At 50.9% G+C, this 53,935-nt stretch carries 75 protein-coding genes, 1 other RNA gene and 2 pseudogenes (1 of these 78 only partly in view); 75 read left to right on the forward strand and 3 right to left on the reverse strand.

Translation table 11 applies throughout. The features are described from left to right. The 4 genes and pseudogenes from BLQ59_RS01345 to BLQ59_RS01360 form a co-directional block, all read left to right on the forward strand. Positions 1-1,499 (forward strand): annotated as a pseudogene (locus tag BLQ59_RS01345) (hypothetical protein); the annotation flags it as partial. An 81-nt stretch (positions 1,500-1,580) separates the two neighbouring features. Further along, positions 1,581-1,913, forward strand: coding sequence for an EscU/YscU/HrcU family type III secretion system export apparatus switch protein (locus BLQ59_RS01350; protein ID WP_074571054.1), 333 nt, complete (start codon positions 1,581-1,583; stop codon positions 1,911-1,913). Between the two features lie 24 nt (positions 1,914-1,937). Then, the gene (locus BLQ59_RS01355; protein ID WP_074571056.1) at positions 1,938-2,300 is read left to right on the forward strand and encodes a YraN family protein; all 363 of its coding nucleotides are present in this window, start codon (positions 1,938-1,940) and stop codon (positions 2,298-2,300) included. A gap of 18 nt (positions 2,301-2,318) precedes the next feature. Then, entirely contained in the window at positions 2,319-3,365 is a 1,047-nt protein-coding gene (locus BLQ59_RS01360; RefSeq protein ID WP_081342390.1) for a YifB family Mg chelatase-like AAA ATPase, read from the forward strand. On the opposite strand, the gene BLQ59_RS01365 is transcribed toward BLQ59_RS01360, so the two are convergent. The 3 genes from BLQ59_RS01365 to BLQ59_RS01375 form a co-directional block, all read right to left on the reverse strand. Continuing rightward, the gene (locus BLQ59_RS01365) at positions 3,358-4,860 is read right to left on the reverse strand and encodes a recombinase family protein (protein WP_074571058.1); all 1,503 of its coding nucleotides are present in this window, start codon (positions 4,858-4,860) and stop codon (positions 3,358-3,360) included. The genes BLQ59_RS01360 and BLQ59_RS01365 overlap by 8 nt on opposite strands. 212 nt (positions 4,861-5,072) lie before the next feature. Continuing rightward, positions 5,073-5,402 (reverse strand): hypothetical protein, encoded by a 330-nt coding sequence (locus BLQ59_RS01370; protein ID WP_074571060.1) that lies wholly within the window; start codon positions 5,400-5,402, stop codon positions 5,073-5,075. A 58-nt stretch (positions 5,403-5,460) separates the two neighbouring features. Further along, on the reverse strand, positions 5,461-5,844 hold the full coding sequence (locus BLQ59_RS01375) for a helix-turn-helix domain-containing protein (protein ID WP_074571062.1): 384 nt from the start codon (positions 5,842-5,844) through the stop codon (positions 5,461-5,463). 193 nt (positions 5,845-6,037) lie between these two features. Between BLQ59_RS01375 and BLQ59_RS01380 the strand changes: the two genes are divergently transcribed. From BLQ59_RS01380 to BLQ59_RS01710, 71 genes and pseudogenes are all read left to right on the forward strand, one after another. Next, complete coding sequence (locus tag BLQ59_RS01380) at positions 6,038-6,220, forward strand: helix-turn-helix domain-containing protein (protein ID WP_074571064.1); 183 nt, start codon at positions 6,038-6,040, stop codon at positions 6,218-6,220. 71 nt (positions 6,221-6,291) lie between these two features. Beyond that, a complete protein-coding gene (locus BLQ59_RS15665) occupies positions 6,292-6,483 on the forward strand; it encodes a hypothetical protein (RefSeq protein ID WP_143005239.1) in 192 nt (63 codons plus the stop codon). After that, complete coding sequence (locus BLQ59_RS01385) at positions 6,446-6,826, forward strand: LysM peptidoglycan-binding domain-containing protein (RefSeq protein ID WP_081342391.1); 381 nt, start codon at positions 6,446-6,448, stop codon at positions 6,824-6,826. Before BLQ59_RS15665 ends, BLQ59_RS01385 begins: the two co-directional genes overlap by 38 nt. 45 nt (positions 6,827-6,871) lie before the next feature. Continuing rightward, complete coding sequence (locus tag BLQ59_RS01390) at positions 6,872-7,357, forward strand: hypothetical protein (RefSeq protein ID WP_074571066.1); 486 nt, start codon at positions 6,872-6,874, stop codon at positions 7,355-7,357. A 60-nt stretch (positions 7,358-7,417) separates the two neighbouring features. Beyond that, positions 7,418-9,373 (forward strand): AAA family ATPase, encoded by a 1,956-nt coding sequence (locus BLQ59_RS01395; protein ID WP_074571069.1) that lies wholly within the window; start codon positions 7,418-7,420, stop codon positions 9,371-9,373. Between the two features lie 28 nt (positions 9,374-9,401). Next, a complete protein-coding gene (locus BLQ59_RS01400) occupies positions 9,402-10,262 on the forward strand; it encodes a hypothetical protein (RefSeq protein ID WP_074571071.1) in 861 nt (286 codons plus the stop codon). Further along, the gene (locus BLQ59_RS01405; RefSeq protein ID WP_074571073.1) at positions 10,263-10,967 is read left to right on the forward strand and encodes an MBL fold metallo-hydrolase; all 705 of its coding nucleotides are present in this window, start codon (positions 10,263-10,265) and stop codon (positions 10,965-10,967) included. It begins immediately after the preceding gene. 210 nt (positions 10,968-11,177) lie between these two features. Then, a complete protein-coding gene (locus BLQ59_RS01415) occupies positions 11,178-11,726 on the forward strand; it encodes a hypothetical protein (RefSeq protein ID WP_074571077.1) in 549 nt (182 codons plus the stop codon). A gap of 35 nt (positions 11,727-11,761) precedes the next feature. Then, complete coding sequence (locus BLQ59_RS01420; RefSeq protein WP_074571079.1) at positions 11,762-12,775, forward strand: Lin1244/Lin1753 domain-containing protein; 1,014 nt, start codon at positions 11,762-11,764, stop codon at positions 12,773-12,775. Continuing rightward, on the forward strand, positions 12,702-13,553 hold the full coding sequence (locus BLQ59_RS01425; protein ID WP_256324568.1) for an ATP-binding protein: 852 nt from the start codon (positions 12,702-12,704) through the stop codon (positions 13,551-13,553). The genes BLQ59_RS01420 and BLQ59_RS01425 overlap by 74 nt, the downstream gene beginning before the upstream one ends. Then, positions 13,550-14,062: a RusA family crossover junction endodeoxyribonuclease gene (locus BLQ59_RS01430; protein WP_081342393.1), complete on the forward strand. Its 513-nt coding sequence runs from the start codon at positions 13,550-13,552 to the stop codon at positions 14,060-14,062. The genes BLQ59_RS01425 and BLQ59_RS01430 overlap by 4 nt, the downstream gene beginning before the upstream one ends. Positions 14,063-14,080: 18 nt before the next feature. After that, the gene (locus BLQ59_RS01435; RefSeq protein ID WP_074571081.1) at positions 14,081-14,275 is read left to right on the forward strand and encodes a hypothetical protein; all 195 of its coding nucleotides are present in this window, start codon (positions 14,081-14,083) and stop codon (positions 14,273-14,275) included. A gap of 125 nt (positions 14,276-14,400) precedes the next feature. Beyond that, positions 14,401-15,015 carry a hypothetical protein gene (locus BLQ59_RS01440; RefSeq protein ID WP_074571083.1) on the forward strand — a complete coding sequence of 205 codons (615 nt, stop codon included), beginning with the start codon at positions 14,401-14,403 and terminating at the stop codon, positions 15,013-15,015. An 82-nt stretch (positions 15,016-15,097) separates the two neighbouring features. Beyond that, a complete protein-coding gene (locus BLQ59_RS01445; RefSeq protein ID WP_074571084.1) occupies positions 15,098-15,412 on the forward strand; it encodes a hypothetical protein in 315 nt (104 codons plus the stop codon). A 22-nt stretch (positions 15,413-15,434) separates the two neighbouring features. After that, positions 15,435-15,917: a hypothetical protein gene (locus tag BLQ59_RS01450; RefSeq protein WP_074571087.1), complete on the forward strand. Its 483-nt coding sequence runs from the start codon at positions 15,435-15,437 to the stop codon at positions 15,915-15,917. 4 nt (positions 15,918-15,921) lie between these two features. Then, on the forward strand, positions 15,922-16,626 hold the full coding sequence (locus BLQ59_RS01455; RefSeq protein ID WP_074571089.1) for a hypothetical protein: 705 nt from the start codon (positions 15,922-15,924) through the stop codon (positions 16,624-16,626). Beyond that, the gene (locus BLQ59_RS16275) at positions 16,623-16,757 is read left to right on the forward strand and encodes a hypothetical protein (RefSeq protein WP_256324569.1); all 135 of its coding nucleotides are present in this window, start codon (positions 16,623-16,625) and stop codon (positions 16,755-16,757) included. The genes BLQ59_RS01455 and BLQ59_RS16275 overlap by 4 nt, the downstream gene beginning before the upstream one ends. Continuing rightward, positions 16,747-16,920 (forward strand): hypothetical protein, encoded by a 174-nt coding sequence (locus tag BLQ59_RS15860; protein WP_176756686.1) that lies wholly within the window; start codon positions 16,747-16,749, stop codon positions 16,918-16,920. The genes BLQ59_RS16275 and BLQ59_RS15860 overlap by 11 nt, the downstream gene beginning before the upstream one ends. Continuing rightward, positions 16,907-17,188 (forward strand): hypothetical protein, encoded by a 282-nt coding sequence (locus tag BLQ59_RS01460; RefSeq protein ID WP_074571091.1) that lies wholly within the window; start codon positions 16,907-16,909, stop codon positions 17,186-17,188. The genes BLQ59_RS15860 and BLQ59_RS01460 overlap by 14 nt, the downstream gene beginning before the upstream one ends. Before the next feature lie 19 nt (positions 17,189-17,207). Continuing rightward, positions 17,208-17,432 (forward strand): hypothetical protein, encoded by a 225-nt coding sequence (locus BLQ59_RS01465; RefSeq protein WP_074571093.1) that lies wholly within the window; start codon positions 17,208-17,210, stop codon positions 17,430-17,432. Beyond that, entirely contained in the window at positions 17,432-17,692 is a 261-nt protein-coding gene (locus tag BLQ59_RS01470; protein WP_074571095.1) for a DUF3310 domain-containing protein, read from the forward strand. The genes BLQ59_RS01465 and BLQ59_RS01470 overlap by 1 nt, the downstream gene beginning before the upstream one ends. Before the next feature lie 69 nt (positions 17,693-17,761). Beyond that, positions 17,762-18,043: a hypothetical protein gene (locus BLQ59_RS01475; RefSeq protein WP_074571097.1), complete on the forward strand. Its 282-nt coding sequence runs from the start codon at positions 17,762-17,764 to the stop codon at positions 18,041-18,043. A gap of 9 nt (positions 18,044-18,052) precedes the next feature. Beyond that, a complete protein-coding gene (locus BLQ59_RS01480) occupies positions 18,053-18,592 on the forward strand; it encodes a hypothetical protein (RefSeq protein ID WP_176756687.1) in 540 nt (179 codons plus the stop codon). Further along, positions 18,585-18,779 (forward strand): hypothetical protein, encoded by a 195-nt coding sequence (locus BLQ59_RS15865; protein ID WP_176756688.1) that lies wholly within the window; start codon positions 18,585-18,587, stop codon positions 18,777-18,779. Before BLQ59_RS01480 ends, BLQ59_RS15865 begins: the two co-directional genes overlap by 8 nt. A gap of 75 nt (positions 18,780-18,854) precedes the next feature. Continuing rightward, positions 18,855-19,499 (forward strand): ParB N-terminal domain-containing protein, encoded by a 645-nt coding sequence (locus tag BLQ59_RS01485; protein WP_074571100.1) that lies wholly within the window; start codon positions 18,855-18,857, stop codon positions 19,497-19,499. Beyond that, entirely contained in the window at positions 19,496-20,086 is a 591-nt protein-coding gene (locus BLQ59_RS01490) for a ParB N-terminal domain-containing protein (RefSeq protein WP_074571102.1), read from the forward strand. The genes BLQ59_RS01485 and BLQ59_RS01490 overlap by 4 nt, the downstream gene beginning before the upstream one ends. A 6-nt stretch (positions 20,087-20,092) precedes the next feature. Continuing rightward, positions 20,093-20,599, forward strand: a complete 507-nt coding sequence (locus BLQ59_RS01495; RefSeq protein ID WP_074571104.1) for a P-loop NTPase family protein — start codon at positions 20,093-20,095, stop codon at positions 20,597-20,599. Positions 20,600-20,693: 94 nt separating this feature from the next. Next, complete coding sequence (locus BLQ59_RS01500; protein ID WP_218122848.1) at positions 20,694-21,872, forward strand: radical SAM family protein; 1,179 nt, start codon at positions 20,694-20,696, stop codon at positions 21,870-21,872. A gap of 28 nt (positions 21,873-21,900) precedes the next feature. Further along, positions 21,901-22,407 carry a hypothetical protein gene (locus tag BLQ59_RS01505; protein ID WP_074571108.1) on the forward strand — a complete coding sequence of 169 codons (507 nt, stop codon included), beginning with the start codon at positions 21,901-21,903 and terminating at the stop codon, positions 22,405-22,407. After that, positions 22,391-23,794 carry a terminase B gene (locus BLQ59_RS01510; protein WP_074571110.1) on the forward strand — a complete coding sequence of 468 codons (1,404 nt, stop codon included), beginning with the start codon at positions 22,391-22,393 and terminating at the stop codon, positions 23,792-23,794. Before BLQ59_RS01505 ends, BLQ59_RS01510 begins: the two co-directional genes overlap by 17 nt. Beyond that, complete coding sequence (locus BLQ59_RS01515; protein ID WP_074571111.1) at positions 23,787-25,304, forward strand: phage portal protein; 1,518 nt, start codon at positions 23,787-23,789, stop codon at positions 25,302-25,304. Before BLQ59_RS01510 ends, BLQ59_RS01515 begins: the two co-directional genes overlap by 8 nt. Then, the gene (locus tag BLQ59_RS01520; RefSeq protein WP_074571113.1) at positions 25,301-26,278 is read left to right on the forward strand and encodes a hypothetical protein; all 978 of its coding nucleotides are present in this window, start codon (positions 25,301-25,303) and stop codon (positions 26,276-26,278) included. Before BLQ59_RS01515 ends, BLQ59_RS01520 begins: the two co-directional genes overlap by 4 nt. Before the next feature lie 153 nt (positions 26,279-26,431). Beyond that, positions 26,432-27,760: a hypothetical protein gene (locus BLQ59_RS01525; protein WP_074571114.1), complete on the forward strand. Its 1,329-nt coding sequence runs from the start codon at positions 26,432-26,434 to the stop codon at positions 27,758-27,760. A gap of 18 nt (positions 27,761-27,778) precedes the next feature. Continuing rightward, positions 27,779-28,216, forward strand: a complete 438-nt coding sequence (locus BLQ59_RS01530; RefSeq protein WP_074571116.1) for a capsid cement protein — start codon at positions 27,779-27,781, stop codon at positions 28,214-28,216. A 24-nt stretch (positions 28,217-28,240) separates the two neighbouring features. Further along, a complete protein-coding gene (locus BLQ59_RS01535) occupies positions 28,241-29,278 on the forward strand; it encodes a phage major capsid protein (protein ID WP_074571118.1) in 1,038 nt (345 codons plus the stop codon). Positions 29,279-29,299: 21 nt separating this feature from the next. Beyond that, a complete protein-coding gene (locus BLQ59_RS01540) occupies positions 29,300-29,662 on the forward strand; it encodes a hypothetical protein (protein ID WP_074571120.1) in 363 nt (120 codons plus the stop codon). Then, positions 29,659-30,045, forward strand: coding sequence for a hypothetical protein (locus BLQ59_RS01545; protein ID WP_074571122.1), 387 nt, complete (start codon positions 29,659-29,661; stop codon positions 30,043-30,045). The genes BLQ59_RS01540 and BLQ59_RS01545 overlap by 4 nt, the downstream gene beginning before the upstream one ends. A gap of 414 nt (positions 30,046-30,459) precedes the next feature. After that, on the forward strand, positions 30,460-31,323 hold the full coding sequence (locus BLQ59_RS01555) for a hypothetical protein (protein WP_074571126.1): 864 nt from the start codon (positions 30,460-30,462) through the stop codon (positions 31,321-31,323). Then, positions 31,313-31,549 carry a YqzN/YkzM domain-containing protein gene (locus BLQ59_RS01560; RefSeq protein WP_074571128.1) on the forward strand — a complete coding sequence of 79 codons (237 nt, stop codon included), beginning with the start codon at positions 31,313-31,315 and terminating at the stop codon, positions 31,547-31,549. Before BLQ59_RS01555 ends, BLQ59_RS01560 begins: the two co-directional genes overlap by 11 nt. 1 nt (position 31,550) lies before the next feature. Next, positions 31,551-33,026: a phage tail sheath subtilisin-like domain-containing protein gene (locus BLQ59_RS01565; protein ID WP_074571130.1), complete on the forward strand. Its 1,476-nt coding sequence runs from the start codon at positions 31,551-31,553 to the stop codon at positions 33,024-33,026. Positions 33,027-33,061: 35 nt separating this feature from the next. Then, a complete protein-coding gene (locus BLQ59_RS01570; protein WP_074571213.1) occupies positions 33,062-33,523 on the forward strand; it encodes a phage tail tube protein in 462 nt (153 codons plus the stop codon). A gap of 24 nt (positions 33,524-33,547) precedes the next feature. After that, a complete protein-coding gene (locus BLQ59_RS01575; protein ID WP_074571132.1) occupies positions 33,548-33,982 on the forward strand; it encodes a phage tail assembly chaperone in 435 nt (144 codons plus the stop codon). 174 nt (positions 33,983-34,156) lie between these two features. Next, a complete protein-coding gene (locus tag BLQ59_RS15525; protein WP_081342394.1) occupies positions 34,157-37,648 on the forward strand; it encodes a phage tail tape measure protein in 3,492 nt (1,163 codons plus the stop codon). Positions 37,649-37,654: 6 nt separating this feature from the next. Further along, positions 37,655-38,428 (forward strand): hypothetical protein, encoded by a 774-nt coding sequence (locus BLQ59_RS01590; protein ID WP_074571134.1) that lies wholly within the window; start codon positions 37,655-37,657, stop codon positions 38,426-38,428. Further along, positions 38,425-39,438, forward strand: a complete 1,014-nt coding sequence (locus BLQ59_RS01595) for an XkdQ/YqbQ family protein (protein WP_074571137.1) — start codon at positions 38,425-38,427, stop codon at positions 39,436-39,438. The genes BLQ59_RS01590 and BLQ59_RS01595 overlap by 4 nt, the downstream gene beginning before the upstream one ends. Before the next feature lie 115 nt (positions 39,439-39,553). Next, entirely contained in the window at positions 39,554-39,817 is a 264-nt protein-coding gene (locus tag BLQ59_RS01600) for a hypothetical protein (protein ID WP_143005241.1), read from the forward strand. 2 nt (positions 39,818-39,819) lie between these two features. Continuing rightward, on the forward strand, positions 39,820-40,281 hold the full coding sequence (locus BLQ59_RS01605) for a DUF2634 domain-containing protein (protein WP_074571141.1): 462 nt from the start codon (positions 39,820-39,822) through the stop codon (positions 40,279-40,281). A 3-nt stretch (positions 40,282-40,284) separates the two neighbouring features. Continuing rightward, the gene (locus tag BLQ59_RS01610; RefSeq protein ID WP_074571143.1) at positions 40,285-41,409 is read left to right on the forward strand and encodes a baseplate J/gp47 family protein; all 1,125 of its coding nucleotides are present in this window, start codon (positions 40,285-40,287) and stop codon (positions 41,407-41,409) included. A 22-nt stretch (positions 41,410-41,431) separates the two neighbouring features. Then, a complete protein-coding gene (locus tag BLQ59_RS01615) occupies positions 41,432-42,895 on the forward strand; it encodes a putative phage tail protein (protein ID WP_256324573.1) in 1,464 nt (487 codons plus the stop codon). A 16-nt stretch (positions 42,896-42,911) separates the two neighbouring features. Continuing rightward, positions 42,912-44,561 carry a hypothetical protein gene (locus BLQ59_RS01620; RefSeq protein ID WP_074571147.1) on the forward strand — a complete coding sequence of 550 codons (1,650 nt, stop codon included), beginning with the start codon at positions 42,912-42,914 and terminating at the stop codon, positions 44,559-44,561. Positions 44,562-44,578: 17 nt separating this feature from the next. Then, positions 44,579-44,965 carry a hypothetical protein gene (locus BLQ59_RS01625; RefSeq protein WP_074571150.1) on the forward strand — a complete coding sequence of 129 codons (387 nt, stop codon included), beginning with the start codon at positions 44,579-44,581 and terminating at the stop codon, positions 44,963-44,965. A gap of 24 nt (positions 44,966-44,989) precedes the next feature. Then, the gene (locus tag BLQ59_RS01630) at positions 44,990-45,979 is read left to right on the forward strand and encodes a hypothetical protein (protein ID WP_074571152.1); all 990 of its coding nucleotides are present in this window, start codon (positions 44,990-44,992) and stop codon (positions 45,977-45,979) included. A 90-nt stretch (positions 45,980-46,069) separates the two neighbouring features. Next, a complete protein-coding gene (gene avd / locus BLQ59_RS01635; RefSeq protein WP_256324574.1) occupies positions 46,070-46,390 on the forward strand; it encodes a diversity-generating retroelement protein Avd in 321 nt (106 codons plus the stop codon). A gap of 364 nt (positions 46,391-46,754) precedes the next feature. Beyond that, positions 46,755-47,831, forward strand: a complete 1,077-nt coding sequence (locus tag BLQ59_RS01640; RefSeq protein ID WP_074571156.1) for a reverse transcriptase/maturase family protein — start codon at positions 46,755-46,757, stop codon at positions 47,829-47,831. Then, complete coding sequence (locus tag BLQ59_RS01645) at positions 47,821-48,147, forward strand: VanZ family protein (protein WP_074571158.1); 327 nt, start codon at positions 47,821-47,823, stop codon at positions 48,145-48,147. Before BLQ59_RS01640 ends, BLQ59_RS01645 begins: the two co-directional genes overlap by 11 nt. A 43-nt stretch (positions 48,148-48,190) precedes the next feature. After that, positions 48,191-48,448: a hypothetical protein gene (locus BLQ59_RS01650; protein ID WP_074571160.1), complete on the forward strand. Its 258-nt coding sequence runs from the start codon at positions 48,191-48,193 to the stop codon at positions 48,446-48,448. Then, positions 48,441-48,602 carry a hypothetical protein gene (locus tag BLQ59_RS15870; protein ID WP_176756689.1) on the forward strand — a complete coding sequence of 54 codons (162 nt, stop codon included), beginning with the start codon at positions 48,441-48,443 and terminating at the stop codon, positions 48,600-48,602. Before BLQ59_RS01650 ends, BLQ59_RS15870 begins: the two co-directional genes overlap by 8 nt. 39 nt (positions 48,603-48,641) lie before the next feature. Next, on the forward strand, positions 48,642-48,815 hold the full coding sequence (locus BLQ59_RS15875; RefSeq protein WP_176756690.1) for a hypothetical protein: 174 nt from the start codon (positions 48,642-48,644) through the stop codon (positions 48,813-48,815). Further along, a complete protein-coding gene (locus BLQ59_RS01655) occupies positions 48,812-49,426 on the forward strand; it encodes a glycoside hydrolase family 25 protein (protein ID WP_074571162.1) in 615 nt (204 codons plus the stop codon). The genes BLQ59_RS15875 and BLQ59_RS01655 overlap by 4 nt, the downstream gene beginning before the upstream one ends. A gap of 50 nt (positions 49,427-49,476) precedes the next feature. Continuing rightward, positions 49,477-49,803, forward strand: a complete 327-nt coding sequence (locus BLQ59_RS01660; protein ID WP_074571164.1) for a hypothetical protein — start codon at positions 49,477-49,479, stop codon at positions 49,801-49,803. A gap of 65 nt (positions 49,804-49,868) precedes the next feature. Next, complete coding sequence (locus BLQ59_RS01665; protein WP_074571166.1) at positions 49,869-50,252, forward strand: hypothetical protein; 384 nt, start codon at positions 49,869-49,871, stop codon at positions 50,250-50,252. Between the two features lie 256 nt (positions 50,253-50,508). Then, positions 50,509-50,943, forward strand: coding sequence for a hypothetical protein (locus BLQ59_RS01670; RefSeq protein WP_074571168.1), 435 nt, complete (start codon positions 50,509-50,511; stop codon positions 50,941-50,943). A 14-nt stretch (positions 50,944-50,957) separates the two neighbouring features. Continuing rightward, the gene (locus tag BLQ59_RS01675; protein ID WP_074571170.1) at positions 50,958-51,191 is read left to right on the forward strand and encodes a hypothetical protein; all 234 of its coding nucleotides are present in this window, start codon (positions 50,958-50,960) and stop codon (positions 51,189-51,191) included. Continuing rightward, an RNA gene (locus BLQ59_RS01680) (hammerhead ribozyme type II) lies at positions 51,191-51,256 on the forward strand. Before BLQ59_RS01675 ends, BLQ59_RS01680 begins: the two co-directional genes overlap by 1 nt. Before the next feature lie 21 nt (positions 51,257-51,277). Further along, positions 51,278-52,075 carry a DUF3560 domain-containing protein gene (locus BLQ59_RS01685; RefSeq protein WP_074571172.1) on the forward strand — a complete coding sequence of 266 codons (798 nt, stop codon included), beginning with the start codon at positions 51,278-51,280 and terminating at the stop codon, positions 52,073-52,075. Next, positions 52,068-52,403, forward strand: a complete 336-nt coding sequence (locus BLQ59_RS01690; protein WP_074571174.1) for a hypothetical protein — start codon at positions 52,068-52,070, stop codon at positions 52,401-52,403. Before BLQ59_RS01685 ends, BLQ59_RS01690 begins: the two co-directional genes overlap by 8 nt. A gap of 31 nt (positions 52,404-52,434) precedes the next feature. After that, positions 52,435-52,653: a hypothetical protein gene (locus BLQ59_RS01695; RefSeq protein WP_074571176.1), complete on the forward strand. Its 219-nt coding sequence runs from the start codon at positions 52,435-52,437 to the stop codon at positions 52,651-52,653. Continuing rightward, the gene (locus BLQ59_RS16280) at positions 52,647-52,781 is read left to right on the forward strand and encodes a hypothetical protein (protein WP_256324570.1); all 135 of its coding nucleotides are present in this window, start codon (positions 52,647-52,649) and stop codon (positions 52,779-52,781) included. Before BLQ59_RS01695 ends, BLQ59_RS16280 begins: the two co-directional genes overlap by 7 nt. A gap of 54 nt (positions 52,782-52,835) precedes the next feature. Further along, a complete protein-coding gene (locus BLQ59_RS01700; RefSeq protein WP_074571178.1) occupies positions 52,836-53,042 on the forward strand; it encodes a Lar family restriction alleviation protein in 207 nt (68 codons plus the stop codon). Positions 53,043-53,063: 21 nt separating this feature from the next. After that, positions 53,064-53,633 (forward strand): annotated as a pseudogene (locus BLQ59_RS01705) (ATP-binding protein); the annotation flags it as partial. A 124-nt stretch (positions 53,634-53,757) separates the two neighbouring features. After that, positions 53,758-53,935: the beginning of a YjiH family protein gene (locus BLQ59_RS01710; RefSeq protein ID WP_074571181.1), read on the forward strand. It continues 1,139 nt past the right edge of the window; only the first 178 of its 1,317 coding nucleotides appear in the window; it begins with the start codon at positions 53,758-53,760; its stop codon lies beyond the right edge, outside the window.

Raw genomic sequence — 53,935 nt, forward strand, 5'->3', positions numbered from 1 at the left:
CGCAGGCAGTCAACGGTCAGTCCGCAGCGCCGCAGCAGACGGTACAAGGCCAGCCGCAGGCGGTCAACGGTCAGCCGTCAGCACCGCGGCAGATGGCGCAAGGCCAGCCACAGGCAGTCAACGGTCAGTCCGCAGCGCCGCAGCAGACGGTGCAGGGCCAGCCGCAGGCAGTCAACGGTCAGCCAGCGGCACCGCAGCAGATGGTGCAGGGCCAGCCGCAGGCAGTCAACGGTCAGCCGTCAGCACCGCAGCAGATGGTGCAGGGCCAGCCGCAGGCAGTTAACGGTCAGCCAGCGGCACCGCAGCAGACGGTACAGGGGCAGCCACAGGCGGTCAATGGTCAGTCAACAGCGCCGCAGCAGACGATACAAGGCCAGCCGCAGACAGTCAATGGTCAGCCTGTAGCATCGCAGCCGGCGGTACAAGGGCAGCCACAGACGGTCAATGGCCAACCATCAGCACCGCAGCAGGCAGCGCAAGGCCAGCCGCAGGCAGTCAATGGTCAGCCATCAGCGTCGCAGCAGGTACTGACAGGCCAGCCGCAAACAGTCAACGGTCAGCCTGTGCTGCAAACAGCCCGGTTGACAGGTCAGCCAGCTTTGACCGGTCAGAATAACGCTGGTCAGGCGGCGGGCGTGCGCGATATGCCGGAAAGCCCGCAGTATTTCCAGCGGGATATGGGCAGAGAGAACGCTGCGGTCAATGATGCTGCACAGCGTCCTCAGCGGGCGGCTATGCAGCAAGCCAAGGAACAGCTGATCAGCCAGAGCCTGGAAAATACGCCGCAGACCATGAATGCCCTGCGGGATCTGGCCCAGATGATCCTGAAAGATGGCAATCTGACGCAGAAGGATGCCCTGCTCATGCAGAGTTTCATCAATGGTAAGGAAGCGTTGATGAATGCGAAGGAAGCCCAGCAGCTGCAGCAATTGATCCGCCTGTGCCAGGCCAATGTGCCGGCTACCATCCAGCAGGCTGCATTGCAGCAGAATCTTCCGGACCTGCCGCGGCTTTGGGCCTTCATGCAGCTCTGTGATATGGCCTATACCCGCCAGATGACGGCTCGGCAGCTGAAGCGGGCGGGGAAGGATGTGGCGGCATTCGTGCTCTCCATGCGCAATTCCATGGAGGGGGATAACAGCGTCGTGCCCGGACAGCGGTCGCTGAATTTCATGATGCCCATGTATATGGGGGAAGAATCCACTTATCCGGCGTATATCCATGTCTATGATGAGAACAGGCAGGACGCGGAGACCGGGGAGATGAAGAAGGAAACCTGGCTCAGGCTATGCGTGCTGACGGACAATATCGGAGCGGTGGAACTGACCTGCCGGGTGTATCAGGAAAATCAGCTGGATATGCGGCTCTTTTTCTCGAGCACAGAGACAGCCAATGAATTCCGGGCGGAAGTGGATGCCCTGCGTCATGCCCTGAAGGACAGCAAGCTGCGGCTCAAGGAGTTGAAGATTGGCGCTGTGGGTGAGCGTCGCTTCATGTAGCCAGCATAAATGTCCTTGACACATGGACGGTTGCGGCATAGAATAGAATCAGTGAAGGAACACTCAGGCAGGTGAACAGGAATGGAGAATGAGCGGGTACCGCTGAGAAGGGAACCGGAAACAGATCCAGATGCCCCCCAGCAGGCGGTGGCATTGAAATACGATATGGAGCGGGATACTGCTCCTCGGGTGGTGGCTAAAGGCCGCGGACATGTGGCGGAGAATATTCTGGCTGTTGCCCAGAAGAATGCCGTTCCTGTTTATCAGAACAAGTCATTGGTCAATATGCTGATGGCGCTCGAGATTGACCGGGAGATTCCCCCGGAACTCTACCGCGCCATTGCGGAAGTCATGGCCTATGTGTATCGGATCGACAAGAAGGCCAAGAAGAACAAGCCTGGGCCGCGCCTTTAAAATCTTTTTGAAGAAGGCAGTCGTATGAAAAATCAGATTCTGGGCAGGCAGGGAGAGCAGGTGGCGGCAGATTTCCTGTTGCGCCATGGCTACGAGATTTGTGCGCGCAATTTCCGGGTGCCGGTGGGCGAGATCGATATCATTGCCCGGCAGGGGGAAGTGCTGGCCTTTGTGGAGGTCAAGACACGCCGCGGCACTCGCTATGGCACTCCTGCACAGGCTGTGAATTTTCATAAACAAAAGAAAATAGTTCAGACCGCTCGGTGGTTTTTGCGGCAGAAACATTTGGAGGACAGGTGTTTCTGCCGTTTTGACGTGATTGAAGTCTATGCCCTGCCGGAAAGGAAGTGGCGGGTGCATCATCTGGCAGGGGCGTTTGAAGGTTGACAGGTCAGGGGGGATTGGATGTTTGCAAGAACTTTTGGAGCGACGACTTTGGGCGTGGACGGGCTGATCATCGATGTGGAGGTCGATGCAGCGGCGGGCCTGCCCGGTTTTGATATCGTGGGGCTGGCCGATGCCCTGGTTAAGGAGGCGAAAGAGCGGGTGCGCACGGCTATCCGGAATTCCGGCATCCAGCTGCGACAGGAGAAGGTCACGATCAATCTGGCCCCTGCCGATGTGCGCAAGGACAGTTCCGGCCTTGACCTGCCGATTGCTGTCGGGCTGCTCGCCGCCTATGGCCTTGTATCGGCACCTACGCTTGACAAGTACCTGTTTGCTGCCGAGCTTTCGTTGGAGGGCGAATGCCGTGGCATCCGCGGTATCCTGCCTATGGCGGTGAAGGCTAAGGAAGCGGGCTTCGAGGCTGTCTTTGTGGCCAGGGACAACGTTGCGGAAGCCTTGCTGGTGGACGGGCTGGAGGTCTATGCGCTGGAAAATCTGCAGCAATTGGTGGACTTTTTGACCGGTCAGGAACGTTTGCTGCCGGCAAAGCCTGCGTCAGGCACAGCGGAAGCACGGGCCTTCGGGGATGACTTCGCCGATGTGCAGGGGCAGTTCCAAGCCAAACGGGCGCTGGAAATCGCGGCAGCCGGCGGGCATAATGTATTGATGGTGGGCGTGCCTGGCGCAGGGAAAACCATGCTGGCACGGAGGCTGAGCACCATCCTGCCGCCGCTGAGCCGGGATGAGGCCCTCGAAGTCACCAAGATATACAGCATTGCGGGGATGCTCAGGGGGCGGGGGCTTATTGAGGAGCGGCCTTTTCGCAGTCCGCATCATACGAGTTCCATGACCTCGCTGATTGGTGGCGGCAGTGTGCCCCGGCCGGGAGAAGTGACGCTGGCCCATCATGGCGTGCTGTTCTTGGATGAACTGCCAGAGTTCAGCAAGAAATCGCTCGAGGTCCTGCGGGAGCCTTTGGACATAGGTTGGCGATACACACAACTTTCAAAGCCCCCATGTAAAGAGAGCCGCCTCACATTCGAGGCGGCTTTTTCTTTTACTTAAAGACGATGTCAAAGTCAATCAGGTATTTATGGCCGTAATTATTGTCTCGGCGCAGGACTGAAACCTTTTCAACCACGGACAGGAAAACACGCCTACGAGCTTCCGGCGAGGCAGGACAGTTACGAACCACAGCGCAAATATCAGCCGGAGCAAGGCGTTCGACTTCGGAGGTGGGGGAGTTTTCCAAAGCGGCAAGTTCGTTTTGCAGGCGGGATTCGTCAGCTTTTAAGGAGGCGAGTTTTTCCGTCGCTTCCGATTGAGAGAGCAAGGATTGAGAGAACCACGACATAACAGCAGTTCTTTCCGTTTGGATCTTCTCTATGCGCTTTACGATCTTTTGCCGCTTGTTTTGTTCCGGGATGGCGGGGAGGCACTCAGCACCAGCGCGGCCCCCGATGTAAGCCGTGACCGTTTCTTCTGATGTGCAGATTTCTTCAAGGACAGACCAAAAGAGGGCGTCAGTCACAACAACGTCCATAAGACGGGCGGCACATTTCGAGCCATTCCGGGGTGGCGTGTTTACACAGGTATACCAGCGGGCATTTCGTTTACCGCCACCAGTTATGCGGATAGAGCCGCCACATGCACCGCAGACCGCAACGCCTTGGAGCAAGGCCGGGTAACTATTCTTCTGCCACACCTTGTACGTCCTATGCTTGGACTTTATCGAGAGGGCCTTTTGGTGTAGTTCGGCAGGGATAATTTGCGGGCAAGACATTTCGATCCATTCTTCGCGGGGCCGGGGGAGTCTTTTGTAGGACTTCGGCCCCGTCTTTTTGTGATATTGTGTATTGGCAAAGTATTTCCCGGTATAGTGGGGACGGTGGAGCAGGTTTCGGACAGAGGACGCACACCACGACACATTCCCACTAGGACTGGGGATCCCCATATTATTGAGCTTTTCGGCGATATACTCACAGCCGCCGACCATTTCTTCCACATACCAGCGGTAGATCATACGGACGACTTCTGCCTCGGCAGGATTTATTTCATAGCAACTGTTTCCCCTGTCGAAGTCATAGCCGTAAATATGGGAGTCGCAGATAGCTTTCCCAGCGCGAAGTTTAGCACGCTTTCCGCGCATTGTTCGCTCCCTTATCTTGGCACGTTCGTATTCAGCAAATACGCCTTTCATCTGATAGGACATATTGCCCTCAGGGGTATTGTCGAACCGTTCGAGGACGAATACGGGGCGGCACCCAGCTTTCTCCAATTCCTCCGTCAAGATAAGCTGATGTATCAATTTCCGAGCCATACGGTCAGCGTCGTGGAAGATTACAGCCTCGTACAGGCCATCTTGAACAGCGTCCCGGAGACTGTCCAGGGCAGGGCGTTCGAGAAAGCCGCCGGAATAGCCGTCGTCGATGTATTCTTTCACGACAAAAGCACCCATTTCCGCAGCCTTTTTCCGGCAAGCCTCTATTTGTGTACCGATGGAATAGCCGTGCTCGGCTTGCCATTCGGTTGATACACGGGCATAAATAGCAACATTCATGTGGTCAAGATTTCCCCTTTCAAAATTTCGGTAAAAGTGTCAGATTGCTTTCAAAGCACCTTTTGAAAGCGACAAAAAATATTCCATGGTTCGGAATAAAATTATTCCATTGCGCACAATGTAAAAACGCAAGGCGAAAAGTCAAGCAAAATGCAAAAATCGAAGAAAAGTAAAGTAAAAGCCCCGGCCTTTAGGCTAGGGCTTGTTTTCTGTCAAAGATTGTCCTTATTCTTCTGAAACCATTCTTCTAAGTCCGGGTGGGAAGCAGGATTTTTATGCCATTCAAGTATATCGCTCACAGGCCGCGGCTCAAGGATAAGGCAGCACTTACAGCCTTCATGGGCAGGATAGGGCGGGCACTCGTCCGGGGAATAAACCCCGTCGCCATTCACACCGCCATGAGCGTATTGGTCGCAAACATCTATTTCCTCATGTGTATTCGACAACGCCCATCGGATTTTACAGCCCGGAGCTTTTTTCGCTTGCTCGATTGTCCGAAGGCCACACTGCCGCGTAAACTCAGTATCTTCTTTTATTCCCATTGTAAAGCTCCTTTTTATGCAATTTGACCCACCTAGAAACCTCCCGGGATAAAAACCTTTATGTCCCTGTCCCCTTGTTCTCCCCCTCAGATACCTGTTTTTGATATTCAAGGTAGTTGAGAAATTGTTCTGTTTGGGCTACGGTTTGGGCATCGGCTCGCGATAACCTAGAATAAAGTTGGGCAGCAGGGGAATTATCAGTAGCCGGGGATTCTTCACCTATGAGCCACCCCACAGACACACCTTCAATACGGGCTATCTTTTTGAGAGTGTCAAAGCTCGGCTCGCTTTTCCCGAGCAACCAGCCTTTAAGCTGCCCCTCCGACACTCCTAAGCGTTCGCGGTATTCCTTTTGTGTACCACGCATACCGGGGCGTGATTGAAACCTTCTAAAAAGGTGGTTGATACGTTCGCAGAATGTTCCTGCGTCCTCATTGTTCATAGCTTTTCACCCCCATACACTATACCATAAAATATAAATTTTGTCCTTTTGTGATTAAATTTATCTAAAAAAGTATAAAAAATATCTTTACAAGTATAAATTTTAGCGTTATAATGTGTTCAACAGATAAAAAATATCTGGTAAGCAGATAAATAATATCCATAACCACAGCAAAAGGGGGAGGTGCAAAAGGGTGGACATTTCCATCAAGGGCGAAATTGCCCGCAGAAACTTGAAGTACAACGAAGTTGCCAAAGCCGTAGGGATTAAGCCGCAAACGTTTTACAGAAAGCTGGACAAAAACTCTTTCAGCTTACAAGAGGCGGCGAAGATTTTTAGATTCCTTGGCATAAAAGTAGCCGTTGTCGAGGGTTGATATTTTTTTACCATTGAGCAGATAAAAAATATCTACAAACAAGATAAAAAACATCTAAGGGAGGCGACGCGATGGAATATAGGGACGGCCAGACATACACCTTTAAGCTCGGTGAATGTACGGCAAGGGTTACACTTCACAACTTCACCCCGGCAGTCAAGGAGAGATTCAGCGAGGCACTAGGCCGGGAACTTTACAAGGCATATTCAGAAAGAGAGGGATTACATGACGGAAGGGAATTGGCAGCACGAGCAATGGCGTAAGGCACTCAAGGAGAGGAGAGCCAAACAGAAACGGCGCGAAAGCGTTATCAAAAAGGTTTTGGCAGGGGCAGCCCTTGTTGGGGCGGCGATTATCTTTACCGGATTCTACGATGGTGACCAGCGACTTGTCACAGAAACCTACACCGTCAAAGAGGGGGACACGCTGTGGAGCATTGCCACAGAATACCTCAAAAAGAACACAGGCGGCAGAAGGTACATCTTGGAATTTAAGCAGGGCATTATCGAGAATAACCCGGAATTGCAAAACGGCAACGCGGGACATATCCGGCCAGGGCAGGAAATAATCATCAACTACTTTGTGAAGGAGGAAAAGGAGCAATAAGCCCGTTATCTATTCTAATTCTTGCATAGTTTGGAGGGTTAGACGATGAACGAACGGTGCGCAGAAATGGCATTTAAGGCACGGCATTGTGCAGGATTGACAAGGGAATGTGCGTCAGAGATTTTGGGCATTGCGCCCCGGACGCTTGCATACTACGAAGGAGGCAGGGACATACCAGACGAGATTATAGCCAAAATGGTGATGGCATACAAAAGCCCGGAATTAGGCTATCACTACTTGAGCAACGACCTAGAAACCGGGCGACTGATTTTGCCGCGATTAGAGGCGGCGGGGATTTCTTCTAGTGCTTTACGGTTGCGTGTAGTTATGAGACGGGCAACGGCGGTTATTGAGCTGATAGAAGAAATTTGTCAAGACGATGTTATCACAGCTGACGAAGGTGAACCCTTCCGGCGGTGTGCAGCTCCCATCAAAGAGTTGGCAGCAGCTTGTATGGGAATTGGTTTATGGGCATTAAAAAAGCCCGTTGGGCGACCGACCCAACAGGCTAGGGATTCAAAACGCGACTGAGCAGAGTCACTTTTGAACACTTACAACGTCATTATAGCACAAGCAAAGGAGAATGACAAAATGAAATTGAGCAGAGTTTTTATAGAGCACTTCAAAGGGCTCGACAAAATGGACGTCGCCCCGGAAGGCAAAGACGTAACGGTGCGCGGCAAGAACGGCAGCGGCAAGACGACTATCGCTGACGCTTACGCTTGGTGCATGACCGGGAAGGGGTTCGACGGCAAGACCATCGACACGCAGATTAAGAAGCGGGCTGAAGATGGCTCTACCCCGAACGACGGCGGCGTGGAGCACGCTGTGGAAGTTGTTCTTGAGAACGAAGGACGGCTGATTACCCTCCGGCGCGAGTTCAAAGAAAAATGGGAAAAGCACCGGGGGACGGCAGACAGAGAGTTTAAGGGACATACAACCGTATACAGCATTGACGGCGTACCGATGCAGAAAAAGGAATTTGAACGCCGGGTAAGCGACCTTGTCAAAGGCGATACTTTCCAGATTCTTTCTATGCCATTGCATTTTTGCACAAACGTGAAGTGGCAGGACAGGCGCAAGGTTCTTATGATGATGTGCGGCGATACGCCGGATAAAAAGATTATTGACGATAATCCTTCTTTAGAGCCTCTCCGCAAAGAACTGGAGAACAAGACCATTGCAGATTATCGCAAGGTACTCCAATCGAAAATGAAAAAGAACAACGAGGAAGCCAAAAGCATACCTGCCAGGATTGACGAACTCACAGGAATGATGGCTGAAACCTCCGGCAACAAAGATGTGCTCGAAACCGAATTAAAGAGCCTCGAAAAGCAAAAGGCAGATAAGGAAAAAGAGCTTGTCGGCATTAAGAACGGCGGCGAAATTGCAGAAAACAAAAAGCGCATTGCAGAGCTCGAAGCCAAAATGACAAAGTTCGTTGCAGAGTTTGAGGCAGATTACAGCCGTAAGGCCGGGGAGGCTGAAAGAGTTGTCGCCGGGTGCAGGGCAAAAATCGAGCGTTTAGGGGAAACCATTGAGCGTAACCAGACGGAGATAGAGCGGTCAAAGGCGGCTGCAGAAACCGCTGACAAATTGGCAGCAGGACTCCGTGAAGAATGGGGCAAGGTTCAAAAAGAGGCGTTCCCGGACAATATCAAAGATACCTGCCCTTGCTGCGGGCAAAAGCTCCCGACGGAACGAGTCGAAGAACTACGGCAGAAAGAGCTGGACAAGTTCAACCTCGATAAGGCGGCGAAGCTGAAAGCCATCAACGAAAAGGGCAAGCGGATTATGGCAGACAAAGCCAAAGACCTCGATAAGGTTTCCGTGTTGGAAGCCGCTAATACAGAGGCGCAAGCCCGAATTGATGAACTTTCAAAGAGTCTCGAGGACTCCGAAAAGATGTTGGCGGGCTTGGACAAGCCAGAGGCGACCAAACAGCCGGACTACCTCACCATGAAAGAAGAAGTTCAGTTCACGGAAAACATTATCAAGAGCCTGCAGGCGGGCGGCGAACAAGAAGCGCGGGCGGCAGAAATTGAGATAACAAACCTTGGTGCAGAGATTTCAGCACGGCAAGAAAAGCTCGCGGCCTTCAAGCAGAATGAGGCTATGGAAGCCCGCATAGAGGAATTGAAAGACCGGGAAAAGACGCTCGGCAAGATGTACTCCGACCTTGAAAAGCAGCTATTTCTCACAGAGGAATTTTTGCGGGCAAAAGTTAAGGCGACAGAGGATAACATCAATAGCCATTTTAAGTACGTCAAGTTCAAAATGTTTGAGCAGAAAATCAACGGGGCGTTGGAAGAATGTTGCGAACCGATTATTGACGGTGTACCGTTCAACGACGGCCTCAACAAGGGCAATCGCATGAAGGCGGCTTTGGATATTGTCAACGCTTTAAGCAAGTATTACGGCGTATCGCTCCCGGTATTCATTGACGACTGTGAGAGCTACACCAGCCTTCCAGATGTTGACGCTCAAGTTATTAAGCTCATAGCCGACGGGGCGCATGACGAACTGTCGGTAGAGATAGATGATTAACCATTTAGACCATTAGGAGGAATTTACAATGGCAAACGAGATTCAGACGGTAGAGACGGCAGCAGAGGTAAAAGCGGCGGCACCACAAACCAAAAGAGACGTAATCCCCGGATTCGGTTCTATTGAATCGTTTGAGGCATTGCAGAGAATGTCGAAGCTGCTTGCAACAATCGACCTGCTCCCGGCGCATTATCACAACAACCTCGGTAACTGCGCGATTGCGCTCAATATGGCAACGCGAATGAACGCAGATGTTATGATGGTCGCCCAAAACTTGTATGTGGTATACGGCAACCCGGCATGGAGCAGTAAGTTTATGATTGCCACTTTTAACCAGTGTGGCAAGTATTCCAGTATTCACTACAAGGAAACAGGCAAGAAGGGTACAGATTCTTGGGGCTGCATTGCATGGGCAAAGGAGCTGGCCACGGGCGAAATTTTGGAAGGTCCTGAGGTTACAATCGCGATTGCAAAAGCCGAAGGCTGGTACAGCAAGAACGGCAGTAAGTGGCAGACAATGCCTGCGCAGATGTTACGTTACCGCGCGGCCGCTTGGTTTATCCGTACCACCGCGCCGGAATTGTCTATGGGCTTGCAGACCGTTGATGAAGTTGTGGATTCAGAGCCTATCAACATCACGGAGGAAATTAACGCAAACGCGAACCGGGAAGAATTTATCCCGGAGGCACCTGCTCCGGCGATTACTCCAGGTCACAAGGCAACGATGGCAGACCTTGACAAGGCCGAAAAGGAAGCCGTACCAGTAGAAACCCCGGCAAAGGAAGAAGCAAAGCCCGCTGAAAAGAAGGAAGCACCCGCGAAAAAGGCAGCAGCCGAAAAGCAGGAAGCCCCTCAGCAGGAAACCTTGATGGAAGGTCCGGGATTCTAAATGCTTAAGATAGCAGTACACGCAAGTGGATCTAGCGGGAACTGCTACACGGTGACAGACGGCAGAATCACGGTCATGCTTGACTGTGGTTTACCGTATCGCCGGATACAGCAGTTGACAGGATTTCAGCACCCGGACGCGGTTTTCATCACGCACGAACACAACGACCATATCAAAGCCGCTAAGGACTTTATGAAAAAGGGCGTTGATATTTATATGAGCCGGGGAACGATGGAGGCGGCAGGACTGGAAGAAAACCACCGCTTACACATCTTGAAAAATCGTCAATCGGTTTCGATTAAAGGAATTGTTGTCAGCGCATTTGATACCCAGCACGACGCAGCTGAGCCTACTGGATTTCTTCTCGACGATGGAGAAGATAGATTACTTTACGCCACAGATACATATTATCTGCATTACAAATTTCCGGGGCTGACAAGGATTATGATTGAGTGTAATCATTCTTACGAGATTTTGAAGGAAAATGTAGGGAATGGTTCTTTACCAGAGGCGCTGGAAAAGCGATTGAAACAAAGCCATTTTTCCATTGAAAATCTCAAGAAATTCTTTGCAGCTAATGACCTTTCAAAGGTTAAGGAAATATGGCTGATTCACCTTTCAAAAGGCAATGCAGACCCCGGACAATTTCAAAAGGAAATTGAAGCATTAACCGGGTTGCCTGTTTATGTGGCGAAAGGAGGCTGAAAATGACTGAATTACAACAATTCAGAGGGTGCTCACGTTGCAGATTCAAAGAGGTTATAGACTGCGGCGGCGGTTTTGTGATTGTAGGCTGTACGCATGAACCGTATAAAGGCAAATGGGTTGCTGAAATTGATAAGTGTCCGAGGGACGATTTTCACGAATTGTGCCAAAAGAAATGGACGCCACGAAGAATGTAGGGAGGTTCTTATTTTGACTAACGGAAAGATTGTTATTGACAAGATAAAATTCATGGAAAAACAGGGCAGGATTAAGATTGATTTCAAGAATAGTGCAGACACCAACGGCGGGCAGTTTTCCGGCATTTATTCTGAACCTGCCGACCCGGTATTTTACGAGGCAATGAAAAGCCTTAGAACGGACGCGGTAAGCATTTTGGAATTGCCGGAAGATATTACAAGCAGATTAGTGCCTTTTGGGGTTACGTTTCACTACAACGAGGGCGGTAGAATGGGGGCGATTATTACCAGCCGCCTTATGATTCCTTTGTTGGGGAATGAAACCGTTATTCAAACGCCGATGATGAAATGTTATGACGGCGGTAATGACGAAGATAAATGCTTTTCAGAGGAAACGGCAAAGAAGCTATGGGCACTCGAAAAAGAGGCGCGACGGTATTTAGCCGGGGAGAGAGCGCAAACGAACTTGTGGGAGCAGCAGGAGCAGCCGCAACCACAGGAAGAAGCCCAGGACAGCGAAGTGCCGGAGCTGGAGGAAAATGTCAAGGCATTGGAGGCATAACATGAGGCGGCTTTTAGGCAAAGGGGGTGATTCTATTGGCTAGGCCGCAAAAAACCGGGCTTGAATATTTCCCCTTAGATGTGGATATAGATTCAGACGAAAGGGTCGAGTTTATCCTTGCCAAACACGGCTTTATGGCGTTTGGGATTCTAATAAAGCTGCTGATGGAGATATATCGACAGGGCTATTACATTACGTGGACGGAAAGATTGCGCTATGTGTTCGCTAAACGGGTTAATGTAGACAGTATGTATACGGAAACCGTGGTTTCCGCATACATAAACGAGGGGATTTTTGAGAAAAAACTGTTTGACGAATATGGGATTTTAACATCCCATGGCGTGCAAGCCCGCTATTTACAAGCCTCCGGGCGCAGGGTAACGGTTGAAATGATAAAAGAATTTTGTCTTTTAGACCCCAAAGAACTGCCAAAAACGCCAAAAATCACATTTATCAATGTTTCTGTATGCAAAAACCCTAGTTTCCGTATACATAATGACGACGGAAACGGCGATAATTGCGACATTACGCCTACAAAAACCCCACAAAGTAAAGTAAAGGAAAGTAATAAAGATGTTGTTGTTACCCCCTATAATCCCCCTCAAAAGGGGGACGAAGATATGGAGCTAGAAACAGAGGTGACAGAAAAGGACGAAGCGACCGCTAACGTATTTACCCTCTTTGAGAACAATATCCACCCTATCACAGGGCAGATAGAGACAGACACGCTGTCAGACCTCTTAGACCATTACGGGGAACATTGGACGACAGAGGCCATCAAGGAAGCAGCATTGCGGAATGGTCGCTCGGTGAAATATATCCAGTCAATTCTTGAGGCTTGGGAGCGTGACGGATTCAAAGCACCAAAGCCGGAAAGGAGCAAAGCAAATGAACGAGGACTTCAAAGCACTCGTAGAAAAAATCAATGCCAACCGGGCGAAGGCGGGGATGTCCCCGACAGCCTCAAAGAGTTCTATGCAGACATCGAAGAAGTCAAAAACAGACCTAAACCGTGGGAAGTACAGCGACCTGACGGAACAGGAATTTGAGGCGCACAAGGACGACATAGCCGCCATTGAGGCGGCGCAGGAAGTATGCCACGGGTGCAGAGGGGCAGAATGCAGGCAGGGCGTGACGGGCATGGTCCCAGTCATTGCCCCGGAGAACGGCAGATTTTACACCGCCATGAGAATGTGCAAGTGGGAGAAGTTGCGCCGGGAGAACAAGCGCAAAGAAAAGCTATTCAGTAGGGCACGGGTTCCATTCGCTTACAGCCGGGACAATTTCAGCACATACAAAGTTACCGCGGACAATCAGACAGCCGTCGAGGCGGCAAAGTGGAGCTTACAGGAAGGCAACAAACGCGGCCTTTTTCTCTATGGCAAGACCGGGACAGGCAAAACAAAGCTGGCGGCGGTCATTGCCAACGAAAAGACCGGGCGCGGGGAACAAGTTTTATTTTCTTCGGTCCCGGACTTTCTCGCAGATATTAGAGCCAGCTATGGGAAGAACGCGAACGCAGAGACGATGGAGCTGGCGCGGGATATTCCCTGCCTTATCCTTGACGATTTGGGGGCCGAAAAATTAACGGACTGGGTAGGAGAGCAGTTGTTTTGCCTCTTGAACCATAGGTACAACGAGGGCTTACAGACCATCATCACGAGCAATTACGAGCCGGAAACCATCATGTCACGCCTTGTAAGCATAGACAAAGATGGACGCTTGGACGACACGCATGCACGGCGAATTATGAGCAGGATCTTCGGAATGTGCGAAATGGTATGCGTCGGCGGCAAGGATTGGAGAAAGGGAGGAATGACACTTTGAAAATTGACAAGGATATACCTTTTGCGTTTACGATACCGGGGCAACCAGCAACGAAGAAAAACAGCCCCGTCCTCGTAAGGGGGCGGGCGGTTGTTTTGCCGAGCAAGGCATACAAAGCATACGAGAAGGCTTTTCGCAAGGAGCTGGAACGGATTGAGGCCGAAAGGGGAGGGTTACCGCACTATGACGGTCCCGTCCAACTGTGGGCAAGGTATTTTCTGCAGGACAGGAGAGCCTACCCGGATTTGAACGGGCTTATCCAGGCAACGCAGGACATCATCAGCGACGAATATAGCCACAAAGACCACCGCAAGACCTTGAAGCGGCGGTGGATTCTTGCAGACGACCGTCTCGTGAAGAGTCTTGACGGGTGCAGGATAGCAGGAATAGACAAGGATTGTCCGCGCGTTGAGATTTACATAGAGCCGTTGGAGGTTGACGCGGAGCAGGAGACAGACCCGGCGATAGTACGGCTGATTAAAGAGCGAATGCAACAAGGGCTTTTCTAAGCTAGGGGGGCGGGAGCTATGGCAAGCGACTGGAACATAGAGCATTATCGAGATCCCACCGCGAATGCGGCGATACGGGACGAAGCAAGGGAAATGTGGCGGGCGAAGGCCAAAAAGGCCATCTTTGCGGCAAAGGCCGCCCTCAAAGCGCATGGCTTCGAGGCTGTGGGGAGAATTTCGATTAGAGACCGCAAAAGCGGGAAATTGTATTAAATCGCCCTGATAGCCCCGTTGAGCGATTTTAGAACACAGGGCAGGCAAGTATATCAAACCGCGATTAAAAACGCACCTGCGAGGCGTGAGGGGCAAATTAGAGCATTTTGAAAGAGGTTCAGACAATGAGTTTTGCAAGAGCAAGAGCGCGAAAGGAGAAAAAAGCCGCCCGCAAGGGGCAAAAAGAAGGAGTCAAGGACGCGGTCAAAGTCCGGCAGAGCGTCAAGACGGCATACGTCAACCAGTACCGGGCAGACCTTATCCGGCGCAAGGTTACGCTACACAACCTGTCAGCCTGTTTTCTTCTGACCATGCACGACGGGTACGGATTCGGGAGGGGGCGACTATTGAGACTGCGGGACAAAATGCAGAGTATTTTTGATTCGCTGATTGCAAAGACTGTCAGCGTTGAGGAAATAGCGGCATACCTCCGGGAAGATCTGAAAATGGACGTAGGGGTTGACGCTTTCGACTCGAAGGCCAGCCACAACAGGCAGATAGAGATTCGGTGCATAAAAGAAATGTCGTCGGCTTTTCTCATGGCATTGCTTGACGAGTTTGATTTCAAGCGAAAGAGATTGACAGACGCTTACACGATGGTATGCGAGCTTAGTGACAGCGTGGGGCGGCACGAAACGACCTACGAGGCGATTTGTGAGAAAGTGGAGAAGGTTATGAGCCAAAAGGCAGGAAATAGCCACAAGGCGTGTTTTAGAGCTGTTACCTACACAAACCCTTAAACAATTAAATAAAAGCGTTTCTAGGGGCAATGTTACCGAGCACAAATGGAAATTTAGAGCATATAAAAGGGAGACAAAACGCATGAAGTTGAAAAAGAGCAGTTATCCGCTCCAGGAATTTCTGAAAGGGCAAGTAAAGCCCTGCTTGAGCACCGAGGATTATACAAAGCTGTTAAGGCTTATCAATGATTTTGTGAGGATAAGATTTTTTGAATTAGCCAAAAAGGAAAATCAAAGGGAACGGCTGATTTATTCAGCACAAGAAATTAAAGCTATTTGCAAAACAAGAAAATGCAAGGATTGCCCCTTTTGTTACGGCTTTCGAGATTTTACTTATTTATGTCTTATGGATAGAAAAGATAATGACGGTGCTATGCCTAAAGAATGGGTAGTTTAACTGACTAAAAGGAGAATGTGAAATGAGAAAAAACCACAACAAAAACAACGGCGCATGGGCAGCAGTTTTCAGCCTCACGAAAGAGCTTTATTTATTGGGGAAGGCCGTCAGAGTTTTGGGGAGTTGGACGGCAAAAATTGACCGCGATATAAGCGAAATTAAGAAGTCGGTCAAGAGAACGGAAAAGAAAAAACCGCTGCTTTTGCTCGCGATTCCGAAACCTTGCGATGGGGAGCTTTACAGAAATTGGACGTTGGACAATTATGCGAAAAAGGTTGACGAAGAACACGCGGAAATGTTCGAGGCTTATGTCAAATGGAGAGCCACGGGAGAGGAAGCAGACCGTCACGAATTTTTGAGGGAGTGTACGGATTCAATCGTGGCCATCACCAGCTTTATGAATAAGGCCGGAGCAGACATTCACGAACGACAGAAAGTTTTGTGCGAAGTCAACAACAGCAACGCCACCCGCGACAATGGAAAGAGGTTCAAGAAGGGAGCGTAAGACCATGAAAGTCGTATGGACGGAAAAGGCCGAACAGGAATATGCGGCACGCCACCCCGGCAAGCGGAACCAGCGCAAGGCAGGGACGCAAGTTATTTACGACGGAAAGCCCGTCGCCGTGTCAATGTCAGATAGTGCCGTGTTCAGGGCATACAAGGCCCGCGGCTGGGTAAGAGTTCTTCGGGAGAAGAAGCACGAATACATCGGAGACCTAAGCCCCCGGCCTAATAATTGCCTGTCGGACGAAGCGCGGGAAGAACGGTGGCGGCAGCTACAAAATTATTTCGGCAGCGAGGAAAAGTACAGCATGAAAGAGATTACAGATTTCATGGGGCTGACCTGCACCGACACGCTGAAGCATTTTGTCGTTAAGTATGGCAAGGAAATGGCGGCCAGGTACGGAAAGTTGCCATACAAAAAAGGCTTGGGAGCTATCTACACGGCATTGATGGAAAAGCCGCCGAAAGAGCCGCCGAAACTGGACGCGAGGGTCGCAAAGCAGAATAAGCGGTGGAAGATTCTTTGCAAGGAGATACGGCAAAAGAAAGACCTGCAGCAGATAGCCAGAGATTTAGGACTCGGTAGACCGGATTCCCTGCGGGACTTTTTCAGTAAGCACGGGGAAAGGCTTTTTAATGAGTTTGGGGCGCTTCCTTATTCGCCCGTATTGCCAAAGTATATGCGGAAATATATGGAGGGCGTGGCATGACGGATTATTACATCGGGATTATCGTAGGCGGCCTTATTGGCTACGGATTGTCTCTTTTGACCATGTTGTTCGTTTGGAGCTTGTGCGTAGTATCAGCGAAGGCAGACAGGAGAGCTGACAATGGAAAATGAAACGAGAAAACTGTTAAGTTATTTGTGTGCAATGATACAGCAAATAACGAATGAAAAAGATGCCGTTTCTGATGCACAGATTAAGCTAGTGAATGATGCGACAAAAGGATATAACGAAATGATAAATCAGAAAAACAGGAGGGCTGACAATGGCAAGGTGTAGAGGCTGCGGCAAGGAGATAATTTTTGTAAAGTCACCGGCGGGGAAGTTTATCCCCTGCGACCCTTCAAAGGTGATTTTCTCAAGGCCAGGGGAAGGAAAAGCACGCGTTGTCAAGCTAAATGGGGAGGTTATTTCCTGCACGATTGGAACAGGAGACGATATATCGGAAGCGGTAGGAGTTGGCTATATTCCCCATTGGTCAACCTGCAAGGCGGCGAACCAGTTCAGAAAGAAGAAGGAAAGCCCGTTGCAGGGAACACTATTTTGATTGACAGGAGGCAGAATAAATGAGCGGAATTTGTGAACCTATTACGGAAGGGATATCCATAGCGAATGAAACGGGCGGGATCTTTATTTATCTCAAACCCGGCGACGAATGGGACTTCAAGCCGGACAAGAAACACGGCGACAGACTTCTCGTAAGAAACGGTTACGATATCGCCATTAGCATGACCGTTAAGCAGTTCTACGAAACGTTTAAGATTACCAAAAGAAAAGAGGCCATTGCATAATGCAGGAATATGACAACGTGAACCACCCGGAACACTATCAAAATCCGGGTGGGGTTGAGACCATTGATATGATTGAGAATGTATTGGGGCTTGAAGGCTTTTTGGCCTACTGTTGGGGCAATGCGATTAAATATATTTGCCGCTGGAAGAAGAAAGGCGGCGTGGAGTCCTTGAATAAAGCCGTTTGGTACATTCAGAGGATTGAAAAGACCGAAGCGGCCATCATTAAGCAGAAACAGGAAAGAGGGGCAGAGCATTGACCAGCACGAGCAGAAAGACTCATAAACATACAAGGATTTCTTTGGAGTGGGGCGAGGAATACAGCTACTATGAGAGAAACGCGCAACTCCGTAAGGCGCAGGATCTTATTGAACACCCCCACCATAAGCACCACGAAGGGAGGCGAAAGCATTGAAGCAAGGTTTTGCCAGCTTGTTTCGCAGATTTTCACGGCTGGCATTTCGGGTACAACCGCCGAAGCACATCAAGAAACGGCAGAGGCGGCAGAGAGAAGCAAGGGACAGACGGCTGGGAAGAAGTTATTCCAGGCAGTAGGAGGCAGGGCCGAAAGGCCCTGCTATGATTTTGATTTTTATTTAGGAAAAGATTAAAATAACTACATGAGAATGACGATACTACCAGCAAAGGAGCGAGCAATATTGAGAGAGTACAGCGATTACATCGAAACGACACGCAGTTACTTGAAAAGGTACAGCCAGTTCAAAGTGACTATTGCTAATCTGAATGATGATATTGAAGCGTATGAACACGCCATAGAGCTAGATATTGCGGCTCCAATTTCAAAGTATGACAGCCAGCCGGGAGGTGGAACCCCGGAGCTGAATGCAGTTGAGCAGTTAGCGGCGAAACACGAGAAAATTATGGATATGATTCATAAGAACAAGGAAAGCATTCGGAACATAGAGAGGATCCTCCACAAGGTTGACCGGGCCATAAACGAGCTTAAGCCCGATGATAGATTCCTGATTAAGGGCCATTTTATTGATCATCGAAGCTGGGGAGATTTGAGCGCGGAAAAGTTCTTCACAGAGAAGTGGGCAAGGGAACGGTCAAGGAAAGCTATAAAGGAAATGGCATTTATGATTTTCGGGAACAAGGCATTACCCGAACAACAACAATTATTCGTATTTTATGAGTAAGCAAGAGGCAGGAATTAACCTGCCTCTTTTTATTGTGGATAATGTGGGTAAAACTGTGGAAAACTCAACCGACGAAAAACGCGGCATTTTCGGTTTATTTTTATATCGATTTTATGTGTATAATCATGGGCATAACGGTGCGGTTTTTGTCTTTTTTATGTGCGATAATAGTATCATCGAAAATTGAAAAACGGAAGCCACAAGGCACGAGCAAAACAGGTTCGGGCCTTTTTCATTGCAATAACATCTAGGAGGCAGGAAAGTGGAAACAAAGAAATTTAGGTTGATTGACATTAACCCGGCCCCGTACAATCCACGAAAGGATCTACAGCCGGGAGAGGCGCAGTACGAAGCCATTAAGAACAGCATTGAGCAGTTCGGATTCGTTGAGCCGCTTATTGTGAATATCCGGGACGGTAAGAACGTCCTCGTTGGGGGCCACCAGCGTTACAAGATTCTCTTGGAGCAGGGCGAGAAGGAAACAGAGGCCGCCATCGTAGACCTTGACGAAGGCGAAGAAAAAGCCTTGAACATCGCCCTTAACAAGATTGACGGCGAATGGGATTGGGGCAAGCTGAAAGACCTTATTGGGGAGCTGGACAAGGAAGCAGTTACCTCCATTGGTTTCAGCAATGAGGAAGTTGATGATATTCTCCGGGAGCTGGAACAGGAAAGCGGAAGCGATGATGATTCGGCGCAGGAAGGGCAGGAAGCCTCAGAAGGCGACGAAGGGGAGGAAGATATAGGAGAGGCCGAAAACACCCCGGAGAAGCCTTTTGAGGTGTATTTGAGCTTTTCAACGCAGGAAGCCGCCGAAGCATGGCTGACAGAGCACGGCATAGAAAAAGAGTTTGACAGCACCCGCAACGTCATTCTCGATTACGCAAAGGAGGCGCGGGACGAATGAGACTTGAAGAAAAGAGCCTGTCCGAGCTGAACGCGGCGACGTACAACCCTCGCGTGACGTTGGAACCGGGTATGGAAGAATTTGAGAAGCTGAAAACGAGCATAGAGCATTTTGGGGACGTGGAGCCTATTGTTTGGAACGAGCGAACCGGGAACGTCGTCGGAGGCCATCAGCGGTTACAGGTTCTTAAGTTCTTAGGTCGGGAGACGGCGACCGTTTCCGTGGTTGACCTTGGGGAGAAGGAAGAAAAGCTCCTTAACCTTGCACTCAACAAAGCAAAAGGCGAATGGGACAACGCGAAGCTGGAAAAGATGTTGCGCGATATGGACACCGAGAACTTGTATTTTACCGGGTTCGGTCCCGACGAAATAGCAGTTATGCTTGCCAGCAACGACGGCATAGACGACGAAGATTGGGACGAAGGCGACAACGACTGGCAGGACGATGTGAACTTTTACGGGGCCGCTTGGATTATCACGGCACGATTCAGGAACGCAGAGGAAGCTCAGGCATTTATTGATCGGGAAGGATTACCGGGAGTGTGCAAGGCGAACAGTAATACGACGGTTATTAGGTTCGGGGAGTAACGGCCTATGATATTCGTGATTATAGGGCAGGCCGGGGCCGGGAAAACGTCTTTCGTCAAAAGGCAGTTTCTTCAAGGCGAGCTTGAAGTCGTTGAAGATCTTGTTACCTACACCACCAACGGCAAATATTGCGCCATGGGGAAATATAACGTGGGGATTCGTTGCGAGGGCACGGATACACTCAGTTATTCAGCCGGGGAGGCTATACGGCGGCAGGTTGAAAAGCTGGTTATGCAGGGCAAGCACATCGTCCTAGAAGGAGACAGGATAAACAACGCGGCTATGATGAAGTTCCTTATGCGGTATTCGGAGCACGTTCAGTTAGTTCTTGTCTATTGCAGTATTACAGAGTCTATGCGGCGACTGCGGGCGGCAGGTTCGGACATAACACCGGCATTTGTGAAGGCGACCAAAACAAAGAGCAAAAACAACTTTCTGAAGTACAGGAAGTATTTCAGAGGCAAGGCGATAAATACGGAGGCGAAAGAGATTGGGAGAAAGACCACAGATTAAGCAGAACTATCCATCACCACGATGGAGCATGGAGATTCCTGATTGCTCCATGCCTATGACATTCGACACATACAGCAAGTGTGCATACAACTGTTTGTATTGTTTCGCGTTTTTTCAAAAGAGCCACACTTTGAAGGGCTACAACAGCAAGAAGAACGCAGGACAGATTGAGATTCGGAGCGTAGACCCGAAGAAGGTCATTGACCTATTCGAGAAAGCTTTTGCTCACGACGAAAGCGCAAGCGCGGTACAAAAGCAATTCTTCCCATATATCCAGGCAAGGAAGATTATGCAGTGGGGCGGCCTTGCAGACGAATTTGACGAATGGGAACGGCGATACGGCGTGACGCTGGAACTTCTCAAGTATTTCGACAAGATTGACTACCCGCTTTCTTTCAGTACCAAAGCGGCATGGTGGACACAGGACGAAAGATACATGAGCCTTTTCCGAAAGCACAAGCACAACTGGCACGTCAAGATTTCCATTATCACGGCAGACGACCACAAAGCAAAAGCGATGGAAAAAGGCGTTCCCAGCTCCACCGCCCGCCTTAAGGCTATCTCAAACCTTGCAAAGGCAGGGATTCATGTTACGTTGCGTCTGCGACCTTTTATTATCGGCGTAAGCAACGATTGGAAGGAGCTTATCACGAAGGCGGCAGAGGCCGGAGCTGATTCCGTTACTACTGAATTCTTCTGCATGGAGAGCAGAGCTGACGCGGAATTAAAAGCCCGCTACGCGGCCATGAGCAAGGTTTGCGGGTTTGATATTCACTCCTTCTACATGAAGAACAGCAAGCAGAACGGGTACAAACGGCTTTCCCGAAAGATTAAGGCCCCGATTATCCGAGAAATGCGAGACTACACGCACAAGCTCGGATTGCGGTTCCATGTGTCGGACGCTTTCTGCCGGGAGTGTAACGACGCTTGTAATTGTTGCGGCGTTCCTCCCGAGTGGAATGTGAGTCAGGGGGGGCAGATTGGGCAGGCCATTATCATTGCGCGGACGAAGGGCGAAGTCAGATTTTCGGATATCAAGCCGGAGATTTACAAGTTTTTCAACGGGTTCAGATGGGCCAGCGCACAGGAATACAACACCGGGAGCAACAAAGCCCGTGCCCTTAAGTACGATATGACGATGGCAGAGTTCCTTCGGAACAACTGGAACAACGTCAAAGGAGCGACAAGCCCCGCGAATGGTTACGGCGGCATTTTGAAGCCTTGCGGCGTTGATGAAAATGGAGATGTCATTTACAAATACAATGGCAAGTAGGAGCCAATAGCAAGAGGGGGAAGGAGGCTTGAAGAAAACAGATAGTGCCTACCCTTGGGAACGCCAACCGGGGGAGACAGAAAAAGCCTACGAGGCGTTCTCGATTTACAAAAATTTCGGTCCGGGGCGGCAGGTTATAGCCGTAGCGCGAACGTTACAAAAAAGTTACACTCTTGTCCGTAGGTGGAGGAAACAATACGGCTGGGAGGAAAGAGTCGCGGCGTACGACCGGGAAAACGACCGCAAGGAGCAGTTGGAAGTCCAAAAAGCCCGAAAAAAGATGATTGAACGCCATATCAAAATAGGCACATCTATTCAAGGCAAAGCCTTACAGGCGTTGGAGAAAATGAAGCCGGAGGAAATGAAGCCTGCGGACATACGGGAATTTTTGCGGTTCGGCACGATGTTAGAGAGCGAAAACAGGCAGAAGCAGGATAATAAGCAGGCAGGGAGTGAGCAGAACACGGCCCTCCTGCTGGCAGAGATTTTGGAAAAGGCATGGGGGAACGATAAAGACGATGGCGGCGAATGTTGAGGAATTTGCACAGCAAATGAAGCGGTACATTACAGATCCGGCGGCGTTTGTTGTCAACGTTTTGGACGCGCACCCGGACAAGTGGCAAGAAGAAGCCTTGCAGGCCATTGGGACAAAGCCCCGGATTTCTGTAAGGTCAGGACACGGCGTAGGGAAAACGGCTTTCGAGGCTTGGTGTGTGAGCTGGTTTCTGTTTACGCGGCCTTATCCGAAAATTCCATGCACGGCCCCGACTCAACAGCAGTTATTTGACATACTGTGGCCGGAGATTTCAAAGTGGCTGAAACGTTCCCCGTTACTGGACGAGCTTTTCGAGTGGCAAAAGACGAAGGTTACAATGCGGGCAATGCCTGAAAGGTGGTTCGCCACCGCAAGGACAGCCAGCAAGCCTGAAAATATGGCAGGTTTCCACGAAGAACATTTGCTATTTATCTGTGACGAGGCCAGCGGCATTGACGACGGGATTTACGAGACCATCGAAGGCGCGCTGACGACCTCGGACGCGAAGTTGATTCTTTGCGGCAACCCGACGAAGAATAGCGGCGTGTTTAAGCGGTCATTCTTCGAGGATAGAGATTTGTATTGGACGAAGCGCGTTTCCTGCATGGACGCGGCCCGCGTATCTGACGAATACAGCCAGCGACTCATTAAGCAATACGGCATGGATTCAGACGTTGTCCGGGTTCGTGTTCTCGGGGAGTTCCCGAAGGCAGAGCCGGACGGCCTTATCCCTCTTGAACTTGTGGAAGCCGCTATGATGAGGGACGCGGAAACAGACGTAGACGCGGACGTCATGCTCGATGTGGGCGCGGATATAGCGCGATTCGGCGACGATGAAACGATTATCGTGCCACGGATAGGGAGCAAGGTACTCGGATTGTTTCACTTCACAAAGCAGGATCTAATGACCACCTGCGGCAAGCTGTTGAACATCACGAAGGGCATGATGAAGGACTATGCAAAGCCTTTCGCTACTATTCGCGTCGATGATGACGGCGTGGGCGGCGGCGTCACAGACCGATTGAGGGAGGTTATTCTTCAGGACGGTCTAAACATTGATGTGGTGGCCTGCCACAACGGCGGCAGAGCCAACGACAAGGAGCATTATGCAAACTGGGTAACAGAGCAATGGTGTGGACTTAAACAACGCCTTGTAGACGGGGATATTTCCTTGCCACAGGACGACGAACTCGCGGCGCAGTTATCCACCCGCAAATATTCCGTGAACAGCCGCGACCAAATCATTTTGGAGGATAAAAAGAGCTACAAAAAGAGGATACACCGCTCGCCTGACCGGGCAGACGCTTTAGTGCTTGCCTTCGCGAACGGGGGCGAGACAGATCCAGGACTGGCGGCGTTATTAGGAGGGGTAAAGCTGTATGGATAATATTTTTAGTCGCTGGCTGACAAAGGCACAGGGCGAAATGAGCCGCCTTAGAACGGCGAATTGGTTTTTCAATGTCCGAAATATGTATTCGGCCCCATATTCTTTGAATATCGCGGGGCACGTCGATTACAAGCGGGCGCGGGACTTATATTACAATCGGGACGACAAGTACAAGCTGGGAGCAGGTTTCGCGAAGCCTATCATAAATACGCTCGCGGGCTTTATGGGCATACCGACGTTCCAATGCGAAGATGAAAAGGCGCAAGAGGCCCTTGACGCATTTGTGAAGGATTTGCCGAGCGTTATGCAGAGGGTACACCAAAAGAACCTCATTGACGGCGAGTGCTTTCTACGACTGGTTAATCTCCCGGCAGACACCACCCTTTACCCGGAGAACAACACAAAGACGCGGCTGGGGTGCGTTATTATCCCGCCCGAACAGATACCGACCGGGGGCATAGAGTACAACCCGGTTACGCACGACTACACAGCCGTGACAATCTTGACCAAAAACAAATGGATTGACCAAAACGGCGACAGCCAGGAATACACTTTCCGACAGCGCATTACGAAAACAGAGGTTACGACCATTGTTGACGGCAACGCGCCGGAAGGCGTAGAGAGCACGCAAGAGGCAAATCCTTGGGGATTTATTCCGATTGTTCATTTCCGCAATGAGGCCGATGAAACAGAGCTTCACGGGTACAGTGAATTAGAGCCTATTGAGCCATTTCTTAAGGCTTATCACGATGTTATGATTCACGCCATAAGCGGCAGTAAAATGCACAGCACACCGAAGGTTGCTTTCAAGCTGGAAGACGTCAAGCAGTTCTTGGCCAACAATTTCCCGGAGGCAATAAAGGCCATTGCCGAGGGCAGGGAAGCCAAAATCGACATGAACGGGAAGGATCTATTCCTGCTTAAGGCCGATGAAGACGCAAACTTCATTGAGTGCAATTCCGCTATCGGGGACACATCAACCCTTTTGGAATTTATCTTTTATTGCATTATCGACACTTCGGAAGTGCCGGAGTTTGCCTTTGGCGTTCACATTGCCAGTTCGCAGGCCAGCACCAAAGAGCAAAGCCCGATACTTTGCCGGAGGATTGACCGCAAGAGGGAACAGGTCGAGGAAGGCTGGCAGTTATTTGCCCGCATGGCCTTAGCTATGTTATCCAGCGTCACAGGCACTAGGTTTTCCTCTTATGGGAACGAGGTTACTTGGGACGCGGTTATGGACAAGGACGAACAAGCCGACGCACAGACGCTTTATAACGTTGTGCAGGCCCTTACAATGGCTATGGGGAGCAATATCATTTCGGCAGAGAGCGCGGTTAACTACCTTGCTGGATATATTTCCACCATGAAAGAGTGGGAAGGCAAGAACGGCGAATCGGGCGAAAAGGAACGCATTGAGGCAAGCCGCCTTTTGAACCAGCCTATTGAGGAAGCCTTCACACAGCAACAGCAGATGGAGGAAATTGACCGGGAATTAGGAGGCAATGAATGAGTAGCCGGGAGCTGGCAGAAATAAAAGCCACGGCGGGCAGGTACAAAATACAGGCATTGGAGAGCAGGAAGAAGCTCCTTCGAGCTTTAGCGACGACCGACCGCCATATAGCGAGGGTTTACAACAACGCCTTGCAACGTGTTCTTGCGGCTTATCAAGCCAACAGGGGCATTGAGTCCCTCCTTGAAGCCATTGACGAGGATTTCAAGGGGAGTATTCTTTTCGATGATTTACGCCTTGAGATTGAGAACGCCATAAGCACTGGGGCGGCGGCTGGAATAAACTTCTCAGAGTACGTCTCTTTGGACGTTCTGCGGGCGGCAGGGATTGAAACGGCCCCTATGCTAAAGAGCTTTTATTTCCAGCGACAGAGGGCAGTTGCGGCCTGTTATGCGAAGATTTACAAGGACGGGCTGACAATCTCCAATCGAATATGGCGGATCTCGCAGGAAACGCGGGATAGTATGAAGGCGATTGTTCAAGTCGGAGTTGGGGAGGACGCTGTCAAAGTCGCACGGGCCTTGGAAACCTATGTTAATCAGGGGGCGGCGGTTACGTCGGCAAAGTTCCCAAACATGATGAGGCGCATGGGGAGCCGAATACCTCAGAATATCGACTACAACGCCTTGCGGCTGGCAAGAACAGAGCTTACGGCGGCATACGGCGAAGCTACCATAGCGTCAGCAAAGGCCAGTCCAGCCATAAAGAAGGTTCGTTGGGTATTGTCCAACACGCACCCCCGGACAGACATTTGCGACCAGTACGCGCACGGCGGGGAGAACGGCGACGGCATATACAACGCAGGGGATTGCCCTATTTCTCCAGCGCACCCGAATTGCCTATGCACGATTCAACCAGCCCCGGAGGATATTGACAGCCTCATCAAACGACTCAAGGAATGGAAGAAGGAGCCGAGCAGTCAGAAGGATATAGAGAAATGGTACAACTCACATTACAAGCCTTTCGAGGGGTAAGAGCTATGATGAAAAAGTGGAGAGAGTTTTGTTTCATAGCGCGGGACGTTTTCGTCATTGTCGCGTGTTGCATTATGTTGCTGTATTGGGCATTTATCGACAGGGTAAATGCTTTTTTTACGGGCAAAATTCAACGAAAGGAGGTGAGCAAAGATGGCTAAGAGTAGATTTATTGCACTCAGGGCGAACATATCTGGCGAAATGGCGGTAGACGATATTCCTGTTGCTGGCTGGGCAGACGTTGACGCGCTTAAGGCCGGGGACGATGATCCGCTGGAAGTCGTTATGGCAGTACCAGCAGGAAAGAGCACCCGCGGCTGGAACTACACCGCGAACGCGCTTAACAGCATTGTTGGCGAAGTAAACAGCGTTGGCCTGCCAGGCTTTTTGGGACACCAAAAGGCAGAGAATGTCGCTACCGAGTTCCCGCAACCTGTCACGCATTGGATAGGGGCGAAGATGGATAAGGGCGTTGCGTATTTCCGTGGCCTTATCGACAAGTCAGCCCCGGATCTAAAACGCTGGGTGCGGGGGAAAGCAGTTTCACAGGTTTCTATTTACGGCTACCCACAGTTGGAGCAGAACGCGGTCACAGGGGAAACAGACGTCACAGACTACAAAGGACTGTCAATCGACTGGACTCCTCTTAACCGGGCAGGAATGCCAACGAGTGTTGCGGCTATAAGCGGGGAAATGGACAGCATTTCAGCCCCAACAGCAGATACGAGCCATGAGGAATTGCGAGAGGCATTGCGAAGCGCGGCCTACACGAAGCTGGGAGGCGGCGACCGCGATTACGTTTATGTAAATTCTGTCTATGACGGGTATTTCATTGCAAGTATGGACAAGGACGGCGAAAGCAAGTCCCGGTCATACAAGATAACCTATTCTAAGGCCCCGGACGGCAAAGAGCTTTTATTGGGCGAGCCTTCCGAGGTTAAGCGCAGGGAAGTGTGGGAACCTGTCATAGCAGGGGAGCAGAAAGGAGCAGAAACAGGCATGAAGAAAGAACTGAAAGACCTGCTGGACGCAGGCACTATCACGCAGGACGACCTGAAAGCGGCTTGCGGGGAAATGGACAACGGCAAACAGCCGGAGAACGCGCCTAACGCCTTTGAGAAGGCTTGCGGCGAAATGTTCGGAGGCAAGACCGGGAATGAGCTGATGGAGGCCGTGAAGGGCGCGGCAGAGGCATTGAACAAAGCCAATGCAAAGAGCGTGGACGACCTTATCGACAAGACGGTCAAAGAGAAGGTTTGCGGCGAAATGGCGCAGGGCCTTGTCAAGAAGATGTTGCGCCTGCCGGAGAACCCGACCGCTGAACAGATTTCCGGCGAGATTGACAGCGTTCTTGCGGATAACACGGTCAAGGCCGTATTGGCGCAGGCACACATCGACACCGTTCCTCCGGCAGGAAGCACGGGCGAAGGCAACAACGAGAATAGCTCCGGCTATTTCACGACCGCTACCGCGGCATTATAAGAAGGGAGAGAACAAACAATGGCATATATTGGACAGCCGATTCCGAGTACAGTCACCCATATTTCCTCGCTTAAGGTAAGCGACGGCAAGAGCGTAAACGTTACGGTCCCCAGCGGGACGGCCATCGAAGCGGGCAAGTTCTATCAGTTCAGCGGCTTTTTCGGGGCAGTTCTGAAAACTGTCACGGCGGCGCAGAACACCGCTGGCGTCGAAGTTGCCTTGCAGTTGGAGCCGTGCGAGTATGTTACGGATCAGATTGACACCACAAAGACCTTCAGCAAGGGTTCGGAGCTGTATTTCGACACTACGAACGGCGTATTTACCGACACCAGCGCGGCAGGGCTTTTGGTCGTTGGCAAGGTTTCCGAGGCAAAGGACGAAGCCAACACGATTCAGTTTATCCGCTATCCGCAGATTACCACCGTTCCGGCGGCGGCAACCAGCGGTACGGAGTGATTAAGGCGAAGGAGGAATTAAATTATGAATATCGTATCCCAGGAAACTATGATGGAGGCGCGCCGGAACTATACCGGGACTTCTAAAGTGCCTTTTGTCTGCAATGGTCAGACCGAGTTTGCCGAGAAGAAGATCGTCAACGGCGAAATGGAGATCATGAAATTCAACAAGCCCATCGGCGAAATGATTTCTTACGGCGGTTCCAACGTAAGCAAAGAACTTCTGCGTAAAGTCGTTCTTGATGTAGAGCTGGGCCGCGAGGAAGTACAGCCGCTTTACAAGCCTATCTACGACACGATTTCCGACGCAAACCTGCCGGAAGTTCTTGACGCAAAGTGGGCTATGCGCGGCGCGTGCGTATTCTCTCAGAGCTTCGAGGGTTCCGAGGTTAAGTTCGGTACTATCGAGGCAGAGAACGGCCCTACCGCCCGCATTAACACCTACACCGCTGGTTTCGAGTATACGAAGCAGATTAAGGACTTTAACCAGTCTTTCCAGGTCGAAATGCTCAACAAAGCTATGGGCGAAGCCTATAACGCCTTGCTGAACCACCTGCATTTTGCTCCGATTCTCACGGCGACCTACGGCACGAACAACAAGACTGCTTGGAAGGGCACGAACAACGACGGCGCGCCTTTCGTTGGCCTGTATAACACCTTGAAAGAGGGCTTGAAACAGACCGTTATCAAGAAGCGTCCTGCAACCGTCCTGCTGGCCAGCAAAGCGAACCAGCCGGATATTGAGCAGGCCCTCCGCGGCGGTTATACCTTTGGCGGCACGACTCTCCCGCCTCTTTCCGGCATTAGCACCATCATCTACTACGATGGCTGGACGCAGACTGTCGGCAAGAAGGTTACGACCTATGCAGGCGTTCCGACCAACAAGGCGTACCTCATTCGCCCGAAACGCGGCTTCAAAGAACTGCTCAAGCAGGATCTGCGCATTGAGGCGAACGCTGGCGACCTTACCCGCCTTGTTGAACAGCAGATTGTCGGTTACGCTTACCGTGGCGTATTTGCGGCCATCGACGAGAACGTTCAGGAGCTGACCATCACGGGCTGATGATGGAAGGAGGCAGGCCGCATGATTATTACGGACGAAGCCGTCCGAAAGGTTCGTAGGTATTTGAACGAGGTTATCCCGGCTGACGGACAGGCCAGCGATACGGGATTCAGCGAGCAGGACATTGCAGACCTTCTCACAGACTCGTCGAATATTTACGCGGCGGCGGCACAAGGCTGGCGGTTAAAAGCCGCTACGGCCTCACAACAGCCGGGAGAGCTCAAGAAGTACACCATAGGGCAGGAAACTTACGAGCGCACAACAGGGAGTGACTACGCGGCTTACTGTCTCGATATGGCGAAAATGTACGATGATATGGCGGCAAAGGCTGACAACACAGCTAGTAGCCGCGTTCTCTCGTTGCGGAGGCCTAGAGTGATATGAATTTCGCGGAGCAAAGGAAAAAGGACGTTGCTTTTACTATTGCCGAGAACCCTACGGAAATAACTATCGAACGCACATTAAAAACCCCGGCTGGGGGAGGGCGCAAGATTGAGAAGTCTACAGTTGGTCCCTTTACCGTCCGGATCTTTAATCAGGCCGGTAAACAAATGGCGGTTAAAATTGTTTCGGGGACGGCAGGAACCAAAGACGAAGATGAAACGTGGGCCTTTTTGGCAGATTCCGAAGCCGATATACAAGCAGGGCCGAATGTTACAGACGAATTTACCATCAACGGGATTCGATTCCGGGTAACAATGGCTATACCGCGCTATTGGCAAGGGCAGAGGACAAGCATAGACGGCACTTTGAAGGTGGTGGGCTGAAATGTTTTGTGACGGCGTTAGGGACGCGATTCAGAGAGAGAGGGCGATGGCCGTCCTCGTCTGCGAGAATGTCGCGGCAACGATGGAAAGGCACGCTAAAGATAATGCACCATGGAAAGACCGCACCGCACACGCACGACAGAGCATTAACGGCAAAAGCACCGCGAATGGCAACACCGTTACAATGACGATTGCGCACGGCGTAAGGTATGGGCAGTATTTGGAAAGGGGGACACCCCCGCACATTATCAAGCCCAAAAACAAAAAGGCGTTATTCTGGAATGGAGCAAGCCACCCGGTCAAGATGGTACACCACCCCGGAACAGAGCCACACGCGGCGATCGTTCCGGCTGCAGAGGAAGGGGCGGCAAAGCTCAGGCAAGCCATTAGCGAATTGTGGGGAGGTTGATTGTTTTGCGGGAAATTATAAGGCAAGCCCTTATTGACGGCGTTCCCGAGGTTGAAGGGCGTGTTTTTGAGCCGTGGGTGGCGACCGCCGATACAGAAAAGCCGTATTTGGTAGTGCGGGAAACAGCCGAAAGCGACAACGTCGAGTGGGCAGGGTTCCGGGGCCGGATTGAGGTTTGGCCTTATGTGGAGCTGGAAAGCCTTTCAGTCGTTGACTCGCTCGCAAAAGAGATTAACGAAGCCTTACACATGAAGTTTTTGGCTGACGGCGAGGGCGAAGCAATTACCTGCATTGCTGACGGCATGGGGGAAGATATTTCGGATATGGATTGGGACGCGCTAACGCGGTGCGTCTCTTTTTATACCCTTGCTATCCAGCCCACAGAAACACGCGGCACGGCAGATAACGATCCTTGGGTAGACGCGCTTGTCTCATGGACGCAGGATTTACTAGGGAAAGGTTACGAGGTTTACGGCGGGAAGATTCCAGGCACATACCAGCGGCCAGCGGTTTTATGGAGGCTGGACAACTTGGAGATTACGGACGCAGGCGCATACGCTTTTGACGTTCAGAAGAAGGTTGCCTGCCATGTGTTCGGCAGAAACGCGGTTGAGGAAACAAATATCGCCGTTTTGATTTCAGAGCACATGGGGAGTCAGTATAAAATACCGCTGAAAATCGCTGAGAGGCGTTTTATGACGCTTCAAGACCTTAACGTAAGTCTTTATACGGATTCAATGAAACAAGGCCATCTGAGGGCGATTTTGAGCCGCAAGACGCAAAAGCCACAAGAGGAAGTTGCGCTCATACAGGGATTTAGTTCACAGGGGATTTTGAACAGGAAAGGAGACCATGACAATGGCAGATAACGAAAAAGCCACCACGGCTACGGCAAAAGAACCCGTCGTAGCTTGCAAGTATACGGTGGAGGAACTCAAAGAGGCGGCTTTCGACCTGTTTGGAGACGGGCCGCACGTTGTTGACGGTGCTTTTTGCGGCAAGGATTTGACCGCGACTTACACCGTCAGGGAAGCAAAAGAGTTTGTGGAGGCATTTCTCCACAAACCTGTGGTAGACAAAAAGGAGGACAAGTAATATGGCAGGCGGCGAATGGGAGATCACAGACCTCCCGAAACTTCCGGGACTTTATATGAACTTCAAGGCGGCGGCCTTGGCGGCAGTTACTACGGGCGACCGGGGAACCGTCGTAGTACCGTACAAAGCCCATTGGGGCAAGATTGGCGGCTTTACGGAGCTGTACCGTGAGACGGACATTTTGAATGTGTTTGGCAGTATCGAGGATTCCAACGGCAGTACATTCTACAAAACGCTTAGAATGTGTTGCTTGGGCGGGCCTAAGAAGATTCTCGGCTATCGTCTCGCTAGTAGCGCGGCGGCAAAGGCCACGCTCACGCTGAAAGACGCAGAGAACGCGGACAAAGTAACCCTTTCCGCAAAGTACGAAGGCGAACGCGGCAACGGCTTCAGGGCAACTCTGGCGGCCAGTCTCACGGACGAAGGCGTTTACACGCTGAAATTGTACGAGGACACGACACTCCTTAAGACTTACAGTTTCACGACGTGGCAGGGCCTTGTGGACACCGTGAACGCGGACAACAGCTACGTCACGGCGGCAAAGGCGGCGGCAAATACGGATCTTTCCGGCAACACGTTCAAGCCGACTACTTCGGCGGCTTTCTCCGGCGGCAACTCCGGCATTACGGGCGTTACGGCGGCAGATTATATCGCTATGCTGAATGTGTTGGAGCAGGAAACGTTCAATTTCCTCACGCTGGACGGCGTTACCGACGCTTCCATTCAGACTTCCGTTGCCTCTTGGGTTATCAATATGCGCAAGAACGGCAAAAAGATTATGGCCATCATGGGCGGTAGTGCGGCAGACGACACCGGGGACGAAGCAGTTGCAAACACCATTGCACGCTCCGCAGGTTTCAACCATGAGGGCATTATCAACGTCGGCGTCGGCGTAGTACTGGACGACGTTTCTTACTGCTCCGCAGAAGTTGCACCTTACGTTGCGGGCCTTATCGCAGGTCAGAAGATGACCGAAAGCACCACCTATGCGGCAACATCTTTCGATGATGTTACTCGTCGTTGGAGAGGCGGCAGAAGTTCCGAGCAGGAAAAGGCCGTGACTAACGGCGTGTTCCTGTTTATCTATGACGGCAGAATTGTAAAGGTGTTGCAGGGCATTAACACCCTCATTACGCTCCGTCAGAAGCAGAATAACGCCTTCAAGAAGATCCGTAGCATTCGCACGATGGACGCCATAGACAGCGATATGCAGAAAACCGCCGAGGATAACTACATCGGCAAGATTAACAACATCGTAGAGGGCAGAGAGGCCCTTGTCGGTGCTTGCAAGCAGTACATGGAAGTTTGCGCTCAGGGCGGCATTATCGAGAAGGGGACTTACGACGTATATTGCGATCCGACTTACCACGGCGCAAACGCCACCATTACCCCGGAGCCGGATCAGGTTTTCCTCAAGTGGGAAGCGCAGATTACGGACGTTGTCGAGAAAATTTTCTCGGATTTCGTTTGCAAGTAAGGGAGGATTAAACAGCTATGAAAGAAGATTTCAAGATGGACTTGCAGTTATTTGCCAGCGGTGCGGGATTCGATTCCGTCCGGGCAGTAGTTGGAACGTTCGGTTACATCTACAAAGAAGGCAAGTGGCTTAGCCAGTACAACAAATGTCAGGCGAGCGTTGAGATTGGCAAGGCCGAAATTAAGCCCGCTGGCGACCGCTGGATTCGTCACAAGGTTATTTCCTTGAAGGGCACGGGCAGTATTTCCGGTTATAAGGTTACGGACGAACTTCTCGAAGAAGTTTCTGTCGTAGCCCACAGCGACAAGCCTTCTATGCGTACAGAGCTTATCGTGACGCTGGACGACCCGGAGGCTTGGGGTGCAGAGCGCATTCGTTTGCAGAATGTTATGTTTGATAACATCGACATTGCAAACTGGGAGCACTCGAAGGAGATTGAGGAAGAATGGAAGTTTACCTTTGAAGGGTACGAACTTCTCGACATTATCAAAGAGTAAAAAGAAAACGGAGGCTAAAAGACTATGGCAACTAAGGACATTCAGAACGAGATTGACGAGGAAATGCAGGAAGCGGATATTATCGCAAAGCTGATGGCGGCAGACCCGGACAACGTTCCGACTATGGTTATTCCGCTGGCACGTTTGGGGATTCCTGTTACGCTTAAGGCCCTCACGGGCAAGCAGGTTTCCCGCACCCGCGATCGCCACACGCAGACCATCAAGACCAAAAATGGCCCTGTTGACAAGCTGGATTCCGAGGCGTTCGGGATTGCCCTTATTGCGGCGTCCAGCGTGAAACCGAATTGGAACGACGCGAAATTGCTTGAAAAGTTCAAGGCGTCCAGCGCGAACGAGGTTATTAAGCGTCTTTTGCTTGCGGGCGAAATTCAGTTGCTTAGCGACGCGGTTCTTGAAGTTTCCGGCTATAATCTGTCCCTTGATGATGTAAAAAACTGATTGCGGGCGGGAGTAACATTTTATCGTTACTCCATGCCCTTAGTGTCAGACGGCACATCACACCGGGACAATTCTTTGCTATGCCAGCGATGGAGCAGAAATTTATGATTTGCTCCATCTTGGTAGAGCTCGAAGCAGACGACGTGGTTATGAAAAAGATAGAGGCACAAAGAAATGGCTAGTGAAAAGGAATTTTACCGCTTAAACCTTGTCCTCGATATGCAGGACAAGCTGACCAGCAGACTTTCGCGGGTAGACGGCAAAGTCAAGCAAGTAGAAAACAGCTTTAAGCGGACAGAGCGAGCCGTAGGAAGCCTCGGCAATGCGAGAGCAGAACCGAGGGTAACGGCGATGGTTGAAGAAGCAGAGCAGAACTTGAACCGGGTTGAGCGGGCTATCCGAAAGATTGACAGCTTATTCGCAAGGGCTAAAATCGGAGCAGAGGACAAAACTCAGGGCAAGACGCAACAGGTACAGAGCAGGTTACGATCACTCACAAACAAGGCTTGGACGGTTACGCTGGCATTAAAAGACAATGTCAGCGGCAAATTGTCAAGCATAAAGAACGGCCTGTCCTCTCCTATGGCGGCTATGGGCTTGGGCGCGGCGACAATGGGCGCGGGCGGCTTTCTGATTGATAGCGCGCAAAAGGCTATGGATTTCAGCTATCAGATTTCCAACATTCAGGCGTTGACAAACAAGACGCAGGAAGAATTGGCAGGCGTTAAGCAAAAGGCCCTTGACCTTGGCGCGGCGACGCAATTCTCCTCTACAGAAGCGGCGCAGGGCATGACGGAACTGTTAAAGGCAGGCATGACCATTGAGCAGGTTATGAACGGCGCGGCAGACGCGGCCTTGAACTTGGCGGCGGCTGGCGAATTGTCTTTGCCGGAGGCGGCTGAAATTATGTCCACGGCTATGAACTCTTTCGGACTTGAGAACGCGGCTCACGCGGCTGACATTTTGGCCGGGGCGGCGAACGCTTCCGCTACGGACGTTCACGAAATGAAATACGCCTTGGCAAGTGTGGCCTCGGTTGCGTCTGCTGTTGGTATGAGTTTTGACGACACCAACACGGCCTTGGCAGTATTCGCCAGCAAGGGCCTAAAAGGTTCGGACGCAGGTACATCACTAAAGACGATGCTAATGCGGTTACAGCCGGAAACCAAAGCGCAGTATCAAGCCTTTGAAAAATTGGGCTTGTTGACCGAACAGGGAACAAGCAAATTTTACGATGCCGAAGGCCGCATGAAGTCTTTGGCAGAAATTGCGGATTTGTTAAGCACCAGCATGAGCGGCTTGACGCAGATGGAACAGCAGTCGTTACTTTCCACGATGTTTGGCACAGACGCTATTCGAGGCGGCGCAATTCTCACGAAATTGGGCGGCAAGGGTGTTCGCGATATGGCTGGGGCCATGACAGAGTACACGGCGGCAGAAGTGGCGCAGAAGAAGTGGGATAACGCGAAAGGCGACCTTGTCCGCTTACAGTCAGCTTTTCAGAATTTCCAGGTGCAAGCATTAGCACCGCTCGAACCCGCCATAAGCAAAGTTGCGAAGGGGTTATCCGACTTCTTTAGTGGCAATGTCGAAGGCGCGGCAGGGAGCATGGAAAACCTTTCAAACCGGATTGTCGGATTTATGGAAAGCCTTGAGAACGACGAACAATTTCAGGCTATGGATTGGGGCGACAAGATTGTTTACGTCCTAGACAAGATGATTGCGGCGGTTGATGAATGGGTAAGCGGATCTGGCGGTCAGCAGTTCGGAAAGGTTCTTGAAAAGCTCGCGGAAATTGGCATGAGGGCTTTTATGGCCGCGCTTTTCGGATTGTTCAAGGGAGCAATGAAAAACCTGTTTGAAGGCAACTTCATAGGGGCGGCAGGGCTTGGCCTTGGCTTTACGATGTTAGGCGGCGGGAAGGTTCTCGGAGGCCTCGCAAGAGGCGCAAGGGCGGTCGGTCAATTTGCATTAGGAGGCGAAAGAGCCGGGGCGGTTTTCAACGACGCAAGAGCACTCGCGCAGGAAAGTGGCCGGGGCAGAATTATGTCCATGGTTGACGCGGCGCGGTTCACAGTCGAAACAAGCCCCATAGGCAGGGCAGTCGCCGGCATTGCAGAAAGCCCGGCGGCAAGGGCGGTCGGCAAATTCGTCGGTAAGGCGGCGGCCCCGATTGCGGCAGTTACGGACGCTTATGACCTTGCTACCAGCGATAACAAAGGCGAAAAGGCCGGAGCTATTGCGGGCCATTGGGCAGGGGCGGCACTCGGAGCGAAAGCGGGCGCGGCAGGCGGTGCTACTATCGGCGCGGCGTTTGGCGGCATTGGAGCGGCCCCCGGTGCGGCTATCGGCGGTGCTTTAGGTGGCATTGCAGGATTTTTCGGCGGCGACAAAGTTGGCGGCATGATTGGCGACTTTATGAGCAAGTTTGATTTCGCGCCTATCAAAGAGAAGGCCGCGAATACGTTCAACGGACTCAAAGAGCAAGCCGGAGCCATGTTCGAGGGAGCGAAAGAGAGAGCCGCAAAGGCCCTTGATTTTTCAGCAACCATCGACGTGGCAAAAGATAAATTCGCCAGCATGAAGGAAAGCATAGCGCAGACCTTCACGGCAGAAAATATCGGATTTGCTATCGGCTATGCGCTGGAACGTCTTTCGATGTTACCCGACGAAGCAGAGCAGTACCTTACGCAGTTAGAGCAGGACATAGAGACATCTATTTCCAATGCTATAACAGGCGCAGGGGTATGGTTCGATCAACTTGTCAGCGACGCGGGGAATTATTTCAACCAGCTTGTCACAGACGCAGGTACTTGGTTAAGCGGCCTGCCGGACGCTGTCAGCACATGGTACGAGCAGACCAAAGCAAGCGCAGTACAGCGGCTGGGAGAAATGGCAGACGAAACCTCGAAGTGGTTTTCAGAGTTGCCGGGGAGAGCTGAGCAGGGGTTAAGTAACCTTCTTTCGACTGTCTCTAATTGGTGTTCCAATATTGTTTCCGATGTTCGGAACTGGTTCAGTCAGATTCCGGGTATTATCGCGAACGCTTTCGACTCGGCGGCGTCGGCGGTTCGTAGCAAATGGGAAGCCCTCAAAGAGTCTGCAAGTAACTTTTCTTTCGGATTCGGCGCGGGACAAGCCGCGGCTCACAGAGGATTTGCAAACGGCGGTTTCGTGAACCGGGCAGAGACGGTCAACGTCGCAGAAGGGAACAGACTCGAAGCCATTATTCCCTTAGATCCGGCAATGAGGGCTAGGGGCGTTTCCTTGTGGCAACAGGCAGGTGCTTTACTCGGCATGAATACAGCCGATGTAGGAGGCGAGCAGGTTACACAGTCGCTTACGCAACAATTTGCACAAGCGACGACAAAAGACACCACCGCAAACGTTGGTAGCGGCGTATTCCAGCAGGTTGCGCAAATGTTGCAGAACGGCGGCGGGCAGGTTATCCCGACTATGTCCTCATTCCAGCCAGCTATGGCGGGGGCGGCAGGATTCAGCGCGGGCGGCAGTTCCGACAACGGCGGCGGTAGCAACAGCAACAGTTTCAACTTTAGCGGCATGAGCGTTTCCTTCGGGAACAACATGAGCGAAGAAGATATGGCCGTAGCTATCGGCAAGCGGATCTTTGCCGAAATTAAACAGAGTTTCGAGAATAGGGGGTGAGTATTTATGTTTGGAGGCATAGGGCTTTCAAATTACAGAGTTAAGGACGCTTTTACAACAGGCGTTCTTAATGGGCAGGGACTTGCGAGCATAGCCGGAGGACTTCTCAATGAGGCCCTTGGCCTCAGCACGTTTGTCAATACCGTAAATTGTTATGTCATTGACCAGCAGACGGGCATAGAACTTCAACTCCCTGTCAACCCGGAGAAAATCAAGGTTAGGTGGGGGAGAAAGACCGAGACTGTCAACATTTTGAACCTTGGCGAAGTAGACTTTACCACAGGCGACAAACTGACAGAGGTTTCTTTCGAGAGCTTTTTCCCGGCGCAGTATGTTCCAACGTATTGCGTCATGGCAACACCACCGACGCCTGACAGCGCGAACGCAGTTATGAACGCTTGGAAAAGTCGATTCCAGGAGCCGAAGAAGGGCCTTAAGGATCCGATACAGCTTATTATTACGGGGGCGCAGGATATAAATATGCTGTGCTTGTTATCTTCTTATGAGTCTGATGAGCACGGCGGCGAGCCGGGGGACATTTATTACAAAGCCACCTTTCGAGAGTGGAGAGAGATAAACGTCCGCAAGGAGTCAGAGGAAAAGCAAAATCCCCGCGTTAATATGCAACCCCGGCCTACATTGGTAAAAATGCCAATGGGCGTCGGCGGGATTTTCGGGCAGGACGAGGCATTATGGAAAATTGCCAAAGGCAATTTAGGGAGTGGCGCAAAGTGGAAAACGCTTGCGGGTAGCGTAGTAGGGGGCGCGGTTCGGTTATGATTCAACCGGGAGTATGCAAATACGATGTTATTCTGCAAGACAAGTATTACTTGCGGGAATGTATTCAGAGTATCGAGCTTGAAGATAGGCTTGACGAAATAGCATATTGTGCGAAGGTAAAGCTGGCAGTTCCGGGAGATCAATTCACGGGACTGCCTAAAATATTGCCGGGAATGGAAATAAGAGTCAGCGGCACAAAGTTCGGGGAAGATAAATATTCGTATATTATCCAGCCGGGCGTGGTGTGGACTGTCGATATCGAGAACCGGGCAAGGCGTAACTGGAATTTGACCATTTACGACCGAACAATTTACCTCGCAAAAAGCAAAGATGAGTTTCTTTTCAAAGAAGGGGAGACAGCCACAGACCGCATAAAGAAAATTTGCGGGCAATGGAATATCCCTATTGCGAGCCTTCCTAACACCGGGCAGGCACTCGCGAAGGAAGCCAGCCGCGTAAGCCCTATATGGAGCATTATGAAAAAAGCCCTTGTGGAGACAGGGAGCAAAAGCGGTAAACTGTATACCGTCAGAATGCAACCGAACGGCCTAGAGCTTTTCGAGATTGGTTCAAACAAAGATGTTTGGGTATTTGAGTTTGGGGCGAACTTGCGGACAGTATCGCAAAGGCAGACGCTTGACGGGGCCTGCACAAAGGTAAAGGTGCTGGGGAAGAAGTCAAAAGACAGTTTATCCCCGGTTTCCTCTACGGCGACCGCTGACACGGACAAGTACGGAACCATACAAGAGATTATCCAAGACGAAAAAGCCATAGACGCGGGCACAGCTAACCAAAAAGCAGAAAACACGCTTGGCGGGATTCAGGAAGTTGTCAAAGTCGAGGCGATTGACATCAACACCATACGCAAGGGTGACAAGGTTATCGTGCAAGGCTGGGAAGATGGGTTATACGTTATCAGCGTCCGGCACGAGCTTGGAAGCCCCGGAAAAATGCAAATGGAGCTTGCGCCTTTGAACTATATCCGAAGGAGGTATTTCCGTGAAAGATAACCCTTTCAAACAGCTTGCAGGCCTCCTTGACGACCAAATGAAGAATAGGGCCGAGCAAGGCATTAAAGGCCAATGGAGCCAGCACGAACTTGGGACGATTGTTTCGGGGCTGGGATTGAAGTTAGACAATTTCGCCCATGTTATCTACGACTATCAGGTCAACCGGGTACTGACTCTTGCGGAGCCGGATTTCACGAATACGGAGCCTGTTGGGGGCGGTAGCGGTTATGCGGAGTTTCAGACGCACGACCACCCGGTCATTACCCCGCAACAGCTTTTGCCGCTTCATGTAGGCGACCGGGTATTAGTTGCGCCTGTCGATAACGGGCAGACTTTCGTCGTGGAATGCGTAATTGTTCCGGGGCCGGGAGGCGGTTGATTATGGCTGAAAATTTATTTCCTACGGTTGGTGTGGAGGCGGCAGAATTTGACGACGAAGATACGGCGGCGAACGGCGACGCTACATACGGTTCAACCGTGCAATTTGATTTTGAAAAACATGAGTTTATTCTTTCCCCCACAGGAAAGCAAAAGGAAGTAGAAAACGGTGACGCTTGGGGCGAATGGTGTGTAAAAGCACTATGTACGGAGAGATTCAATTACCTCATTTACGATTCAAACTACGGGGAGGAAATAGATACCCTGTTAGGGCAGAGCCGCCCGCATGAAGTTATTGAGTCGGAAATAAAACGTATGGTAAAAGAATGTTTGATGTGTGACGCAAGAACAGCCAGCGTCAGCGAGTTTGCTTTTCAATGGGTGGAAGATGGCATTATTTTTTCCTGTCGTATTACAAATACGCTGGGGGACGATATGACTTTAACAAGGAAGGTGGTGCGATAATGTATGAGTACAGAGAACCCGGATTATTTGAAGGAGGCCGATACCACAGAAGAAGCCATAAGAGACCGACTTTTAAGCAACGTTACAGACGGCGTGGACAAGAGTCAAGGCTCGTATGTATGGGACGCGCACGCGCCCGTAGCTATTGAGCTTGTATTTGTTGCTATGGCTTTACAGAAGGCACTTAAGCTGGGGTTTGCGGAAACGACCGATATTGACCACCTTACCATGAGGGCCAGCGAACACGGCGTACAACGAAAAGAAGCAACCTACGCAACAGGGACAATTCACATCGTTGGTACACCGGGGACAATTATCCCGCTGGGATTCAGGCTTGCCACAGAGGCCGACGCTGATATTGGAGTTGAAAGCGTGTTCTTTGAAACCACGGCAGAGGTTACTTTGCCAGCAGGGGGCGCGGCAGATATTCCAATAAAGGCCACAGAGGCAGGCAAGGCCGGGAATGTAGCGGCTGGGTGCATTGTGGTATTAGCGCAAAGCAGGGACGGCGTGACGAGCGTCACGAACCCCACAGCCACCACAGGCGGGACAGAGAAAGAAGATTATGAGTCCCTCCTTTCCCGGTATTTGACCAAAGTAAGAAACCCCGGCACGTCGGGGAACGCGGACGACTACCAGCAATGGGCGTTGAGTGTTCCGGGCGTTGGCGGGGCTCATGTCAAGCCGTTGTGGGCGGGGGAGGGGACTGTCAAGGTTATTATCATTGACGAGAACAAAGAACCTGCAAACGCGGATCTTGTTGCGGCGGTTCAAAATTATCTTATGGTTGACGCGGGCTCAGGGGATAGGAAAGCCCCCATAGGGGCCACGGTTACAGTAGCTCCGGCAACCATTGTGACCATTGATGTGGAAGCCGCAGTCATTTTAGGACAGGGCGAAGCATTAGCGACGGTTCAAGAGGCTTTTGAGACCGCATTGAAAACCTACCTCCGGCGAATTGCATTTCAGGTGGGGACGATTCGCTACGCGCGCATAGGAGCAACCTTGCTGGATATTGACGGCGTAGTTGATTACAGCAGTCTTAAGGTCAACGGGGAGGAAGATAATATTTCTGTCGGCAACGAAGATGTTGCCATATTGGGGACGGTGACGCTCCATGCCGAATAATTTAACCAGGTTCGAGGAAATGATGAGCTTTTTGCCTTGGTATTATCAAGACAGCAAAATCATGAACGGGATCATGCAAGGAGACGCAAAAGAGGTTGAGGCTATACGAGAGAAGATCCTTTTCATATTGTCTCAATATTATGTGGACACCGCGACCGAATACGGGCTTAACCTTTGGGAAAGGGAGCTGGGTATAACCCCCAGCGAAGGAGCGAGCAAAGAACTGCGACGGGCACAAATTAAGGCCAAACTTCAAATGACCACGATCATGACACCGAAACAGATTGAGAGCATTGCAAACCTGTTTACGAAGGAGGGCCTAGCAACAGTTTCGGAAGTCCCGAAAAGTTATCATTTCCATGTAAAGGTTCCTTACACGGATCTAAAATGGCCGAAGGAACTTAAGGAGGCCATTGAGAAGGCAAAGCCAGCGCACCTTGGGTACGATGTTATTTTGTCGTGGGGGCGGCGTTTCTTCTTGAATTGCGCCGGAGGCGTTATTAAAACGACAATTCCGGGCGAGACTTGGACGGAGACACAGAACCATATCATATTTGACAACGGCCTAAACGGGGCCGGAGAGACGGAAACCATTACCCACACCGACACCACAGAAACACAGCATAAAAGCTATTTGTTTAGTTCCGGCACGATGAACGGACGCTTAAACCTCAACGACTCCGGGGACTTTTCCCGCAAGGAAAGAGACGTAGGCGGCGACATTACAGAGAGCTGGCTCGTGTTTACGGGTGGGCGCACCAATTCACGAGCTTCCCCACGGCTCAATGACGCACCCACAAAGCAGGAAAGCAAGACCTACCATGTAGCGGATTGGAGAGAGGTTATCAGCCGACACGGCAAGGCCCTCAACGCGGCAGGGGGCGGCAAGGAAAAGATCTGGACAACCACAGAAACCCACACGACAGCAGAGCGCAGATATAAGCGGCCTGCTCCTTACTATGCCTTGAATAAGGCGGGCAATGTTACAGTTACCCGGAAGGATGTCGGGGAAGATGTGGAGATTCAGGAAATTATCTTTACCGGGGGCACGCTTAACGGCGGCACTCCCCAGCACCACACCGAACAGCACACAGCCACAAAGACCACCCGCTACGTCGTATTCACGGCGGCAGGGCGGCTCAATGCGAAGAAGGCCCCGACCTTGAACGGCTCCCAATCGGAGACACGGACAGAGTCGCGGGAGATTCAGACGGAAAAGGCATACGTCACGTTCGCAGGCGGCACGCTTAACGGTGGCCTTATGAATAACAGGGCGGCACACACCACCCGGACGCAGGTTATCCATATTCCGAAATGGCGTGATGTTGTCAAGCGGGGCGGAGCAACCACCCTCAATGCGGTCAAGCACCACAGCTACACGGTAGAGATTCAGCATAGTACACCCGGCAGGATTGAAAAGAAGTTCTCCCCGAAACGGGGCACGCTCCTAAACAATCATGCGGTGCTGGGTTACATGACACTTTAAGGAGGATTGAAAGACAATGAGTGAAAACATCGTCAGATATGCGGGAGACAGTACCACCCGCGAACTTTGGGAGAATGGCCCCACGGCGGCAACAGGCTTTTCCCGCGTGTTAAGCCCGCAACAGCGCAATTTTTCCATGGTGGCCTTCCAGCAAGCAAAGCCCTTGCTGGATTCCGAGCTTAATCTGACTCAGCAGTTACAGAATAAGCTCCGGGCCGATATTGTCCGTACACTTCTTAAGCCGGGCGTTATCAGCATGAGCGTAACGGCAGACGTTACCGACAAGAAGAACTGCCTGCGGATCTCAAACGCGCTTGCCAATATTAACGGCTGGTTCATTCAGATGTATGGGCAGAACCGTAGCGATACGGCCTCAGATATTATCTTTTCGGCGGCTCCCTACAACGGCACGAGAGAGGATTTAGCCTTCCTCGAAGCGTGGTTTGAGGAAGTGGCCCCGACAGGTTCCCCGGAGGACGACTCCGAGAACGTCTACAAATACGGCGGCGTTAATTCCGGCACGGTAGCCAATGACATTCTGGACGCTACCGCCGAAGATGAAACCACACGACGGATTCAGCTCCGCTGGAACATTCGCACCGTTACCGATGTGAATTTCACGAACTACCCGAACGGCGTAAACAACAGTGACCGAGTCAAGGCCAGAGGCGGCAGTTCCGACGACACCAGCTACGCATTTACCGGCGTAGGCGACGGCCTTTATCGGGCAGGGGACGGCTCCAGCGCGGCTTGCACGGCCCTGCATTGCGTAGACGGCTATGTGTACTGCATTCCGCTTTTCCGTGCCCACAGACGCAATCAGACGGCCTACGACGCAAGCGAGAACCCCTACGGCGCACCCGCTTATAACTCCGGCGTTACGATTCCTACGGGATTGTATCACGATGTTATTGCGGCTCAGGACATCTACCTGCTTTACCCGGTGGCCACGGCCTACCAGCAGGACGGCGACAAGGAAAGCGACAATGCCGTCATGGCAGAGCTTTTCCAGCAGGTACACCAGCAGGCGGCAGAGCTGGAAGCATGGAAGAACCAGCGCATTCAGCAAGGTACGGCGACCATTTCCAACAAGTTCGTTATCGCCGGGGCTGTAGTCAATGCCATTGCGGGCACGCGTAACGTCAAGGTTACAAAGACCGGGACTTACGTGGCAGGAAACTATTCCCTCCTTTATGTTGACGGGCATATCATTTCCATCAACGACACGCAGGACAGCGTCGCGGCGGTCCCGACCAACGACACCGATTCGAGCAAAGTTTACTATGCTTACATCGACGGAACCGGGGAGAACTACACCGTGAATGTGGCGGCAAGCGTTCCTGACGGAAAGCTGGGACTTTACCGTATTACGGTCCCGGCAGGGGATAGCGCGGCAAACCTCAATTCCGTAACCTTCACGGATATTCGCCGTGTAGAAAGCCATTACCGCAACTATTACGAGACTTTGCCGAGCGTTCAGGTCAGCCTGCCTGTTGCGGCTATTGGCACGGATTACGGCGTTTGTCTCGAAGTGGAAAGCACGGCACGCAACCGGGCAACGACTTTGGAAGTCACGCAGAAAACGACGAACTATTTCGTAGTTACCAGCCGGGGCGAGGCCGATAACATTTCCTTCCGCTGGACGATGAACCAGCCGAAGGCGTAAAAGGAGGTAACAGTCAGATGTTTGTAACAAAGGTCAATCCGTATTGGGCTAGATGGCAGAAAAAGACCTACGTCCCCTACGGCGTAGAAGGTTCCGTATTGTTCTTTGGCAAGGGCGAAAACACAGTAAGTATCGACCTTGAGGCAGAACAGCAGGACGGCGCAGTCACGTTTCAGATCAATCAGGACTACAACGGGAATTTGATTGTCGGGGAAGGGCCGCTGGCGGTGGCTTACCTTGAGATTCCTGCAGAAAAGACTCAGCTCGTGGACACCGGGGAAGTGAACGAGAAGAACGAGCCCGTTATGAAGGTTGAGAAAATCCCGGTTGACGTGGATAATTGCAGTCTGACGCTTTATCCATTGCAGGCCCCGATTGAGAACAACACCGAAGGCAATATGTGAAAGGTTGAAAGGAGATTATAAACCATGGAAAGTTTCATCATTGACAAAGACAGAAAAGCTATCGAGCACGCTTCCGGCGGCAAAATGACCTTGCTTTACGATAATGCAGGCAACCCTTCCGTGATGTGCGTCATTCCGAAGTTTAATTTGGAAGATGTTGACGCAGACCTGGGGACGGGCGTACACCCCGCTTTTATTGTCCATGGCCGCGAAGTGCCGGAGATCTTCATCAGTAAATATCAGAACGTCATCAAGGCGGGCAAGGCTTATTCCATTGCTCATGAAGATCCGAAAGCCTATATCGATTTCGACAGCGCGAAAGTCGCTTGCGACGCAAAGGGCCGGGGCTGGCACATTATGAACCGGGCAGAATGGGGAGCTATTGCCTTGTGGTGCAAAGCGAACGGCTTTATGCCGCGTGGTAATACGAACTACGGCAAAGCCTACGACGCTACGCATGAGCACGGCGTTATGGGAGGCGACAGCAGAACGCTGACCGGCTCCGGCCCCCAGAGCTGGAACCACGACAACACCCCGTACGGCATTAGCGACCTTTGTGGCAACGTTTGGGAGTGGAACGACGGCCTGAAAATCATCGACGGCAGGATTTATGTCCACGGCGAAGATGGCGCGGCGATGAACAATTTCGACACCGCCAATGTTGAGAACGGCACGACGGGCTGGATTAACACCGGGGCTTTTTATATGGGCGACGGTATGAAGGTAGGTGCAAGCCGGACGAACGCAAAAGCCTATGATGGCAACTTCAAAGACCTTGCGGCGAATACGGGCTTTACGGTTCCCTCTTATCTCAAAGCGTTGGGTGCTTTCCCGACCTCCGGCAATACAACGGACGATCATTTATGGTGCAATACTGAAGGCGAACGTATCCCGATCTCGGGTGGCCATTGGGGCGACGGCTCGTATGCGGGCCTGTTTGCGCTGCGTTTGAGCAGCGTTCGCTCGTACTCGTCCGGCTACATCGGTTTCCGCTCCGCTTATATTGCGATTTGACCTTTGAATCTTGTGTTTTGCGGGGGCGGGCGAGAGCCCGTCCCTAAAATTTAAGAAAAGGACTGACCTAAAATAACGACACTAACAATTATCACGAAAGCAAATGACCTAATGGACGAAGTGCACGATGCAATAACACAATATCCAAAGTCGGAAAAATTTTCTTTAGGACAGGAAACGAAAAATTCCATGCTGACCTTTTACAAGTTGATTGTGACTGCGGCGAAGAAGTACCACAAGAAAACGACTTTAAGGGACGCAGATGTGGAATTATTTACCTTAAAGAATTTTATTCGCATGGGGCATAGTAGAAGATATATGAATACAAAACGCTACGAGCGATTATCGCGGGCAATCGAAGAATTAGGGCGTATGCTTGGCGGCTGGATAAAAGCCACCGAAAAGGCATAATGTAAAAATATATCTTTGTGGGGAATAACTGTTAAACGTATCCCGATCTCGGGTGGCAATTGGAACAACGGCTCGAATGCGGGCCTGTTTGCGCTGAATTTGAACAACGTTCGCTCGAACTCGAACAGCAACATCGGTTTCCGCTCCGCTTTACTTCAACTCGTCAGAAGGTATAACTTCAAGGAGTTATATCCAGTACATGAAGTATAAAGGAGTTATTCTCCCCTAATTGCAGGAAGTAAAATAATGCAATTAAAAAATAAAAACGGAACGATACAGTTAGTAGCTGACCGCGAAAGATGTATCGTTGTTTTATTTTTTCGGTAAACTCATTTGGTAGACTCATAAAAGGAATGGTTAATTCATGAAACGATACAACAATATTTATAGCAAAATTTACGACTTTGAAAATTTGTATTTAGCATATCTTGAAGCCAGGAAAGGCAAAAGATACAGACACGATGTTATGCGGTTCACAGCGAACCTTGAAGAAAATCTTATAACGATTCAAAACGAACTCATTTACAAGACCTATAAAGTAGGCAGGTACAATGAGTTTTTCGTTCACGATCCAAAGAAACGACTTATCATGTCCCTGCCATTCCGGGACAGAGTCGTTCAATGGGCGATATACAGACAGTTGAACCCGCTATTTGACAAGAGATATATTTCGACCTCCTACGGGTGCAGGAACGGCGGCGGTGCGCATAGAGCCGTAAAGAAGCTGAAAGAATACCTGCGGGCCCAGCCGGGGATGGCCTACGTTTTAAAGATGGACGTGAGTAAGTATTTCTATCGTATCAACCACGATATTCTCATGGGAATATTGCGAAGCATGATAAAGGACGAGGATTTACTTTGGCTATTAGGCACGATAATAAATAGTGACCATGATTTTGGGATTGAGGTAGACGATTGGGACTACACCGGGGAAAGGCTTTCTAATGTTGGTATGCCGATTGGAAATTTATCTAGTCAGATGTTTGCTAATCTTTATCTCAACGAGGCAGACCATTTCGCAAAACAGGTTTTAGGGTGTAAGCATTATATTCGTTATATGGACGATATTGTTATTGTGGACACAGACAAGAAAAGATTGCGGGAAGTCTTGAAGAAAATGGACGACTTTCTTACTTTCCATCTTGCCTTAAAACTCAATAATAAAACGTGTATCAGGACAGAGACACAAGGCGTTGACTTCTGCGGTTATCGGGTATGGAGAACTCACATCAGATTACGAAAGAAGTCAGCACTCAAAATGAAGAAGCATATAAAGTTTTTGCAAAGGGAGTTTTCGAGAGGAAGGATAAAGGCTGACAGATTCAGGAATAGCCTAATGAGTTATTTAGGCATGATGAGCCATTGCGATTCCTTCTCCTTGAAAAACAAACTTATGCAGAATGTTTTACTCACGAAAGGAGGTGGAAAGCATGAGAAATAAAATCGTGGTAATGGCATTGGCCGTGATGTTCCTCTTACCGTCATTTTGTTTTGCTGGTGGTATTCAGCAGGATAAGGCGGCACACATTGGAGCCAGCGCGGCGGTAGGGATTATCCTTGCACAGAATAAGCCATTCTGCAAGTGGAAACCTTGGCAGAGGGCTTTATTCAATATCGCCGTTATTGGCGGCGGAAAAGAGTGGTACGACCATAACCACCCCGGCAGACATTCTGCTGATTGGGGAGATATTGCGGCAGACGCAATAGGGGCCGTAGGGGCCGAAGGTATGGTGTGGCTTTACCATAAGTCATTCTAACGCTGCAGGCGAGATTACAGGATACAGAGAGAAGGGGTAAATATTGGAATGGATACAGATGGCGGCCGAGGCGACGGTAGTTATGAGCTTCGTTGCCGGGGTGGTTTCAAAGATTGCGATTTCCCCGCTTATCAATGTCATGCGAAGCCTGCAAGCGTCGGTAGACAAATTGAGCGAGGATCTCAAAGAAGAAAGAGAATTGCGGGTAGGGCTGCAGCTCCGCATGATTGCGATTGAAGAACGGGGCAAGAGCAACACCCATAGATTGAACAAGCTGGAAGGGGTAAGCGACCATGAGTAAGCTATTAACCACCGACTTTGTAGTCGGCGTGTTTCTGGGCGTTTCCTTGGTTACTTGTGTAGTGCTGGGGCAGTCTGACCTTGCGGGGCAGATTGCTTCCGGGCTTACAGGTTTCCTTGGCAGGGCCGCCCTTGAGCAGAGACACAACACCTAACCCACAAAGAGGAAAGCGCGGGAGATTAAAGGAGGACAGATGAATGGTTTAGCATGGAAAGAGCTTTACGATGCCTTTGCCTCTTTTGCGTATATCGCAAGGCGGCAGGGCTTTTATATTGGGTGGATTGAGGAAATGGAGCACAGCCTTTTCGACATGTGTCCCTATCCGAGAAGCTATAAACCGAACTGGCGAAAGGAGAAGTTCAAATGATGAAGGTTATTGACATTAGCGCATGGCAGGAGAATGTGGACTGGCAGGCCGTCAAAGACGCAGGCATTGAGGGCGTTATTCTCAAGCTCGGCGAACATTCCAACCTTGATGAAATGTTCGTAGACCATGTGAATAAAGCAGTAGAATACGGCATTAAGTTTGGCGTATATTATTTCGCTCATGCTTGCACGTATGACGAGGCCGTGGACGAGGCCGATCAGGTAGCGGCATGGCTGGAAGAATATCTTCGGGGCGAAACCCCGGAGCTGGGGATTTGGTACGACGCAGAAAGCAAGCGTATGCTGAACGGCGATGTTACCGAATGTTGCCGGGCCTTTATCAACCGCCTTACGGATTATGGCCACCAGTACAACGGCGTTTATTCGTCTTGGAGCTGGTTCAGCGCAGAAGGTTCGCATTATATCCGTATCGAGGATTTGCCGGATTACACCCCGTATTGGGTAGCCAACTATGGCAACGGCAACACGTTTGAGGCGGCCAGCCGGGATTACCTCAAAGAGGAATACCCGAACAACATCATTCGTATGCACCAGTTTACGGATAATCTTGCAGGATTCGGATTTGACGCAAACATCTATTACGATGATTGAGTTGAGTTAAAAGTTAATTGAATTAAAAACGAGTTAGGGAGGAATTAAACATGACTATTGAGGAAATTAAGAACGAGATTGTAACCCACATCGACGAGTTTATCACGCCTGAAATGAAGGCCGAAGGTGTTAAGTTTCTGCGGAACGAAGTTCTCCCCTATGTCAAGGAAGTATTGCAGACTGCCCTCGGAAAGGTAGAGAAACAGGCGGCCGACGAGAAAGGCTGGTGCTATTTCCGGGATAAGTATTTCTATCCGAACTTTTCCCGTGTCATGCTTTATGCAGTTGACAAGGTCCTCGGCAAGATGGAAGCGGCGGCCACCGCTGAATTGACGAAAGGAAGTGACGCTCCGGCTCAGCAGTCGGGGCAGGAGTAAGTCGGAATGATGGGGCTGGGGATTTGCATTTCCCCGGCCTTTGTTGTATCTGGGAGGAAGGTGTGATGATGAATGCGGCGGATATTTTGTTTACTGTTATTCTCAGTATTATTGCTTTTGCCGGTGGCTGGTTCCTGCAAAGATTCTTCAACCACGACGACGTACACGATAACGGCGGAACAGCTCAGCAGGTTAGAGACGAACTTGACAGCGTTGAAGCAGGACAACGAGAAGCTCAGGACGCTATACAATCAGTCACAGCAGGACTTGACGATAGCGAAAGAGCAGTCGGAGACATTGCAGAAACAGGTGGCCAGCTTACAGAGTCAATTAGCAACGCTCAAAGCTCAATCGCAGAAGGCCAACAGCTCATTGACGACAGCGGGCGAAGGATTGCAGAATGTGAAAACATTATACGAGAAGTCAGAGAGGGAGCACATAAGGACTGAAAAGCGGCTACGAACACAGCGGAACGCTTGGGAGCTTGTGGCCGGGGGCCTCCTTCTTTATCTTGCATTTTGACTACGGCGGGCGAGGATCTATTCCTTGCCCGCTTTTTGTGTTTTGCATAAAAATATAGTAAACCTGTAAAATACTTATGATTTTACTATTTTTATGCTTTACATTTAATTATTGCAGGTATATAATTGAATCAAGATAAAGGACAAGTTCACAGTAGATGGACAAATAAAGGAGGAGACCACCATGAAGCGCGTTTGTTACGAAGAATACACCCGGATCTTTAGAGAGTTCGTAAGAACTCACGGCGAATACACCGAACGTTCCGAGCACGAGTACAGCACCACCTACAAGACTCTCGGTTTCAAAGATGGGGCCGTATGGTACGAATACACCCGCGACAACAATGGTCGCACCGAGTTTTGGAACACCGAGGACAGTGAAAGCCGCTACATCGACGAAAAGGGAAGCGGCGAATGGGTTAAGTTGGGTATGCGGTACAACCTCAACGAGACTTATTCAGCGAGCTATCGTTTCGCACAGTTCTTTATTTCAAGCACCGGGCAGTACATGAAAGTTTGGTTGTCAAGCAACTGGAACTCCAGCTACGACAAAACCGAATACTACTTCATGGGAAACATCGACGAACCCTTTAGCGTCATTGACCATTATGTAAAATAAAGGAGGCACACATCATGGAATACTTACGGATTGAAGCACAAAGACAGGCCTACGGCCCTGACGACCTTAAGCGCAAGACTATGACCGTAGGGGAGCTTAAGAGACTTCTCGAAGATTTCGACGAAGATTTACCTGTCATTCTCTCACACGACAACGGGTACACCTACGGAAGCATTTCCGACGACGGCATTTCCGAAGATTACTACGCTGACGAAGTTGAGGATTCCTACGGCGAAGGAAGTGAATGAGTCGAAACAGGGCTTCGGCCTTGTCTGCCGGGATTGACCGCCCGGTACTGATGAGACAGGTTTTTATGAGAAGGAGGATTCAATTTATGAACGCTTACGAAGAAAAGATTGAACGTCGCCGGGAATACTACGAGAGGAAGGCGGCAGAGGCCACCGCGGCCAGCAAGGCTGAATTCCAGTCCTTCCGCAGTATGGCAGAGGTTATCCCGATGGGCCAGCCGATCTTAGTTGGACACCACAGCGAGCGCGGGGACAGGGCCTACCGGGGGCGCATGGAACGTCACATGGAAAAGAGCGTACAGCTCAACGACAAGGCCGAATATTATCGGCAGAAAGCAGAGGCAGTCGGCACAGGCGGCATTAGCGGTTACGATCCGGACGCTATCGCGAAGCTAGAAGAAAAGCTGGAAGGGCTTAAGGCCAGTCAGGAAAAGGCAAAGGCGGCAAACAAAGCCCTCCGGCTAAAGGACACCACAAAGGGAGATGAACGCCTCCGGGAACAGGGTTACACCGATGAAGAAATTAAGAAGCTCCGCACCCCGGATTGCTTCGGGTGTATCGGTTACGCACCTTATGTACTTTCTAACAATAACGCGAATATTCGCCGGATCGAAAAGCGTATTGAGCAGTTGAAGGCGGCGAAGGAGCACGAAGGAGAGGAAAAGGAAACTGACCTGTATAAATATTCGATTGAGGAAGGCAGGGTACAGTTCGTATTTGACGGAAAGCCGGAGCCAGCCGTCAGAAACATTCTCAAAGGCAACCACTTCAAATGGAGCCCGTCACGCGGCGCGTGGGTACGGCAGGCAACAGCCAACGGCAGATACGCGGCAAAGTGCGTTATGAAGGAATTGGACGAAATGGAGGCATTTGACAATGAGTGAGAAGGAATTTAAGCCCTTTAGCGGGTGGCACGAATTTGCAGAGGCGACCGGGAAACGTGGTTACGAAGATTATGCGAAGCCGAACGACGAAGTTGACCGGGAAACCTACGACCACTTTCTGAATATCCTGCCGCCCGCCACTATGGGCCGGGGATATTTTCAGGTAGGGGAAGCCTATGACAGCGTTGAGATTGATGGCAAGTGGAGACAGACCTACATGACGTTCTTGAAGGAGGGGGACAAGTATTATTTTCTTGGGGACTTGCCAGCCGGGTACATTCGGGAGCCTAGCGGGAAGGTTCACAGATTCAGAGGCCATTTGATATAATACGGGTAGAACCATCTAAGGGGGCAACGATATGACAGAAACAAAAGAACAGCCAAAAGGAAAGCGGGGGCGGCCTAGAGTCGCCCCGGAGGATAGGAACTGGCGGGAAGGCCATCAGATAAAAGCCTATCCACACGAATACGAGATTATCAAGCGTTTTATCCTTCTCGTAAGGAAGCACCCGGAACGTTGCGAGAAGGTTTTGGAGATCTTGGAAAGCTGGGAGGAAGGAGGCAAGGAGGAATGGTAGTAAAAGTAAAAAGGGCGTGCCCCTTTTGCGGGGAAATGGAAGTCGAAGTTTACGAACACCATGCCGAAGTGGCAGGATTGAAGTATGCGGCTTTTATCCCGAATGTACAGTTTGCGGGTGCAGGCTGAATTATTACAGAAGCAAGAAAGCCGCTATTGCCGCATGGGATAGGAGGGCAGACGATGGAACCGATTAAGCATTGCCCTTTCTGCGGAAAGACAAGCATTAAGACCATGAAGAAAAGGAGCAAACAGCCGGGAAAGTATTCAGTATATGCCCGGTGCAAGATTTGCTACAGCCGGGGGCCATACGCACTTCTTGAAGAAGGAGAGTACACCCCGGAGCAGGAAAAGGAAGTCGCAATTACAATGTGGAACACAAGAGCCTAGAGAAGTTCTTTCAATCGCTAACCGCTGGAAGACCGGCAGATCACGATTTCCCGGGCGCATGCGACGATGACCTTTCCCTCCAGTTTCATCCTGATAGCTGCGGCCAATCCTTGTCCCTGCGGCTATGCGGGTTCGCCGGACAAGCAATGCAGCTGCACTCCCTATGAGATCAAGCGCTATACGCAGAAGATATCCGGCCCGCTGCTGGACCGGATTGACATCCATATCCGCGTGCCGCAGGTGAAGTATGAGGATTTGTCCGCGACCAGGCGCGCCGAGTCCTCAGCCCAGATCCGCCAGCGGGTGGTGGCAGCCAGGCAGGTACAACAGGAGCGTCTGCAGACATATCATTTGTTCTGCAATGCCCAGATGAACCATGCACTGCTGCAGAAGCTTTGTGTCTTGGAACCACGGGCGCGGCAGCTGCTGGAGCAGGCTTTCAAGAATCTGAACCTGTCGGCCCGCTCTTATGACCGCATCATCAAGGTGGCGCGGACGATTGCGGATCTGGCCGGGGCAAAGGATATCGAAGCCGTTCATGTGGGCGAGGCGATACAGCTGCGCAATGATATGGGGCAGTTTGGTGAATAAAATTCTATGCTTTGGTGTATAAAAATACAAAAAAGACGTGACAAAGACATGTTTTCTGTGTACAATAGATGTTGCTGTAAATTTATGCAGTAATATTGCATTAACATTAAAGTGAGGAAGATATATGACATGGATTAAGTTTGTGGCCGGTGCCCTGTTTGGCATGGGCATGTTCCTGTTTCCCGTAGGCGGCGGTGAAGGTTTTTCGACGCCGGTGGGTGTGCTGACGGAATGGCTGGAAAAGCTCATCACGGCCAACGTACCCTGGTTCCTGTATCTGCTCGTGACGCTTTCGGCTTTGG

Source organism: Pseudoselenomonas ruminantium (genome assembly GCF_900104055.1).
Lineage (GTDB): Bacteria > Bacillota > Negativicutes > Selenomonadales > Selenomonadaceae > Selenomonas_A > Selenomonas_A ruminantium_C.

Bases quoted from the DNA above. Each gene is read 5' to 3' on its own strand.
- BLQ59_RS01350 (WP_074571054.1), top strand. From the start codon at position 1,581: ATGGAGAATGAGCGGGTACCGCTGAGAAGGGAACCGGAAACAGATCCA.
- BLQ59_RS01355 (WP_074571056.1), top strand. From the start codon at position 1,938: ATGAAAAATCAGATTCTGGGCAGGCAGGGAGAGCAGGTGGCGGCAGAT.
- BLQ59_RS01360 (WP_081342390.1), top strand. From the start codon at position 2,319: ATGTTTGCAAGAACTTTTGGAGCGACGACTTTGGGCGTGGACGGGCTG.
- BLQ59_RS01365 (WP_074571058.1), bottom strand. From the start codon at position 4,860: ATGAATGTTGCTATTTATGCCCGTGTATCAACCGAATGGCAAGCCGAG.
- BLQ59_RS01370 (WP_074571060.1), bottom strand. From the start codon at position 5,402: ATGGGAATAAAAGAAGATACTGAGTTTACGCGGCAGTGTGGCCTTCGG.
- BLQ59_RS01375 (WP_074571062.1), bottom strand. From the start codon at position 5,844: ATGAACAATGAGGACGCAGGAACATTCTGCGAACGTATCAACCACCTT.
- BLQ59_RS15665 (WP_143005239.1), top strand. From the start codon at position 6,292: ATGGAATATAGGGACGGCCAGACATACACCTTTAAGCTCGGTGAATGT.
- BLQ59_RS01385 (WP_081342391.1), top strand. From the start codon at position 6,446: ATGACGGAAGGGAATTGGCAGCACGAGCAATGGCGTAAGGCACTCAAG.
- BLQ59_RS01390 (WP_074571066.1), top strand. From the start codon at position 6,872: ATGAACGAACGGTGCGCAGAAATGGCATTTAAGGCACGGCATTGTGCA.
- BLQ59_RS01395 (WP_074571069.1), top strand. From the start codon at position 7,418: ATGAAATTGAGCAGAGTTTTTATAGAGCACTTCAAAGGGCTCGACAAA.
- BLQ59_RS01400 (WP_074571071.1), top strand. From the start codon at position 9,402: ATGGCAAACGAGATTCAGACGGTAGAGACGGCAGCAGAGGTAAAAGCG.
- BLQ59_RS01405 (WP_074571073.1), top strand. From the start codon at position 10,263: ATGCTTAAGATAGCAGTACACGCAAGTGGATCTAGCGGGAACTGCTAC.
- BLQ59_RS01425 (WP_256324568.1), top strand. From the start codon at position 12,702: ATGCAGACATCGAAGAAGTCAAAAACAGACCTAAACCGTGGGAAGTAC.
- BLQ59_RS01435 (WP_074571081.1), top strand. From the start codon at position 14,081: ATGGCAAGCGACTGGAACATAGAGCATTATCGAGATCCCACCGCGAAT.
- BLQ59_RS01440 (WP_074571083.1), top strand. From the start codon at position 14,401: ATGAGTTTTGCAAGAGCAAGAGCGCGAAAGGAGAAAAAAGCCGCCCGC.
- BLQ59_RS01445 (WP_074571084.1), top strand. From the start codon at position 15,098: ATGAAGTTGAAAAAGAGCAGTTATCCGCTCCAGGAATTTCTGAAAGGG.
- BLQ59_RS01450 (WP_074571087.1), top strand. From the start codon at position 15,435: ATGAGAAAAAACCACAACAAAAACAACGGCGCATGGGCAGCAGTTTTC.
- BLQ59_RS01455 (WP_074571089.1), top strand. From the start codon at position 15,922: ATGAAAGTCGTATGGACGGAAAAGGCCGAACAGGAATATGCGGCACGC.
- BLQ59_RS16275 (WP_256324569.1), top strand. From the start codon at position 16,623: ATGACGGATTATTACATCGGGATTATCGTAGGCGGCCTTATTGGCTAC.
- BLQ59_RS15860 (WP_176756686.1), top strand. From the start codon at position 16,747: ATGGAAAATGAAACGAGAAAACTGTTAAGTTATTTGTGTGCAATGATA.
- BLQ59_RS01460 (WP_074571091.1), top strand. From the start codon at position 16,907: ATGGCAAGGTGTAGAGGCTGCGGCAAGGAGATAATTTTTGTAAAGTCA.
- BLQ59_RS01465 (WP_074571093.1), top strand. From the start codon at position 17,208: ATGAGCGGAATTTGTGAACCTATTACGGAAGGGATATCCATAGCGAAT.
- BLQ59_RS01470 (WP_074571095.1), top strand. From the start codon at position 17,432: ATGCAGGAATATGACAACGTGAACCACCCGGAACACTATCAAAATCCG.
- BLQ59_RS01475 (WP_074571097.1), top strand. From the start codon at position 17,762: ATGAGAGAAACGCGCAACTCCGTAAGGCGCAGGATCTTATTGAACACC.
- BLQ59_RS01480 (WP_176756687.1), top strand. From the start codon at position 18,053: ATGAGAATGACGATACTACCAGCAAAGGAGCGAGCAATATTGAGAGAG.
- BLQ59_RS15865 (WP_176756688.1), top strand. From the start codon at position 18,585: ATGAGTAAGCAAGAGGCAGGAATTAACCTGCCTCTTTTTATTGTGGAT.
- BLQ59_RS01490 (WP_074571102.1), top strand. From the start codon at position 19,496: ATGAGACTTGAAGAAAAGAGCCTGTCCGAGCTGAACGCGGCGACGTAC.
- BLQ59_RS01495 (WP_074571104.1), top strand. From the start codon at position 20,093: ATGATATTCGTGATTATAGGGCAGGCCGGGGCCGGGAAAACGTCTTTC.
- BLQ59_RS01510 (WP_074571110.1), top strand. From the start codon at position 22,391: ATGGCGGCGAATGTTGAGGAATTTGCACAGCAAATGAAGCGGTACATT.
- BLQ59_RS01515 (WP_074571111.1), top strand. From the start codon at position 23,787: ATGGATAATATTTTTAGTCGCTGGCTGACAAAGGCACAGGGCGAAATG.
- BLQ59_RS01520 (WP_074571113.1), top strand. From the start codon at position 25,301: ATGAGTAGCCGGGAGCTGGCAGAAATAAAAGCCACGGCGGGCAGGTAC.
- BLQ59_RS01525 (WP_074571114.1), top strand. From the start codon at position 26,432: ATGGCTAAGAGTAGATTTATTGCACTCAGGGCGAACATATCTGGCGAA.
- BLQ59_RS01530 (WP_074571116.1), top strand. From the start codon at position 27,779: ATGGCATATATTGGACAGCCGATTCCGAGTACAGTCACCCATATTTCC.
- BLQ59_RS01535 (WP_074571118.1), top strand. From the start codon at position 28,241: ATGAATATCGTATCCCAGGAAACTATGATGGAGGCGCGCCGGAACTAT.
- BLQ59_RS01540 (WP_074571120.1), top strand. From the start codon at position 29,300: ATGATTATTACGGACGAAGCCGTCCGAAAGGTTCGTAGGTATTTGAAC.
- BLQ59_RS01545 (WP_074571122.1), top strand. From the start codon at position 29,659: ATGAATTTCGCGGAGCAAAGGAAAAAGGACGTTGCTTTTACTATTGCC.
- BLQ59_RS01560 (WP_074571128.1), top strand. From the start codon at position 31,313: ATGGCAGATAACGAAAAAGCCACCACGGCTACGGCAAAAGAACCCGTC.
- BLQ59_RS01565 (WP_074571130.1), top strand. From the start codon at position 31,551: ATGGCAGGCGGCGAATGGGAGATCACAGACCTCCCGAAACTTCCGGGA.
- BLQ59_RS01570 (WP_074571213.1), top strand. From the start codon at position 33,062: ATGGACTTGCAGTTATTTGCCAGCGGTGCGGGATTCGATTCCGTCCGG.
- BLQ59_RS01575 (WP_074571132.1), top strand. From the start codon at position 33,548: ATGGCAACTAAGGACATTCAGAACGAGATTGACGAGGAAATGCAGGAA.
- BLQ59_RS15525 (WP_081342394.1), top strand. From the start codon at position 34,157: ATGGCTAGTGAAAAGGAATTTTACCGCTTAAACCTTGTCCTCGATATG.
- BLQ59_RS01590 (WP_074571134.1), top strand. From the start codon at position 37,655: ATGTTTGGAGGCATAGGGCTTTCAAATTACAGAGTTAAGGACGCTTTT.
- BLQ59_RS01595 (WP_074571137.1), top strand. From the start codon at position 38,425: ATGATTCAACCGGGAGTATGCAAATACGATGTTATTCTGCAAGACAAG.
- BLQ59_RS01605 (WP_074571141.1), top strand. From the start codon at position 39,820: ATGGCTGAAAATTTATTTCCTACGGTTGGTGTGGAGGCGGCAGAATTT.
- BLQ59_RS01610 (WP_074571143.1), top strand. From the start codon at position 40,285: ATGAGTACAGAGAACCCGGATTATTTGAAGGAGGCCGATACCACAGAA.
- BLQ59_RS01615 (WP_256324573.1), top strand. From the start codon at position 41,432: ATGAGCTTTTTGCCTTGGTATTATCAAGACAGCAAAATCATGAACGGG.
- BLQ59_RS01620 (WP_074571147.1), top strand. From the start codon at position 42,912: ATGAGTGAAAACATCGTCAGATATGCGGGAGACAGTACCACCCGCGAA.
- BLQ59_RS01625 (WP_074571150.1), top strand. From the start codon at position 44,579: ATGTTTGTAACAAAGGTCAATCCGTATTGGGCTAGATGGCAGAAAAAG.
- BLQ59_RS01630 (WP_074571152.1), top strand. From the start codon at position 44,990: ATGGAAAGTTTCATCATTGACAAAGACAGAAAAGCTATCGAGCACGCT.
- BLQ59_RS01640 (WP_074571156.1), top strand. From the start codon at position 46,755: ATGAAACGATACAACAATATTTATAGCAAAATTTACGACTTTGAAAAT.
- BLQ59_RS01645 (WP_074571158.1), top strand. From the start codon at position 47,821: ATGAGAAATAAAATCGTGGTAATGGCATTGGCCGTGATGTTCCTCTTA.
- BLQ59_RS15870 (WP_176756689.1), top strand. From the start codon at position 48,441: ATGAGTAAGCTATTAACCACCGACTTTGTAGTCGGCGTGTTTCTGGGC.
- BLQ59_RS15875 (WP_176756690.1), top strand. From the start codon at position 48,642: ATGAATGGTTTAGCATGGAAAGAGCTTTACGATGCCTTTGCCTCTTTT.
- BLQ59_RS01655 (WP_074571162.1), top strand. From the start codon at position 48,812: ATGATGAAGGTTATTGACATTAGCGCATGGCAGGAGAATGTGGACTGG.
- BLQ59_RS01660 (WP_074571164.1), top strand. From the start codon at position 49,477: ATGACTATTGAGGAAATTAAGAACGAGATTGTAACCCACATCGACGAG.
- BLQ59_RS01665 (WP_074571166.1), top strand. From the start codon at position 49,869: ATGATGAATGCGGCGGATATTTTGTTTACTGTTATTCTCAGTATTATT.
- BLQ59_RS01670 (WP_074571168.1), top strand. From the start codon at position 50,509: ATGAAGCGCGTTTGTTACGAAGAATACACCCGGATCTTTAGAGAGTTC.
- BLQ59_RS01675 (WP_074571170.1), top strand. From the start codon at position 50,958: ATGGAATACTTACGGATTGAAGCACAAAGACAGGCCTACGGCCCTGAC.
- BLQ59_RS01685 (WP_074571172.1), top strand. From the start codon at position 51,278: ATGAACGCTTACGAAGAAAAGATTGAACGTCGCCGGGAATACTACGAG.
- BLQ59_RS01690 (WP_074571174.1), top strand. From the start codon at position 52,068: ATGAGTGAGAAGGAATTTAAGCCCTTTAGCGGGTGGCACGAATTTGCA.
- BLQ59_RS01695 (WP_074571176.1), top strand. From the start codon at position 52,435: ATGACAGAAACAAAAGAACAGCCAAAAGGAAAGCGGGGGCGGCCTAGA.
- BLQ59_RS16280 (WP_256324570.1), top strand. From the start codon at position 52,647: ATGGTAGTAAAAGTAAAAAGGGCGTGCCCCTTTTGCGGGGAAATGGAA.
- BLQ59_RS01700 (WP_074571178.1), top strand. From the start codon at position 52,836: ATGGAACCGATTAAGCATTGCCCTTTCTGCGGAAAGACAAGCATTAAG.